Raw genomic sequence first — 57,671 nt, forward strand, 5'->3', positions numbered from 1 at the left:
TTACGTATGTTCACTCAGAGACTTGGTATTCATTTTTCGTCTTGCGACGTTAAGAATCCATGTCACTTTGAGTGCCCACACAGATTGTCTGATAAATTGTTAAAGAGCAGTGCCGCTTCGCTTTTCTCAGCGGCGCGGGGTGTGCATATTACGCTTTCCCGCCTCAGAGTCAAGCTTTAATTTCGCTTTTCTCTGCTGACCCGGCGGCGTGTGTGCCGTTGTTCCGTGTCAGTGGAGGCGCATTATAGGGAGTTATTCTGAAGTGACAAGCATAAAATACAAAAAAATTGTCGTTCGCTCACTTTTCAAACTTCACGCTTAATTTACCCGCGAATCGCTTGTTAACTGTGCGATTTCCCGGGCAAAACCGGCCACCTGCAGCCAGTCGGTATATACCACTTCTTTACGCGTATCGGTTTCACCGCCGGTCATTTTCATAATCAGGCGGATCATCATCCGGTCATACCAGCGATAATGCGGGTAGCGCAGCGCCCCGGCGAAGACAGCGCACAGATCGGGTTGCCATGGCGAGTTCAGCAAAAACTTACGCGTATAGCTGTTTGTCTGCGGCGTACGCTTTTCAGCTTTACGGGCGACCAGGTTGACCGAATAGAACGCGCCAGGCAGCCGACTGAGCGCAGCCAGGTGTTTCTTCACGAAACGGTCCAGTGCAGGATGGAAATGACCATAACGAATAGACGCGCCAATCACTACGCGATCGTAATCCTGCCAGGCAATCTGTTCGGCACGGTTCAGGTTCACCACGTCCGAGTAAATGCCCTGCTCTTTTAATTCAGAAGCAAGATAAGAGGCAATCTCACGCGTTTGCCCGTCTCGCGTTGAGAAAAGAATAAGTGTTTTCACCGACGACTCCTTACTCGCGCCAGAATGTTGGGGTAAACAGAACCAGCAGCGTAAAGACCTCAAGACGACCAAACAGCATGTTGGCAATCAAGATCCACTTCGCGACCGGGTTCATGCTGGCAAAGTTATCCGCCACCACGCCCAGCCCAGGCCCAAGGTTATTAAGCGTAGCCACAACAGAAGCAAACGCCGAGAAATCATCAACGCCGGTAGCAATAATAGCCAGCATACTGACGATAAAGACCAGCGCATAGGCGGAGAAGAACCCCCACACGGCTTCGAGAATACGTTCAGGCAGTGCGCGGTTTCCCAGCTTGATACTGTAGACCGCGTTCGGGTGGACCAGACGTTTCAGCTCACGGTTTCCCTGCTTGAATAACAGCAGAATTCGAATCACCTTCAGCCCCCCGCCCGTTGACCCGGCACAGCCCCCAATAAACGCGGAGCAAAGCAGCAGGACCGGCAGGAACAACGGCCAGCGCGCAATGCTGTCCGTTGTAAAACCGGCGGTCGTCGCCATCGACACCACCTGGAAGAACGCCTGGTTTAGCGTTGTGACCGCCGAGGTATAAACGTCGTGGAACCACAGGACCAGGGTACAGATAATGACCAGCGTTAACTGCACGCCAATAAACATGCGGAACTCCGGGTCACGCCAGTACACTTTCAGGCTACGCCCGCTCAGTAAAGAGAAGTGCAGGCCATAGTTACAGCCGGAGATCAGTAAAAAGATGGCAATAATGGTGTTAATCGTTGGGCTGTCAAAGTAGCCCACGCTGGCGTCGTGCGTTGAAAATCCGCCGATAGCGATGGTCGCAAAGCTGTGTCCGATGGCATCAAATGCGGGCATACCGGCAAACCACAGCGCCAGCGCACAGGCCACCGTCAGCAAAACGTAGATAAGCCACAGGGTTTTCGCCGTCTCGGCAATACGTGGCCGCATTTTGTTATCTTTTAGCGGGCCTGGCATTTCAGCACGATAGAGCTGCATCCCGCCGACGCCCAGAATAGGCAAAATAGCTACCGCCAGGACGATGATCCCCATACCGCCGAACCACTGGAGCATCTGACGATAAAAGAGGATTGCGTGGGGTAACGAATCCAGCCCTACCAGCGTGGTCGCCCCGGTAGTCGTTAAGCCGGAGAAGGATTCAAAAAAGGCATCCGTGATGCTCAGGTTGGGCTGTTCAGAGAAGATAAAGGGCAGCGAACCGACGCTGCCCAGCACCGTCCAGAACAGCACGACAATCAGGAACCCCTCGCGCGATTTCAGTTCCCCTTTTTCACGGCGGTTTGGCCACCATAGCAGCGAACCGATCGCCAGCGCAACAAAGAAGGTCTGGGTAAACGCGCGACCCGCACCGTCTCTGTAAAGAAGCGCCACCAGTCCAGGGAGGATCATCGTCCCGGAAAAGAGTATGACCAGCAGTCCAACGATTCGGGTAATGGCACGAAAATGCATCTCTGCCGCTTCCTTTGGTATTAAAAGTAAGGTGGGGATTATTCTTCAATCGGCAGCAATTGCAACGCGCCGCGACTAAAATCAGCGAGTTTCGCTGAAAAAGCAGCCAGTTCCGCCTGTGGAAGCGCCACACGCAGTTGCACCATCGCCTGGTAAGCGCTGTGGACTATCGCACCGTTAAACTGCCTGAGCAGCGCGTCAATGCCCGACAGCTGGGCGTAGTCACATAACAGAGTATATTCGGTCAGTGGCGTTTTGCGGGTGGTTATCAGCAGATTCAGCGCCTGCTGGACGCCGCCACCGTAGGCTTTCACCAGCCCACCCGTGCCTAATAAAATCCCGCCGTAGTAGCGAACCACCACGGCGGTGATCTCGCCCACGCCGCTGCCCATCAGCTGCGAGAGCATGGGCTTACCGGCCGTACCCGCCGGTTCACCGTCGTCTGAAAACCCCAGCTGCTGCGAGTCGTTTGGCGGCCCCGCTACCCACGCCACGCAGTGGTGACGTGCGTCAGGATGCTGCGCGCGAACGGACTCGACAAACGCCTTGGCCGCCTCCACGCCCTCGGTATGGGCAAGCAGCGTGATAAAACGGCTTTTCTTGATTTCCTCAACACAGGTGACCGGTTCAGCCGGTATCAGCCAGCTTTCCATCAGGCCAGCTTCAGATCTCGCGTCATGTTCTCGGTACCGTTTTCGTGGATGACCACGTTGTCTTCGATACGGATACCGCCAAACGGTTTAAGCGCCTCAATTTTTTCCCAGTTGAAGTGCTTGCTGAACTGCCCTTCGCGCCACGGTGCCAGCAGGGATTCGATAAAGTAGATCCCCGGCTCAATGGTCAGCACCATGCGTGGCTCAAGAATGCGGGTGCAACGCAGGAAAGGATATTTTGACGGTGCGGCCAGATGCGTGCCGGTATCATCCTGCATAAAGCCCGCGACATCATGAACCTGCAGACCCAGCGGGTGACCAATACCGTGCGGCATGAATGGCCCGGTCAGATCGTTCTCGACCATCGCCTCTTCGCTCATGTCTTTTACAATCTGATGCTTACGCAGCAGTTTGGCGATGCGCTGATGGAACTGGATGTGGTAATCCACGTAGCTGGTGCCCGCTTTCATGGTGCTGATAAGCGCCAGCTGTTCATCGTTAACGTCTTTAATGAGGTGCGCAAAGTCCGTATCCGCATTCGCCGCCCAGGTACGGGTCAGGTCAGCCGCGTAGCCGTTGTACTCCGCGCCCGCATCCAGCAGGAAGCTGCGCATCTCAGACGGTACATGGTGATCCAGTTTGGTGTAGTGCAGTACAGAGGCATGCTCGTTCAGCGCCACAATGTTGCTGTAAGGGACATCGGTATCACGATGACCGGTGGCGGTCAGGTAGGCCTGGTTGATATCGAACTCGCTCATGCCGGACAGGAAGGCTTCATGCGCCGCACGGTGGCCGGTAACGGCCGTTTTTTGCGCCTGGCGCATGCAGTACAGTTCGTAATCGGTTTTATAAGCGCGGTTATAGTGCAGGTAATCCAGCACCCCTTTCGGGTTGAGTTTATCTGCCGGAATATCCAGACCCAGCGCGCGCTCCGCAACAGGGCCGATATAGGCGATATTGCCGCGCGCAGCGGGCAACTGGCTGCCAATGCCGTCGGCTTTCGGCAGCGCAATCACATCAATTTCTTCCGTCCAAAAGGACGTCGGCAGCGGTTCAACGTTGTGCCAGTAGTCCACCGGCAGGTAGAACCACAGTTTCGGCTTGTTCACGCCATCCACCAGCAGCCAGCAGTTGGGAACCTGTGTTACTGGCACCCAGGCTTTAAACTGCGGATTAACTTTGAAGGGATAAGCATGATCGTCGAGAAACGTGTTCATCAGCTCACCGGAGTGAATCAGCAGCGCGTCCAGCTTAAAGCGCGCCAGCACATCGCGGGTACGTTCCTGTAGGGTAACGATATGATTTTTATAAAGCGAAGCCAGTGAGTCCATCATTCTTCCTTTCGTTTTATTGACCTCAAGTCATCGCATCTTAGCACACCTCTCCCTCACTGCGTGATTTCCACCGACCGTGATCAATGCAGCAATTTCTTAATGAGTAATTTGCATTTTATTAACATAAATCCCACACTCCGTCTCATCTGGTACGACCAGATCCACATGCTGGATTCAGGAGACTGACATGCTCTACAAAGGCGACACCCTGTACCTCAACTGGCTGGAAGATGGCATTGCCGAACTGGTGTTCGATGCCCCCGGCTCAGTCAACAAGCTCGATACCGCGACGGTGGCCAGCCTTGGCCAGGCGCTGGACGTGCTTGAAAAACAACCTGATTTAAAAGGGCTGCTGCTGCGCTCAAATAAAGCGGCCTTTATTGTCGGTGCGGATATCACCGAATTCCTCTCGCTGTTCCTCGTTCCGGAAGAACAGCTGAGCCAGTGGCTGCACTTTGCCAACAGCGTCTTTAATCGTCTGGAAGATTTACCGGTTCCGACGATCTCCGCCGTTAACGGCTATGCGCTGGGCGGCGGCTGCGAGTGCGTGCTGGCCACCGATTATCGTCTGGCCACGCCAGACCTGCGCATCGGCTTACCGGAAACCAAACTGGGCATCATGCCGGGCTTTGGCGGTTCCGTGCGTATGCCACGCATGCTCGGTGCCGACAGCGCGCTGGAGATCATTGCCGCCGGTAAAGACGTTGGCGCGGAGCAGGCGCTGAAAATCGGCCTGGTGGACGGCGTCGTTAAGCAGGAAAAACTGATTGAGGGTTCTGTTGCGATTCTGCGTCAGGCAATCAATGGCGATCTCGACTGGAAAGCCAAACGCCAGCCGAAGCTCGAGCCGTTAAAGCTCAGCAAAATTGAAGCGACCATGAGCTTCACCATCGCCAAAGGCATGGTGATGCAAACGGCGGGTAAACACTATCCGGCGCCGATCACCGCGGTGAAAACCATCGAGGCGGCAACCCGCCTGGGACGTGATGAAGCCCTGAAGCTTGAAAACCAAAGCTTTGTCCCGCTGGCGCACACTAATGAGGCCCGCGCATTGGTTGGCATTTTCCTGAACGATCAGTTCGTGAAGGGTAAAGCCAAACAGTTGACCAAACACGTTGAGACGCCAAAACACGCGGCGGTGCTCGGCGCAGGCATTATGGGCGGCGGTATTGCTTATCAGTCGGCATGGAAAGGTGTGCCGGTGGTGATGAAGGATATCAGCGATAAATCCCTTACGCTGGGCATGACCGAAGCGGCCAAACTGCTCAACAAACAGCTGGAGCGCGGCAAGATTGACGGCCTGAAGCTGTCCAGCGTGATCTCCACGATCCAGCCCACGCTGGAATACAGCGGTTTCGATCGCGTGGACGTGGTAGTGGAAGCGGTCGTTGAGAATCCGAAGGTCAAAAAAGCGGTACTGGCCGAGACCGAAGATAAGGTTCGCCCGGACACCGTTCTGGCCTCGAACACCTCCACCATTCCGATTAGCGAACTGGCAAGCGTATTAAAGCGCCCGGAAAACTTCTGCGGCATGCACTTCTTCAACCCGGTGCACCGTATGCCGCTGGTCGAAGTGATCCGCGGTGAAAAAACCTCTGACGAGACCATCGCCAAAGTGGTGGCGTGGGCCAGCAAAATGGGCAAAACGCCGATCGTGGTGAATGATTGTCCGGGCTTCTTCGTCAACCGCGTGCTGTTCCCGTACTTCGCCGGCTTCAGCCAGCTGCTGCGCGACGGCGCAGACTTCCGCAAAGTCGATAAAGTGATGGAAAAACAATTCGGCTGGCCAATGGGCCCGGCATACCTGCTGGACGTGGTCGGGATTGATACCGCACATCACGCGCAGGCGGTGATGGCGGCGGGCTTCCCGCAGCGTATGCAGAAAGATTACCGCGACGCGATTGACGCGCTGTTTGACGCCAACCGTTTTGGTCAGAAAAACGGCCTGGGCTTCTGGCGCTATAAAGAAGACAGCAAGGGCAAGCCGAAGAAAGAAGAAGATCCGGCAGTGGATGGCCTGTTGTCCGACGTCAGTCAGCCAAAACGCGACTTTACCGACGAGGAAATCATTGCCCGGATGATGATTCCGATGATTAACGAAGTGGTGCGTTGCCTGGAAGAAGGCATTATCGCCAGCCCGGCCGAAGCGGATATGGCACTGGTCTATGGCCTTGGCTTCCCACCGTTCCACGGCGGCGCGTTCCGCTGGCTGGACACGCTCGGCAGCGCAAAATATCTCGATATGGCGCAGCAGTACCAGCACCTCGGCCCGCTCTATGACGTGCCGGAAGGTCTGCGTAACAAAGCGCACCATAACGAACCCTACTATCCCGCAGTTGAGCCCGCCCGTCCGGTTGGCGAGCTGAAAACGGCTTAAGGAGTCACAATGGAAAAGGTTGTCATTGTTGATGCAATTCGTACCCCGATGGGCCGTTCCAAGGGCGGAGCCTTTCGCAACGTACGCGCGGAAGACCTCTCCGCACACCTGATGCGCAGCCTGCTGGCGCGCAACCCGGCGCTGGATCCTGCTGCGCTGGACGATATCTACTGGGGCTGCGTGCAGCAAACGCTGGAGCAGGGCTTCAATATCGCCCGTAACGCGTCGCTGCTGGCGGAGATCCCGCATTCGGTTCCGGCCGTCACCGTCAACCGCCTGTGCGGCTCGTCAATGCAGGCGCTGCACGACGCGGCCCGCATGATCATGACCGGTGATGCGCAGGCGTGCCTGGTCGGCGGCGTGGAACATATGGGCCACGTACCCATGAGCCACGGTGTCGATTTCCATCCGGGCATGAGCCGCAACGTCGCGAAAGCCGCAGGTATGATGGGGCTGACAGCCGAGATGCTCTCACGCCTGCACGGTATCAGCCGTGAAATGCAGGATGCCTTTGCCGCGCGCTCTCACGCCCGTGCCTGGGCCGCCACGCAGTCCGGCGCGTTTAAGAACGAGATCATTCCCACTGGCGGTCATGATGCCGACGGCGTGCTGAAGCAGTTTACCTGGGACGAAGTGATCCGCCCGGAGACGACCGTCGAAGGACTCTCCACGCTGCGTCCGGCCTTTGATCCGGTCACCGGCACGGTGACCGCAGGCACCTCGTCTGCGCTTTCCGACGGTGCAGCCGCGATGCTGGTGATGAGCGAAAGCCGCGCCCGCGAGCTGGGCCTGACGCCACGCGCCCGAGTGCGTTCGATGGCGGTTGTCGGCTGCGACCCGTCGATTATGGGTTACGGCCCGGTTCCGGCCTCAACGCTGGCGCTGAAAAAAGCCGGTTTAACCGCCAGCGATATCGATCTCTTTGAGATGAACGAAGCCTTCGCCGCGCAGATCCTGCCGTGCATTAAAGATCTGGGGCTGATGGAGCAGATCGACGAGAAAATTAACCTCAACGGCGGGGCGATCGCCCTTGGTCACCCGCTGGGCTGTTCCGGCGCGCGTATCAGCACCACGCTGATTAACCTGATGGAACGCAAAGATGCCCAGTTTGGCCTGGCAACAATGTGTATCGGGCTGGGTCAGGGTATCGCGACGGTATTTGAAAGAGTGTAAATCAGGAAAAGTATCTCAAAGCCAATGGCGTCAGAACAAGGCGGCAAGCGAGCGAATCCCGATGAGCTTACTCAAGTAAGTGATTCGGGTGAACGAGCGCAGCCAACGCAGTTATGGCGTCATTGGCGAAGAGAGACAGTTTAGTTGCCGTTCTTCCCGCCTGTCAGGGGCGGGTTTTTTTATTTAAATGAACGCAAACGCATCGCCGAAGAGACGGTCCTCACGCGCATCGCGTTCATTGCAGAACAGGTCACGGGCAATTTTCGCCATTTCGAAACGGCCGGCAATATAGATATCGTGCCCCGCCAGCGTACCGTAATCCTGCAGTACCGCCGTTAACACCGTCCCGTTGCGTCCACGCCAGCCCTCTTCCGGCTGCTCAACAACCGGCTCAATGCGCAGGTTCGGATGGGTTACGCTCAGCGCTTCCAGTTCAGACAGATCGTACAGATGCTTCTCTTCACGGCCTCCCCAGTAAATCGTAATATCACGATTCGGGTTGCGCGCCAGCGCGGTCAGCAGAATCGAACGCACGTAGGAGAAGCCGGTGCCACCGGCAATCAGGATCAGGGGACGCTCTTCGTCATCACGCAACCAGGCTTCACCGTGTGGAATATCCACGACGATTTCACGCTCCTTCAGAATGCGATCCATCACCGCCATCGCATACAGGTTAAGCTCTGACGCACCGATATGCAGCTCAATAAATTCCTGCTCAGCAGGCGTTGAAGCCATCGAGAAAGGACGCTTATCGCGCTCATCCATCACAACCATTAAGTACTGACCAGCGCGGAAAGAGAATGGCGCTTCAGGCGTTAAACGGACGCGATATACGGTGTCGGTAATGGCATCTACCGAAGTCACTTTACAGCTTAAGGTTGTCATTCGCTCTCTCTGTCGGGAAGTCTATAGGGCTTAACGGTCAGATTCAGTTTTACCGTTACTCATTATGGCCAGCTCGTCCCAGATCGCGTCAATGCGCGCGGTCACGGCAGGATCTTTTTCGATCGGGCGACCCCATTCACGGTCGGTTTCGCCAGGCCATTTATTCGTGGCATCCAGTCCCATCTTTGAGCCAAGGCCGGAAACCGGCGAGGCAAAATCCAGATAATCAATCGGTGTGTTTTCCACCAGCACCGTGTCGCGCGCCGGATCCATACGCGTGGTAATGGCCCAGATAACGTCATTCCAGTCGCGGGCATTGACGTCATCATCGCAGACAATCACAAATTTGGTATACATAAACTGGCGCAGGAAAGACCATACGCCCATCATCACGCGTTTAGCATGACCGGCATACTGCTTTTTGATGGTCACAACGGCCAGGCGGTATGAGCACCCTTCCGGCGGCAGATAGAAATCAACGATTTCCGGGAACTGCTTTTGCAGGATCGGCACAAACACTTCGTTCAGCGCCACGCCCAGCACAGCCGGTTCATCCGGTGGACGGCCGGTGTAGGTCGAGTGGTAAATCGGATCGTCACGCTGGGTAATGTGCGTTACGGTAAACACCGGGAAGTTATCCACTTCGTTGTAATAGCCCGTGTGGTCGCCGTACGGCCCTTCCGGTGCCAGCTCGCCCTGCTCAATGTAACCTTCGAGGACAATCTCAGCGCTGGCCGGCACTTCCAGGTCATTAGAGATGCACTTCACCACTTCGGTTTTCGTGCCGCGCAAAAGTCCCGCAAAGGCGTATTCGGAGAGCGTATCCGGCACGGGTGTGACCGCCCCAAGGATCGTCGCCGGGTCAGCACCCAGCGCGACAGAAACAGGGAAACGCTCGCCGGGATGCGCTGCACACCACTCCTGGAAGTCCAGTGCGCCACCGCGATGGGACAACCAGCGCATGATGAGTTTGTTTTTTCCAATCCGCTGCTGGCGATAAATGCCGAGATTCTGGCGCTCTTTGTGCGGGCCGCGCGTTACGGTCAGGCCCCAGGTAATGAGCGGTGCGGCATCTTCGGGCCAGCACTGCATAATCGGGATTTTTGTCAGATCGACCGCGTCGCCTTCCAGCACTTTCTGCTGGCACGGCGCACCGCGCAGGCGTTTGGTTGGCATGTTCAACACCTGCTTAAACTGCGGCAGTTTGTCGAATAAATCGCGGAAGCCTTTTGGTGGTTCAGGCTCTTTCAGAAAGGCCAGCAGTTTGCCCACTTCACGCAGCGCCGTGACATCCTCTTGCCCCATCCCCATCGCCACGCGACGCGGTGTGCCGAACAGGTTGCACAGCACCGGCATGGCATAGCCTTTTGGATTTTCAAACAACAAAGCGGGACCACCGGCACGCAGGGTGCGGTCGGCAATTTCTGTCATTTCCAGAAAGGGATCGACAGGAAGCGTAATGCGTTTGAGTTCGCCCTGCTTTTCCAGCAGTGCCAGGAAGTCGCGTAGATCGTGGTATTTCATGCAGTTAGTCATGGCCTCTCTGTAAGCGCTTCATTATACGGCGTAAGCCTGCGTGATGCTGTAATTTTGTTAAATTGGGGTGAATTTCTGCGACTTACTTCCTTTCCGGCCATTATAATCACCTTAGCGATCCCACCTGGATTTTGGTATGCTTGCGCCCCGAATAAAGGGAAAGAGTGATTATGCAGGCCTGGTATTTACTGTATTGCAAACGCGGGCAACTTCAACGCGCGCAGGAACATCTGGAACGTCAGTCTGTGAACTGCCTGACGCCCGTGATCACGCTTGAAAAAATGCAGCGTGGCAAACGCGCCCTCGTCAGCGAACCTTTGTTCCCAAACTACCTGTTCGTCGAATTCGACCCGGAAGTCATCCACACCACGACCATCAGCGCCACGCGCGGCGTCAGCCACTTTGTGCGTTTTGGTGCCAGCCCCGCGACGGTCCCCTCAACGGTTATCCATCAGCTATCGGTCTATCAGCAACCGGAAGGAATAACCGACCCGGAAACGCCCTATGCGGGCGATAGCGTGGTGATCACCGAAGGCGCGTTTGAGGGCCTTCAGGCCATCTTCTCTGAGCCGGACGGGGAAGCCCGCTCCATGCTGCTGCTAAACCTGCTGAATAAACAGGTGCTGCAAAGCGTCAAAAACACTGACTTTCGAAAAGTTTAAAACGTTACCCCAAACAGGCGGCGAACGTTGTCATCCGTTTGCGCTGACAGCCACTGCGGATCGTCCCCGCGCCAGTGCGCCACGCGTTCAACGATATGCCCCAGCCAGGCCGGTTCGTTACGCCGAGATGCCGGTTTGGGCTTTATATCGCGCGGCAGTAAATAGGGCGCATCCGTTTCAACCAACAGGCGGTCAGCCGGAATAATGGGCAGTAAGTCACGCAGTTCAAGCCCACGACGCTCATCGCAAACCCAGCCGGTTATCCCCAAATACAGCCCACGCTGCAGGCACTCAAGTGCCTCCTGTCGCGATCCGGTAAAACAGTGCAACACGGCCCCAGGCAGCTTATCAAGCCACGGTTCCAGCAGCGTGAGGAAACGTTCGTGGGCGTCGCGGCAATGCATAAAGACCGGCATTTCCAGCTCGGCTGCCAGAGCAAGCTGGGCGGTAAAGGCCCGTTCCTGCTCATCAGGCGTTGAAAAGTTGCGATTAAAATCGAGACCGCACTCACCGATGGCGACCACCTCAGGCGTCATCGCCAACTGACGGAGCGTTTCAGCGCTGCGATCCGTCCAGTGACTGCTGTCGTGAGGGTGTACCCCTGCCGTTGACCAGCAATGGTCATAACGTTGCGCCAGCTGCTGCGCCTGCTCGCTCTCATGCAGGTTGGTTCCCGTCAGCAACAGGCCTTTTACCCCTGCGGCAAACGCGCGCGCGACGACGTCGTCGACATCTTTGGCAAACTGCGGGCTGGTGAGATTGAGTCCAATATCAAACATGCGCTTCCCCATATGACAACCGCCCTGACGGGCGGCTGGTTTTATTCTTCTGTGGTCTGTTCAGACTCGTCGTCTTCTTCATTCTGCCGACGTCCTTTACCCACATAGAAGCGCGAGAAGAACACCCCGACTTCAAACAGGCAGTACATCGGTATAGCCAACAGCGTTTGGGAAAAAACGTCCGGCGGCGTCAGCAGCATGCCCACAACAAATGCCCCGACCAGGATATACGGGCGCTTTTTACGCAGATCTTCAGGCGTGGTGACGCCCACCCAGCAGAGCAGCACAATGGCTACCGGCACTTCAAACGCCACGCCAAACGCCATGAACAGCGCCATAACGAAGCTGAGGTAGCTGGCAATGTCCGTCGACACCTGAACACCCACCGGCGCGGTATGCGTCAGGAAGCCAAAGGCCAGCGGGAAGACCACGAAATAGGCGAACGCCATGCCGATATAGAACAGCAGGGAACTGGACACCAGCAGCGGGATCACCAGCTTGCGTTCGTGTCTGTACAGCGCAGGCGCTACAAACGCCCAGACCTGATACAGAATGACCGGCGCAGAGGCAATCAGCGACACCCAGAATGTCAGCTTAATCGGGGTAAAGAACGGTGACGCAACGTCCGTTGCGATCATCGTTGCACCCAGCGGCATTTGCTTAATCAGCGGCGCGGAGACCACCTGATAGATGTCATTAGCAAAATAGACCAGGCACAGGAAAATGAGGAAAACCGCAATAATGCAGTTTAACAGGCGCTTACGCAGCTCAATCAGGTGCGCAATGAGCGGTTGAGTATCATCTACTGCCATGTTTACGCTTTATCACTCGACGAAGGGGATGATTCGGAAACGGGGGCAGCGGGCTTTGCTTCAGCCGCTTTTACCACGGGCTCTTCCGGCTGCACCGGTTTTTTCACTTCGGATTCCTGCGGCGTCTGCTCAGGCGCAGCGGCCTGATGCTCAGCGCTTGATGGCGTTACGCCCTCACGCTGTTCTTCGCTGCCTTTCACCACCGGGTTATGGATGGTGTTAGCTTCATCGCTCGCCTTTTCAGGATCGTTAATGCTGTAAGACCGCTTCATGGATTCCGCCGCTTCGCGCAGTTCGTCCATCGAGGCTTTCAGCTCCGGCGTCAGGTTGTCCATGCTCGCCTTCTCAACCTTTTTCAGGCTGTCCTGAAATTCCTGAAGCTTAAGCTCCTGTGCCAGCTCGTTTTGTACTGTCGTAGCCAGCGATCGCAGCGCACGTACCCAACCCGCAACGGTTTTTACCGCGACGGGTAAACGTTGCGGCCCCAGTACAATCAGGCCAATCACGAAGACCAGCAGTAACTCACCAAAACCAATATCGAACACGAATTACACCTGCTCTTTATCGTGGCGTTTAGCGTCTTCCTTTTTGGCTTCATCTTGCTTATCAGCGATGGTTTTAGCAGTGAAGTCCGCATCCTGGCTGGCTTTGTCCTGCTTACTTTCATCATCGCCCATGGCTTTCTTAAAGCCTTTGATAGATGCACCCAGATCGGAACCGATAGAACCGAGTTTCTTCGTACCAAACAGCAGTACGACGATGACGGCAATGATTAACAATTGCCAGATACTGATACCACCCATACGTGTTCCCCAGTGATAGATGATTAATTAACCAGATCGCATTATACGTATGCAACCTGTCGATAGCGATGCCAATTCAGCGCGTTTTTCTCCAGCCAGCGAGCCAGACCACGACGCCCGCGGCCATCAGCCAGGCGGGCATCATCTCCCAGTCCGGACGATTGATCAGCAGCAGCGTGCCGCTTAGCAGCAGTGTCGCCCCTATCCCAAAGAGATAACGTGACTGACCCTGACGTGCACGACTGGTTTTAAGCTCGTGGGCGATTGTATCCATGCTGTGCTGAAGGTTCTTGCTCTGACGCAAACTGTCGTAAACCAGTTCAGGAATTTCAGGCATTTTTTCAATCCAGAACGGTCCTTTCTCTTTTAAGGAGCGAACCAGCGCCGGAATACCGACCTGATCTTTAATCCACGATTCAAGGAAAGGCTTCGCCGTTTTCCACAAGTCTAACTGAGGATAGAGCTGGCGGCCTACGCCCTCAACGTAAAGTAGTGTTTTCTGAAGTAAAACTAATTGAGGCTGCACTTCCATGTTGAAGCGACGCGCAGTATTAAATAGATTGAGTAAAACGTGGCCGAAAGAGATCTCCGACAGCGGTTTTTCAAAAATCGGTTCACAGACCGTACGGATCGCAAACTCAAATTCTTCGACGTTGGTATCCGGCGGAACCCAGCCGGAATCGACGTGCAGTTCAGCCACCTTGCGGTAATCGCGATTAAAGAACGCGATAAAGTTCTCTGCGAGGTAGCGTTTATCTTCTTTGTTCAGCGAGCCGACAATACCGCAGTCGATACCGATGTATTTCGGGTTTTCAGGGTGTTCGTAGCTGACAAAAATGTTGCCCGGGTGCATATCCGCATGGAAGAAGCTGTCGCGGAAGACCTGAGTAAAGAAGACCTGAACCCCGCGCTCGGCCAGCAGCTTCATGTTGGTTCCCTGCTTTTCCAGCGCAGCCACATCGGAAACAGGAATGCCGTAAATGCGCTCCATCACCATCATGCCTTCGCTGCAATAGTCTGAGTAGACCTCCGGCACGTAGAGCATCGGGCTGCCTTCAAAGTTGCGGCGCAGCTGAATGGCGTTCGCGGATTCACGCAGCAGATTGAGTTCATCAATCAACGTTTTTTCATACTCACGCACCACTTCCAGCGGACGTAGACGACGTCCGTCAGGCAGCAGACGCGGTACCCAGCGCGCAAGGCGATAGATAAGCTTCATATCGGCTCTGATAATCGGCAGGATATCAGGGCGGATAACCTTGATTACCACCTCTTTGCCGTTCTCTTTCAGGCGCGCGGTATGCACCTGAGCGATAGAGGCCGAGGCAAGCGGCTGAATGTCAAAATCATCAAACCAGGTTTCAACAGGAATGTTGCCCATCGCCTGTTCAATCTGCTTTTTGGCCCGTGCGCCGTCAAACGGCGCAACGCGATCCTGCAGGAGCGCAAGCTGATCGGCAATTTGTGGCGGGAAGAGATCGCGACGGGTCGAGAGCATCTGCCCGAACTTAATCCAGACCGGGCCAAGCTCCTGTAACGCCAGACGCAGGCGTTCACCTAACTCCTGGTCTTTATGGCGATTGGGCATCCAGAACAACGTTCGCCGCCAGAGACGAAGCGGCAGCGTGATACGCATTTTGGGGATAAGCTCGTCGAGCCCGTAACTCAAAAATGTCTGAACGATAAAGTAGAGGCGCCGAATTTCACCAGGCGTCATTTGCCCTCCAGTTTTTCCAGCCGTTTGGTTAATGCATCAACCGCACGTTCTACGGCCGCCGTCTCTTCTGCAAACCATGCCACTTCCAGCGGTCCCGGTGCCATTCGCCACTCTTCGGTTAACACTTCCGCTGCATAGCGCTGCTGTCGTTGCAGCGTTTTACGCAGGATCGCCGTTCCGCCCTGAATAGCTTTGCCGATCCCTTCGGCTGCAATGTCGCCGATATACGGCGCGAGCAACTCTGCCGGGTCAAACTCGGCGAGATCGCTGAGCGCAACGAAGTTCTGCACAACCTGGATGTCACCTTCAACCTCCAGCTCACCGCTGCGGATCAGCGCCGTGAGCTGCTGACGATCGCGCAGTTTTGGCAGCACGCTCATGTGCGTGATGACGGCGCAATCAGCCTCGCCTTCCCACTCACCCAGAACGTCAAGCTGGCGTTCGCTGAATACCAGCACAAGCGGGGTCGAGAACTCTTTTAACGCAATGCGCAGAACCTTGCCGTTCAACCGCTGGCGCGCAGCTTTCAGTGCAGGCGCACGGTACAGAAAGGCGTTCAGTACATTCTCAATGCCTGCAGTGACTAAGGGTTTAAAGGGCACAGAAGACCTCCACTCAGAACTTGTAACCGCGATGCAGCGCGACGACGCCCGCCGTCATGTTGAAGTACTCTACGTTTTCGAGACCTGCATCCTGCATCATCGCCTTCAGGGTGTCCTGATCGGGGTGCATACGAATAGATTCCGCAAGGTAGCGGTAGCTCTCTGCATCGTTTGCCACCAGCTCACCAATGCGTGGCAGAACGTGGAAGGAGTAGGCGTCGTAAGCTTTGCTCAGCGGATCGATAATCGGTTTGGAGAACTCCAGCACCAGCAGGCGTCCGCCCGGCTTCAGCACGCGGTACATAGAGCGCAGCGCTTTGTCTTTATCGGTGACGTTACGCAGGCCAAACGAGATAGTGATACAGTCAAAGGTGTTGTCCGGGAACGGCAGCGCTTCGGCATTTGCCTGCACGTATTCGACGTTGCCGACAACCCCGATGTTACGCAGCTTCTCGCGCCCCATTTTCAACATGGAGTCGTTGATATCTGCCAGCACAACGCGACCGGTTTCACCCACCAGACGGGAGAATTTAGCCGTTAAATCGCCCGTACCACCTGCCAAATCCAGTACAGTCTGACCACGACGCACGCCGCTACAGTCGATGGTGAAGCGCTTCCACAAGCGATGAATACCGAATGACATCAAGTCATTCATCACATCGTACTTCGCCGCCACGGAATGAAATACGTGGGCCACCATGTCAGCTTTCTGCGCTTTGGCGACAGTCTGAAAGCCAAAGTGCGTTGTGTCTTGTGAATCGTCAACCATCTCAGAGCCTGCTAATCAGTAAAATGTTTGTGAAGTGTAACAGATTGGGCGCATTTGCCCTACGATTCAACCACCGTGATAGAAACGCGTCGGCTGCTCATCTGCGGATAATCCCGCCGCTAAATCATTGTCTTCGCTGGATGTCTTTTGTTCACCAGCCCCTTCACGCAGGCGAAATTCTTCGTCCTGCGCCGTGGCTTGTTCAACCAGTTCCGGATTAATCTCGCGCTTCACTTCCACCCCCATGCTGCGGAACGCCTCCGCCTGAGCCAGAAGATTGCCGCGACCGGAGGCGAGTTTTTTCATCGCCTGGCGGTAATTATCCTGGGCGCGATCCAGGCTTTGCCCTACGGAGGACATGTCGTCTACAAACAGGCGCATTTTGTCGTACAGCTTGCTGGCACGGTCGGCGATCTGCTGCGCATTGCGGCTCTGGTGCTCGTAGCGCCACAGGTTAGCAATGGTGCGCAAGGCCACCAGCAGCGTGGTAGGGCTGACCAGCATAATGTTATTTTTCAGCGCTTCCGTTATCAGTTCGGGCTGTCTGTCGAGCGCCAGCAGAAACGCGGGTTCGACCGGGATAAACATGAGCACGTAGTCCAGCGAACGCAGCCCCGGCAGTTGCTGGTAGTCTTTGCGGCCCAGCAGACGAATGTGGTTACGCACCGACGCGATATGCTCCTGCAGCGCCGATTCGCGGGTGTAGTCATCGTCCGCGTTGAAGTAGCGTTCATATGCTACCAGCGTCATTTTGGCATCAATCACCACGTCCTTGCCCTGCGGCAGGCGGACAATCACATCCGGCTGCATGCGCGAGCGGGCATCGTTTTCAATGCTGACCTGCGTCTCGTATTCATGCCCTTCCCGCAGGCCAGAGGCTTCCAGCACGCGGGTTAGCACCACTTCGCCCCAGTTGCCCTGCGCTTTGTTATCGCCTTTCAGCGCGCGCGTCAGGTTGATGGCTTCCTGCGCCATCTGGGCATTCAGCTGCTGGAGGTTACGAATTTCATGGGCCAGGGTGTGGCGCTCTCGCGCCTCCATGCCAAAGCTGTCCTGCACCTGGCGGCGAAAGCCATCAAGCTGTTCGCGCAGGGGCGTCAGCAGGCTGTTCAGGCTTTGGCGGTTTTGTTCATCAACGCGGCGGTTGCTGTGCTCGAAAATGCGGTTCGCGAGGTTCTCAAACTGCTCGCTCAGGCGTTGTTCGCTGTTGATCATCTGGCGGATTTTGTCTTCCGCGTGCAGTTGGGTAGATTCAAGGCGGGTAGTCACTTCGCGAAGATCGGCTTCCAGCGAGGTGTTGATATCACGCAGATTGCGCACTTCGTTATTAAGCAGCTCGCACTCGTCGCGCCAGTGACCACTTTGGGCAAGCTGTTGTTTTACCGCGCTTAGTTCGGCAACCATCTCTTCACGCTCTGCCAACTGGTCGGCCTTTTGCTGCGCGTGCTGGTAGCTGGCGATCAGCCAGCCTACTCCCACGCTCACCAGCGCAACCACTGCATAAATCAGGATAGAGATATCCACACTGCCCCCTGCATCAACGAATTTCCCGCATAAAATAGAATTGTGCTGTATAAACGTCCAGTTTGAAAGGGTTTTCCTGCGAGGCGCTACGCAAAAAGAAAAGGCCGAACGTGTCGGCCTTTTATCTCAGAAGAGAGGATTAGATCAGGCGGCGAGCCGCTTCAACCACGATTTTCACCGCATGACTTTCGGTCTGCTTCATGGTCTCAGCGTTCGGGATCTCCTGCTGGGTGCGGTTAACGATAACGCCCGCCACCATACCGGCGCGCAGGCCCTGGCTGGCACACATGGTCAGCAGGGTTGCAGACTCCATTTCGTAGTTCATCACGCCCATTGACTGCCACTCTTCCATGGAGCCTTTAAAGCGGCTGACCACGCGGCCAGAGAAGGTGTCGTAACGCTCCTGGCCCGGATAGAAGGTATCTGAAGAGGCGGTGACGCCCACGTGCGTGGTGGCACCAATGGATTTCGCCGCGTCCACCAGCGCAGTGGTACATTCAAAATCAGCGACGGCCGGGAATTCCATCGGCGCAAAGTGCAGGCTTGCACCATCCAGACGCACGGATGCGGTCGTGACCAGCACGTCACCCACGTTGATGTGTGGCTGAATGGCGCCCGTGGTACCGATACGCAGGAAAGTACGAATGCCCAGCTGAGCGAGTTCTTCAACAGCGATAGAGGTCGACGGGCCACCGATACCGGTAGAGCAGACGATGACCGCTTTGCCATCCAGCTCCGCGCGCCAGGTGGTAAATTCACGATGGGCTGCCAGCTTAACCGGCTTATCCATCAGCGCGGCGATCTTTTCCACACGCTCAGGATCGCCAGGGACGATAGCCAGCGTAGCCCCTTGTAAATCGTTTTTAGTGAGGCCGAGATGAAAAACATCAGACTTAGACATAGGTGACTCCTCTGTGGGTCGGTTAGTCAGAAGAAGTAAAAAGGTACTTTACAGAAGCAAAGCGCTGAATTTCGTGACACATCTCACCATGAATGAAAATGATTGCAGTTAATTTCCGTCAAATAGTGATTTACATCACATTAACAAGTTATATCGTGGGACACTGCACAAAAGATAGACCGTATCAGGCACTGTGGATTGTTAACCTGGTGTCTATATTTACCTTTGCGCTAACTCATTGGTACGGAGAATGCCATGACTGAAAAAACCGGCTTTGCACCTGCTGCGGCCCCTCATGCTTCCACCCTCGTCTCAACGCCTGAAGAGGCGATTACCGCTGGCGAAACCTCGATTCCCACGCAGGGAGAGAATATGCCTGCTTATCACGCGCGGCCAGAATCGGCGGAGGGTCCGCTGCCGATCGTGATTGTGGTTCAGGAGATTTTTGGCGTTCACGAGCACATTCGCGACCTCTGCCGCCGCCTGGCGCTGGAGGGTTATCTGGCCGTTGCGCCAGAACTCTATTTTCGCCAGGGCGATCCCAATGATTACAGCGATATCCCGACGCTGTTCAGTAATTTCGTCAGCAAAGTGCCGGATGCACAGGTGCTGGCCGACCTCGACCACGTCGCCAGCTGGGCGGCGCGCAACGGCGGCGATCCGCACCGTCTGATGGTCACCGGCTTCTGCTGGGGTGGGCGCATTAGCTGGCTGTATGCCGCACACAATCCGCAGCTTAAAGCCGCCGTGGCCTGGTACGGTAAACTGGTTGGGGAAAAAACGCTGAATTCGCCGAAGCACCCTGTTGATATCGCGACCGATCTCAACGCGCCTGTGTTGGGGCTGTACGGCGGTCAGGACACCGGTATTCCGCTGGATACGGTCGACACGATGCGCCATGCGCTTCGCGCGGCTAACGCAAAGGCGGAGATCGTGGTTTACCCGGATGCCGGACACGCCTTCAATGCCGATTATCGTCCGAGCTATCACGCGGAGTCTGCCAAAGATGGCTGGCAGAGAATGCTGGCATGGTTTAGCCAGTACGGCGGGAAGAAGGCGTAAAAGTCAAAAGCCCGGTGGCGGCGACGCCTTACCGGGCCTACATTTTGGGTTGGCGATTATATTACCCCTGACGCAAGTTCTGCGCCGCCTTCACCATGTTCGCCAGAGCGCTTCGGGTTTCCGGCCAGCCGCGGGTTTTCAGGCCGCAGTCCGGGTTCACCCACAGGCGCTCTGCCGGAATGCGCTGGGCGGCCTTCTTCAGCAGAGCCTCAATCCACTCCACGCTGGGCACGTTTGGCGAGTGAATGTCGTACACGCCCGGCCCGATTTCATTCGGGTAATCAAACTCCTCGAACGATTCCAGCAACTCCATGTCCGAGCGCGAGGTCTCGATGGTGATCACGTCGGCGTCCAGCGCGGCGATAGCGTCCATGATGTCGTTAAACTCGCAGTAACACATGTGGGTGTGGATCTGCGTGTCGTCCTTCGCCACGGCAGCGTTGATGCGAAATGCCTCCACGCCCCACTTCAGATAGGCGTCCCAGTCGCTGCGGCGCAGCGGCAGGCCTTCACGCAGCGCCGGTTCATCAATCTGGATGATGCCGATGCCCGCCGCCTCGAGGTCCGCCACTTCGTCACGCAGCGCCAGCGCGATTTGCTTCGCGATGGTTTCGCGGCTAACGTCTTCACGCGGGAAAGACCAGCAAAGAATGGTCACCGGGCCGGTCAGCATGCCTTTCACCGGCTTGTCGGTCAGCGACTGGGCAAACTTCGCCCACTCCACGGTGATCGCTTCCGGGCGGCTGATATCGCCGATCACCACCGGCGGTTTCACGCAGCGGGAGCCATAGCTCTGGACCCAGCCGTTCTGGGTAAAGACGAAGCCGTCGAGATGCTCGCCGAAGTACTCCACCATGTCGTTACGCTCGGCTTCGCCGTGAACCAGCACGTCCAGGCCGAGACGCTCCTGCTCGGTAATCGCCTGCCTGATGTGCTCAGCGATACCGGTGCGGTAGTGGCTGGCGTCCAGCTTGCCCTTTTTGAAGTCGAGACGCAGACCGCGGATTTCAGTCGTCTGCGGGAACGAGCCGATAGTGGTGGTTGGCCAGGCAGGCAGGTTAAAGCGGGCACGCTGGGCTTCAGCACGCACCTCATAGGCGCTCTGACGCTGGCTGTCCTGGGCGGTAATGGCCGCCAGGCGTTTCTCTACCGCCGGGTTGTGAACGCGGGATGAGTGACGACGCGCCTGAATCGGGGCGCTCCATTCGGCAATCGCCGCCGTGTCGCCGCTGTTAAGGGCGTCGCGCAGCAGGGCCAGCTCCTGGCATTTCTGCAGGGCAAAGGCAAACCAGCTTTTCACCTCCGCATCCAGACGGGTTTCAACGCTCAGGTCGATGGGGCTGTGCAACAGCGAGCAGGACGATGCGACCCACAGCTCACGTTTCCCGACAATGTCTTTAATTTGTGCATATTTCTCGGTCAGATCGGCGCGCCAGACGTTACGACCGTTGATCAGGCCTGCGGATAATAGCCACTCTTCCGGCAGGCGTTTGTGCAGCGCTGCCACATCGTCTTTGCCGTGGACCAGGTCAACGTGCAGGCCCTGCACCGGCAGCGCGGTAATGGTATTCAGGTTCGGCGTGACGCCTTCAAAATAGGTGGTCAGGAGCAGCTTCACCTGCCCGGTAAGCGCGGCATATGCCGGCTTGAAGGCATCCAGCCACGCCTGCGGCAGCTCCAGTACCAGCGCAGGCTCATCGATTTGTACCCACTGAATACCGCGCTTACCCAGCTCAATCAGCACCTGTTTGTAGACCGGCAGAATGTCGTTCAGCAGGCTCAGGCGGTCGAACGACTCGCCTTTTACCTTGCCCAGCCACAGGTACGTCACCGGCCCCAGCAGGACAGGTTTCACCTGATGCCCCAGCGCCAGCGCTTCGTCCACTTCATCCAGAAGCTGGGTCCAGGTCAGCCTGAACTGCTGACCTTTCACAAACTCAGGCACCATATAGTGATAGTTGGTGTTGAACCATTTGGTCATTTCCGCCGCTGCCGCTGGCTCACCCGTTGGCGCACGGCCACGGCCAATGCGGAACAGGGTGTCGATATCTACCGATCCATCGCTGTTCTGATGACGAGCCGGCACGTTGCCAATCAGCAGGCTGGTGGTCAGAACATGGTCGTACCAGGCGAAATCGCCCACGGGCAGCAGGTCAATGCCTGCGTCTTTCTGCTGGTCCCAGTGACGTGCGCGCAGCTCGCGGCCCGTTGCCAGCAATTCTTCACGGCTGAGGTTGCCCGCCCAGTAGCTTTCCTGCGCTTTTTTCAGCTCGCGACGCAGACCAACGCGAGGGAAACCGAGAGTGTGATTACGGATTGTCATGGTGTGCCCCTTGTGAAATTCGTTATTTAGACGTCCAGATGTTTACACATCTATAATTGGCAGGTACTGTATATTCCTCAAGCGCAAATTGTTCATGGCGAAGTGAAGGACTTTCATGATCGAGATAAAACACCTGAAAACGCTACAAGCGTTGCGGAACTGCGGTTCACTCGCGGCGGCGGCGGCCACGCTGCATCAGACCCAGTCCGCACTTTCTCACCAGTTCAGCGATCTGGAACAACGCCTTGGCTTTCGTCTGTTTGTGCGTAAGAGCCAGCCGCTGCGCTTTACGCCGCAGGGTGAAATTCTGCTCCAGCTCGCGAATCAGGTGCTGCCGCAGATTGCGAGCGCCCTGCAGTCCTGCAACGAGCCGCAGCAGACCAGGCTACGCATCGCCATTGAGTGCCACAGCTGTATTCAGTGGCTGACCCCCGCGCTTGAGAACTTCCGCCAGAAGTGGCCGCAGGTGGAGATGGACTTTACCTCCGGCGTAACGTTTGATCCCCAGCCTTCGCTCCAGCAGGGCGAGCTGGATCTGGTGATGACCTCGGACATACTGCCGCGCAGCGGGCTGCACTATTCCCCGATGTTTGATTTCGAGGTGCGTCTGGTGCTGGCCCCGGACCATCCGCTGGCCGCCAAAACGCGCATCAGCCCTGAAGACCTGGCCACGGAAACGCTGCTAATTTACCCGGTTCAGCGCAGCCGACTGGATATCTGGCGTCATTTCCTCCAGCCAGCGGGCATCAGCCCACAGCTGAAAAGCGTGGATAACACCCTGCTGTTGATTCAGATGGTTGCCGCCAGAATGGGCATCGCGGCGCTGCCGCACTGGGTGGTGGAGAGTTTTGAACGCCAGGGCCTGGTGGTGACCAAAACCCTGGGTGAAGGACTGTGGAGCCGGCTGTACGCCGCCGTGCGCGATGGCGAGCAGCGTCAGCCGATTACGGAAGCGTTTATTCGCTCAACGCGGAACCACGCGTGCGACCATCTTCCGTTTGTGCGGAGCGCGGAGCGACCCAACGGCGATGCACCCACAGCGAAGCCAGGGTCACTGCTCCCCCAATAATGAAGCTCGGCCAGTGCGGCTGTTCCTGCCAGATCGCCAGGTTGACCAGCAGCCCGGCAGGCACATGAACGTTGTTCATGATCCCCAGCGTACCGGCGTCCACTTGGGTCGCGCCGTAGTTCCACATAAAGTAACCCAGCCCGGACGCGACCACGCCCAGCCATACCAGAACGCCCCACTGTAGCGACGTGGTCGGCAGCTTCTGCGGATTGCCGAGCATAAACCACGCCGCTACCGCAACGATTGCCGCGCCCATATAGAACCAGGCAAAGGCGTTGTGCTGCGGCATCGGGCGGGTCTCCATCAGGCGCTTGTAGCCCACCATGCCGATGGCAAAGCTGATATTGGCAAGCTGGACGAACATCAGCCCGGTCCAGAAGTGATCGCTTACTTTGTCATAACGAATAATCGCCGCCCCCACGACCGCCAGCGCAGCGCTTAGCAGATATCCCCAGCGCAGACGACGCCTGCTGAGCAGATCGTAGATCAGCGTGATGTACAGCGGCGTAAGCACGGTAAAGAGCAGGAATTCCGAGACGGACAGGTAAACGTAGGCCCGGAAGCTGAACAGATACATGATGCCGAGCTGCATCGCGCCCACCAGCATGTACAGCAGGAGAGTTTTCAGCGTTTGCCCGCGCGTGCGCAGAAACGGCAGGAACACCAGCGCCGCCAGCCCCACGCGCATCAGCACCGAGAAGTAGCTGTCGACCGAACCGGCAAGGTATTCGCCAATCAGGCTAAAGGAGAAGGCCCACAGGATGGTGGTGATAATGAGTAGCGCCACAATGCTTGTCTCTCAGAAAGAAGGACAGGCATTGTAGCGAACTCTTTAGTTGACGACTGAGTAATAAATAACCGAATGAAGATTATTCAAGAAACAGTTTGCGCAGGTACTTCGGCACCGCGTTGTCGCCGTTGGTACCGATGACTTCCAGCTCAGGATGCAGATCTTTCAGGCGCTGGTGCGCGTTCTGCATGATGCAGCCTTTGCCCGCCATAGAGAGCATCTCAGCATCGTTCATGCCGTCGCCAAAGGCGATACAGTCTTTCAGCCCGAAGCCCAGACGTTTGGCTACCGCTTCCAGCGCATGGCCTTTAGAGACCCCGCCCGCCATCACTTCCAGACAGGTCAGCGTTGAGAAGCTGACGTTCACCCGGTCGCCCCAGCGCGCGTTAATCGCCTGCTCCAGCGGCAGCAGCTCTTCGTGGTTTTCGCAGGTAAAGAACACTTTGCTGATCCCTTCCGGATCCAGCAGCCCCGGTTCGTACAGGGAGTAGTTAAACACGGCTTCCTTGAAGAAACGCATCTCGTCCGGGCGGTGGCGGTTCATAAACCACTCGTCGTCACGGTACACGTTGGTGACGATATTCGGGTTGTTGTTCACCACGCCGAAGAGATCGGTGGCGATGTCGCGGTCGAGGTTATGGGTAAAGATCAGGTTGCCATCGGTGTCGTGCACGCGCGCACCGTTGGAGGTGATCATGTAGGCTTTGATCTCCAGGTTATCGCGGATCTGCCCCACGTCTACGTGGTGGCGGCCAGTGGCGAACACAAAGTTCACGCCACGGGCGGTCAGGAGTTTTAAGGTCTCTTTCGCGTAAGGCGACAGGGTGTGGTCGGGCGAAAGCAGCGTGCCATCTAAATCAGATGCGACAACCTGGTACATAGGGATTTCAACCTCTGGTAAAAAAACAAGAATCAGTTATGCCTGTTGAAAAATTCAACGATGGCGTTAAGCGCGACTGAGCGCATGTCGTCCTTTTCGAAAAGGATCTCATGGTACGCGCCGTTTATGACCAGCGGTTTACCCCCTTCACAAGGGTGTCCGGCGGCGGCGCGCAGTTCACAAAAGCGGTCATGCATGCGGTTATCGACCACACGCTCCTCTTCCGCCTGGATTAACAATGTCGGGGTGGCGTCATTCGCCACGCCTGCCAGCACCTGTTCACCCGCAAGGATACCTTCCCGCACCCAGTGCCAGGTAGGGCCACCGACGCGCAGGCGTGGTTCATCGGCATAAAAACGCAGATTACGGCGATAGCGCTGCCGGCTGTGGGTCAGCACGTTGATGGCAAACGGCAGCGCGCGCCACCGCCCTGTGCCGATGGCATACCCCTCTCGAATGCGCTGATGGCCCTCAGCCCAGTCGAGAATGTGGCGCACCATCCAGTCAGGAAAACGAATGACAATGCCATACATCGGCGCGGTCAGCGCAATGGCATCGCACTGGTGTTCATGGCGTTGCAAAAAGAGCGTAGAGATAGCGCCACCCATAGAGTGCGCCAGGATATAGCGCTTACGCCACGGGCCCGGCTCCACTTCCTGCTGCCAGAAGGCGGCCAAATCGTCGACATAATCGCTGAAATTATCCACGTGGCCGCGATGGGTGTCCGGCAACATGCGCCCGGAAAGCCCCTGCCCGCGGTGATCGATGATCAGAACATCAAAACCGGTGTGAACCAGGTCATAGGCCAGTTCCGCATATTTAACATAGCTCTCAATGCGTCCGGGACAGACGACAACCACACGATCGTTTTTCTCGTTGCGAAAACGCACGAAGCGTACCGGAACATCACCCACGCCCGTAAACTCATCTTCCTCACGCTGACGCCAGAAGTCGGTCAGCGGCCCCATAGAGAAAGCAGCAAATGCGTTTTCTCGAGTTTCCCAGTCCTTTTTCTGCTGAAACATCGGGTTTCCACCCCCGTAAGCCAAGGAATATCGTTTTTTCGTAACCGGTCACAAAATGACTCAACAATAGCGTATTGTGGCATAAAAACAGACGATTCGGGAGCTTCAAATGACCTTCGAGTGGTGGTTCGCGTACCTGCTGACATCCATCATCCTCAGCCTTTCCCCTGGCTCTGGCGCCATCAACACCATGACCACCTCTATTAACCACGGGTATCGCGGCGCGGTTGCCTCTATTGCCGGTTTACAAACCGGGCTGGGCATCCACATCGTACTGGTGGGGATTGGTTTGGGAACGCTGTTCTCCCGCTCGGTGCTGGCATTTGAGGTGCTGAAATGGGCCGGTGCGGCATATCTGATTTGGCTGGGTATTCAGCAGTGGCGCACGGCAGGTTCGATTGACCTGAACATGCTCGCCCAGACGCAAACCCGTGGCCGTCTGTTTAAACGGGCGGTTTTTGTGAACCTGACTAACCCGAAAAGCATCGTTTTTCTTGCCGCCCTGTTCCCGCAGTTTATCGTGCCGCATCAGCCGCAGGTGATGCAGTATGTGGTGCTCGGCGCGACGACCATCATTGTCGATATCATCGTGATGATTGGCTACGCGACGCTGGCCCAGCGGATTGCGGCGTGGATTAAAGGGCCTAAACAGATGAAGGCCCTGAACAAGGTGTTTGGTTCGCTGTTTATGCTGGTGGGCGCGCTGCTTGCGTCAGCGCGTCATGCTTAGCGAGAAATGATAAGGTGGATGCCAAAGCCGGCGAACAGCGCGCCGGCAAAGCCGTCGATCCACTTCGCGATGCGCTGGTAGCCGCGGCGCATGGCCGGTAACGCAAACAGGCTGGCGACCACGGTAAACCACGCAAAAGTTTCTACCACGATCAGCAGGAAGATCCCCCAGCGCGCGCCTGCGCCGACGTTATCGCCCACGAACAGCGAGAACACAGAGCCGAAATAGATAATCGCCTTCGGGTTCGCCAGGTTGGTCAGCAGCCCTTTCACAAAGCTGCGGCCGCCGGTGGCCAGTTCTACCTTCGGCTCTTCCGGCTTTTTCTCTTCTTTCTTCAGCGCACCGCGCAGCATCTGGTAGCCCATCCAGCACAGATACAGGCCGCCGCCGACCATGATGATGTTATGCAGCCAGGCCATTTTCGCCAGAATCAGGTTCAGGCCAAGCAGCGCCACCGCTGCCCACACCATGACACCCATGGTAATGCCGAGTACGCCCATCATCGCCTCTTTGCGGGAGCGGCTGACGGCAGTTTGCGATACGAAGAAAAAGTCAGGGCCGGGGCTCATCAGCGCAACGATGTGCACTAATGCCACGGTGAGAAATAGCATTAACATAATTAGCTCGCGGGGAAATAATACAGTGAGTCATCATACTGGCACTTTTTTGGCCGGCTGACTACTCCTCATCATCACCATCGGCATGAGAGCGAATAAGCGCCATAAACTCCTTGCCGAATCGCTCGAGCTTGCGCGTGCCGACACCGTTAACGCTGAGCATTTCACCGGCGCTGAGCGGCATCTGCTCGGCCATTTCTATCAGCGTTGCGTCGTTAAAGACCACATAAGGCGGAATGTTCTCTTCGTCGGCAATGGCTTTACGCAGCTTACGCAGCTTGGCGAACAGCTTGCGGTCATAGTTGCCGCCGTAGGATTTCTGCATCACACGCGGCTTCAGGGCAATAACGCGCGGCACGGCGAGCTTGAGTTCAATTTCACCGCGCAGCACCGGACGCGCCGCTTCGGTAAGCTGAAGCGCGGAGTGCTGAGCAATGTTTTGCGTGGCGAACCCCATGTGGATCAGCTGGCGGATAATGCTGACCCAGTGCTCGTGGCTCTGGTCTTTACCAATACCGTAGACAGGCAACTTGTCGTGGCCCATATCACGGATACGCTGGTTATTCGCGCCACGCAGCACTTCCACCACGTAGCCCATCCCGAAGCGCTGATTCACGCGGTAGATGGTTGAGAGCGCCTTGCGCGCGTCCATCAGGCCATCGTACTGCTTCGGCGGATCGAGGCAGATATCGCAGTTGCCGCACGGCTCCTGTCGCCCTTCGCCAAAGTAGTTGAGCAGCACCAGACGACGGCAGGTTTGCGCTTCGGCAAACGCGCCCATCGCATTGAGCTTGTGGCGCTCGATATCCTGCAGCTGGCCCTGGGGCTTCTCTTCCAGACAGCGGCGCAGCCACGCCATATCCGCCGGATCGTAAAACAGCATCGCTTCCGCAGGCAGGCCGTCACGCCCGGCGCGGCCCGTTTCCTGATAGTAGGATTCGATATTGCGCGGAATGTCGAAATGCACCACAAAGCGCACGTTGGGCTTGTTAATCCCCATACCGAACGCCACCGTGGCGACGACGATTTGCAGATCGTCGCGCTGGAATTTTTCCTGCACATCGGCGCGGATGTGGTTTTCTAGCCCGGCATGATAGGCCGCGGCGCTAAAGCCACGGTTTTGCAGTCGCGCGGCGGTGTCTTCCACCTTCGCACGGCTGTTGCAGTAGATAATGCCCGACTTGCCGCGCTGCTCCTGGACGTAGCGTAAGAGCTGATCCAGCGGTTTGAACTTCTCCATCAGCATGTAGCGGATGTTCGGGCGGTCGAAGCTGCTGACCTGAATAAACGGATCGTTAAGGCCCAGCAGCCGAACGATATCAAGGCGGGTGGTGTCGTCGGCGGTGGCGGTGAGCGCCATAAACGGCAGCTCGGGGAAGCGCTGACGCAGCTGGCCAAGCGCGGCATATTCCGGACGGAAATCGTGACCCCACTGGGAGATACAGTGCGCTTCATCCACCGCCAGCAGCACCGGATTCCAGTGCGCCAGGTGATCGAGGAAGTTATCCAGCATCAGGCGTTCCGGCGCGATGTACAGCAGGCGGATCTGCCCGTTACGGCAGCCAGCCATGACGTCCTGCTGCTGTTCGCGGGTCTGCGTGGAGTTAAGACAGGCCGCCGCCACGCCGTTGGCAAGCAGCTGGTCAACCTGGTCTTTCATCAGCGAGATAAGGGGCGATACCACCACCGTCAGGCCGTTAAGCACCAGCGCGGGTACCTGATAGCAGAGCGATTTACCGCCGCCGGTCGGCATGACCACCAGACAATCGCGGCCTTCCAGCACGGTTTCAATGATGGTTTCCTGGCCGGGGCGGAACTGCTGGTAGCCAAAGGTTTCATGCAAAACCTGTTTAGCCAGCGACTCCTGATTCAATACTTCCGCCTGCGCCACATTAACCCCATATGCCAGAAATAAAACAGGCGCTATTTTCAGCGCCTGAGAGAGAAACTTCAACGTTTAACGCAAAAACATTCGTGCTGCTTAGAAAATATCGTTCAACATCACGCCCACACCGACGCGGGTCTGGTTGAAGTTGTAATCGATAAGCGACTCGCCGTAACCGCTGTAAACCTGGGTGTAGAGGCGCACGTGTTTGGTCATAGGATAGCTTAAGCCCAGTTCTGCGCCACCGTAGCCGGTGTTCCAGTTGTACTGGCCTTTGGCGCTCAGCACTGCGTCACCGATTTGATAGCCAACTTTAAGCTGATAGTAACCCATATATTTGGTGATATCCGGGTTATCGTCGGTATCGCCCACGACGTACCATGGTTTGACTTCCACCATGAAATTGCCGTTCTGCGCCATCAGGCGCGTATAGGCGCGGTTCCAGCTGCGTGAGGTGGGATCGGAACGGCCGTTGGAATCATGGTTGAACCCGAATTCAACGTCACGCAGGGTCCAGCCGGCAAACTCATAATCGGTTGCGAAGCCGAGGAACAGCTGCGGCTCGTAGTTGGTTTCACGAAACGGCGACGATTCTCCACGGTTAGAGAGCTGCCACCAGGATTTCTGGGTATAAGAGGCACCGAGCACCGAGTTAGGCCCGGCGATGCCGCGCCAGAACGGAAACGCGAGGCTTAGCTGGAACTTCACTTCATCTTTACGCGCATTATCCGACCAGTTGTAAGAACTTATCGCCTCTTTGTTGAGATCGTTGGTCTGGGTGTAAATGACGTAGTTGGTGTCATACGGATAAAGGGTGAACGGATTGTCATGCTCCTGAAGCAGGTTGGCGATGATACTGCCGCGAACGGCTGGCGCATCGTGCACCTTTTTAACCGTGGCTTCCTGCGCATAGGCTGTGAGGGGCAGCGAAACCGCCGCAATTAACCAACCCAGATACGTCCGCATCGGTGGTGTTCTCCTGCAAAGATATAGAATGAGTGAATAGTTATGTGCCGGACATTCTACATACTTCCGCGCCAACTTCCGCCTGTTCGTTTCTGAAAGTGGAATTCCTTATTGCAGAAGCATAAAATCAACATTTTATTAACAATAAGGATGCCGTTTCTCATGTCTGCCACGCTTACCGCCGACGAAGCTTTGAAACTTGTGGGCGAGATTTTTGTTTACCACATGCCGTTTAACCGTGCGCTTGGACTGGAGCTGGAGCGTTATGAGAAAGCCTTTGCCCAGCTGAGCTTCAATAATCAGCCGATGATGGTGGGCAACTGGGCGCAAAGCATTTTGCACGGCGGCGTGATTGCTTCCGCGCTGGACGTCGCGGCAGGCCTGGTCTGCGTTGGCAGTACGCTGACGCGCCATGACACCATTAACGAGGATGAACTGCGTCAGCGTTTATCGCGCATGGGAACCATCGATTTACGCGTCGATTACCTGCGCCCGGGGCGCGGAAACCGCTTCACCTGCACCAGCAGCCTGCTCCGCGCGGGCAACAAAGTGGCCGTCGCCCGCGTCGAGTTACATAACGAAGAACAACTGTATATCGCCAGCGCAACGGCCACTTATATGGTGGGTTGAAACGGCAAAATCGCGTAAAATCGCCTCACTACTTTGTAACGGATTATCCTGATGGATGCTAAACAGACGCGGCAGGGCGTTTTACTCGCCCTTGCCGCTTATTTTATTTGGGGCATCGCGCCTGCTTATTTCAAATTTATCCACTATGTGCCCGCCGATGAGATCCTCACTCACCGCGTGATCTGGTCGTTTTTCTTTATGATCGCGCTGATGAGCGTTAGCCGTCAGTGGTCAGGCGTTAAAACGCTCCTGAAAACGCCGAAGAAGGTCTTTCTGCTGGCGCTGTCTGCCGTACTGATTGGCGGCAACTGGCTGCTGTTTATCTGGGCGGTGAATAACCATCACATGCTCGAAGCCAGCCTCGGCTACTTTATTAACCCGCTGGTGAATATTGTGCTGGGGATGATTTTCCTCGGCGAGCGCTTCCGCCGGATGCAGTGGGTGGCCGTCATTCTGGCCTTCTGCGGCGTGCTGGTTCAGCTCTGGACCTTCGGCTCGCTGCCGGTTATCGCCTTAGGCCTGGCGTTCAGCTTTGCGTTCTACGGGCTGGTACGTAAGAAAATCGCCGTTGAAGCGCAAACCGGTATGCTGTTCGAAACCCTGTGGCTGCTGCCGGTGGCCGCGATTTACCTGTTTGGCATTGCCGACAGCGCCACCAGCCACATGGGCAATAACCCCTGGACGCTTAACGTTCTGCTGATGGCGGCGGGCGTGGTCACCACGATCCCGCTTCTGTGCTTCACCGGCGCAGCAACGCGCCTGCGCCTCTCGACGCTCGGCTTCTTCCAGTACATCGGCCCGACGCTGATGTTCCTGCTGGCGGTGGTGTTTTATGGCGAAGTGCCGGGTGCGGATAAGATGGTGACGTTCGCCTTCATCTGGGTCGCACTGGCGATTTTCGTGGCGGATGCAATTTATACCCAGCGCAGGGTGCGTAAAGGGTTGTAGCGCCTTTTTGCCGGATGGCGGCGGCGCCTTATCCGGCCTACATGTTCTGTAGGCCCGGTAAGCGTAGCGCCACCGGGCGGATCCTCAAAGCCAGTTCTTCCGTTTAAAGTACAGATACGGCGCCAGCCCGGCGAGGATCATAAAGATAATCGCCCCCGGGTAGCCAAAGCTCCACTTGAGCTCCGGCATAAACTCAAAGTTCATCCCATAGCTTGAGGCCACAAGCGTAGGCGGCAGGAACACCACGGATACCACCGAAAAGATCTTGATGATGCGGTTCTGCTCGATGTTGATAAAGCCCATCGCCGCCTGCATCAGGAAGTTGACCTTCTGGAACAGGGATTCGTTGTGCGGCAGAAGGGATTCGATATCGCGCAGGATCTCACGCGCCTGTTCCAGCTGACCACCCGGCAGACGCGCTTTACGCACCAGGAAGTTAAGGGCGCGCTGGGTATCCATCAGACACAGGCGTACCTTCCAGCCGATATCCTCCAGCTCCGCGAGCGTTGACAGCGCTTCGTCATATTCATCGCCCTGATGGCCTTCCATGATCACGCGGCTCAGCTTTTCCAGGTCGCTGTAGATGTTTTCAATCTCATCCGCCAGCTGTTCAATTTTGGTTTCGAACAGGTCGAGCAGCAGCTCGTAAGCGTTGCCGTCGACCATCGCCTGGCTGCGGGCGCGCATACGGTAAAGACGAAACGCAGGCAGTTCACGCTCGCGCAGGGTAAACAGGCGACCATCGCGGATGGTAAACGCCACGGTGGAGTTCCCCGCGTGATCGTCGGCGTCTTCAAAGAAGAAGAAGGAGTGAATGTGCAGACCGTCTTCGTCTTCAAAAAAACGCGCAGATGCTTCGATATCTTCCAGTTCCGGACGGGTCGCGAGGCTTTGCCCCAGCTCAGATTGTACGCGAAGGCGTTCATCGTCGTCCGGCTCGACCAGATCCACCCATACGGCATCAATGAGGGGCTGTGACTCTTCGGCTTCAAGCCGAGTCAGTCGGTTTTTTTCGAGTTGAAATGCGCTCAACATGACCGGGACTCCCAATGCAAAAAATATCGGACAGTTCGGTGGGCACACAGAAACGATTTGGGTTTCAGACCATTAAACAGCCTGACTCAGCGCGACGGGAATAATGCAGGTCGCTGACAACCACTAAGGCCATCAGCATGAGGAGATAGCCTTAGGAGTTGTTCCTGGATGACAGGGAATTGAGCCAGTATCTACTGGGTGTGTCCAAGGCGAATGTCCTCTTAGCGTAATCGTGCGCGCATGTTACGCCAGCAATAACTGCGGCGTCAACACGCAACGGAACGCGGAAGGGCATTAATTGACCTCCAGCGTATAAGGCTAGCAGATTATTACAAAATAGTGATATTTTTCTGAAAGTTACACAGTTTCCAGCTTCGCATACGCGGCCACCAGCCATTTGATCCCCTGCCCCTGGAACGCCACCTGCAGGCGGCTGTGTTCACCGCTGCCTTCAAGATTCACAATAGTGCCTTCCCCGAATTTCGAGTGGCGCACGCGCTGGCCCAGCTTGTACCCGGTGTCGTTTTCGGAGATTGGTGCACCCATACGCTGATGGCTGACCGGACGGCTGATGCTGGCGCGCAGGCGTACCTCCTCCACGCACTCTTCCGGCAGTTCACCGATAAAGCGCGAAGGACGGTGATACACCTCTTTACCGTACAGGCGGCGGGTTTCGGCGTAGGTAAGCGTGAGCTTCTGCATCGCACGCGTCACGCCCACGTAGGCCAGACGACGCTCTTCTTCCAGGCGTCCGCCTTCATCCAGCGACATCTGGCTCGGGAACATCCCCTCTTCCATCCCGACGATAAACACCTGCGGGAACTCCAGGCCTTTCGCGGAGTGCAGGGTCATCAGCTGAACCGCATCCTGCCAGGTGTCCGCCTGCCCTTCGCCCGCTTCCAGCGCGGCGTGGGAGAGAAATGCCTGCAGCGGCATCAGATCTTCATCTTCTTCGTTGTAGCTGAACTGGCGCGTTGCCGTCACCAGTTCCTCTAAGTTCTCAATACGGGTCTGGCCCTTCTCGCCCTTCTCCTGCTCGTACATCGTTCTCAGGCCGGAGTCTTTAATGACGCGGTCGGTCTGCACGTGCAGCGGCATATCGGCGGTTTCCTGCGCAAGAGCGTCTATCAGCTCAAGGAAGCGTTGCAGCGCGCTGGCCGCACGTCCGGCGAGGGCTTTTTCCTGCAGCAGCTCGCGGCACGCCTGCCACAGCGTAAGCTGACGATCGCGCGATGCCTGACGCACCACGTCCAGCGTGCGATCGCCGATGCCGCGCGTTGGCGTATTGACCACGCGTTCAAACGCTGCGTCGTCGTTACGGTTGGCGATCAGGCGCAGATACGACAGCGCATCTTTAATTTCCTGACGTTCGAAGAATCGCATCCCGCCGTAAATACGGTACGGCATACTCACCTGCAATAGCGCCTCTTCCAGCACGCGCGACTGGGCGTTGCTGCGGTAAAGAATGGCGCACTGCTCCAGCGCGCCGCCGTTGTCTTGCCAGGTCTTAATGCGGTTCACCACGAACCGTGCTTCGTCGAGTTCGTTGAACGCACAGTAAAGTGAGATCGGCTCGCCGTCGACGCCGTCGGTCCACAGCTTTTTGCCCAGACGCCCGTTGTTGTTCTCGATCAGGGCGTTAGCCGCGCTCAAAATGTTGCTGGTTGAGCGGTAGTTTTGCTCCAGACGAATGGTTTGCGCACCGGGGAAATCGTTGAGGAAGCGCTGGATGTTTTCCACCTGCGCCCCACGCCAGCCGTAGATAGACTGGTCATCATCGCCGACGATCATTACTTTGCCGGTATCGCCCGCCAGCAGGCGGATCCACGCGTACTGAATGTTGTTGGTATCCTGGAATTCATCCACCAGGATATTGGTGAAGCGCTCGCGGTAGTGCTGGAGAATATGCGGCTTGTTAAGCCACAGCTCGTGCGCGCGCAGCAGCAGCTCGGCAAAATCCACCAGACCGGCGCGATCGCACGCTTCCTGATAGGCCTTGTAAACGTTCTGCCAGGTCTGCTCGACCGGGTTGCCAAAGCTCTGGATATGGTGCGGGCGCAGGCCTTCGTCCTTCTGACCGTTGATGTACCACATTGCCTGACGCGGCGGCCACTGCTTCTCGTCAAGGTTCATCGCCTTGATCAGGCGCTTCAGCAGGCGCAGCTGGTCTTCACTGTCGAGGATCTGAAAATCCTGCGGCAGGTTAGCGTCCATATGGTGTGCGCGCAGCAGACGGTGAGCCAGGCCGTGGAAGGTCCCGACCCACATGCCGCCCTGGCTGGTGCCCATTAGCTGTGCGATACGGTGGCGCATCTCCGCTGCCGCTTTGTTGGTGAACGTCACCGCCATAATGGAGTATGGCGAACAGTTTTCCACGCTCTGCAGCCAGGCGATGCGGTGAACCAGCACGCGCGTCTTACCACTGCCCGCTCCAGCCAGAACCAGCATATTGGTGCGCGTTGCGGCTACCGCATCACGCTGTTTGTCATTAAGGCTGTCGAGCAGGTAAGAAACGTCCATTGGCACCGTCACATAATATTCAGGAACAGAGCAAAACGCCCGGTGGCGCTTCGCTTACCGGGCCTCCAACTGCAAAACCCTGGTAATTTATACAGAACAATTGATGATTATATCAGCGTCGTGAGGGATGCCAACCGCGAAATTTCGATGTGCGGCAGAAGACGACCGTCGGACGCGGTCATCAGATCGGCATTTTCCGGCTTGATCCAGCAGGCCTGCATGCCACAGCGGATCGCCCCCGCCACGTCCGTGGTCAGGTCATCGCCAACGTGCAGGATTTCGCCGAGCGGCAGGTTCAGCTTTTCCGCCGCCAGGTGATACATGTCGTTGAACGGCTTCGAGCGCCCGTGCGGGCCGGCGCGCAGCACGAACTGAAAATACTCTCCAAGCCCAAAGAGTTCGGGCTGGGCATTGCCGTTGGTGATGGCCACCAGCGGCCACTTTTCGGCCAGTTTTGCCAGCGTGTCGTGGGTCTCCTGCGGCACGTCGATGCGGCTGCGCCATTTGGCGAAGTTTACCATCGAAGCGTCAGCGCCAATCGCCGCGTCGCGCGCGCTCAGCCCGGCGTTGAGCATCGCCTGCTCAACCGCACGGCGTCGCCACTCGGTCACGTCGTGGTAAATATCCGGCTCGGTTTCGCGCAGGGACTGGCGCAGCTGCTGGAAGTCTTTGTTTTGCATCGTTTTCAATGCGGGATGGTAGTTTTGCACAAACGCCAGCGACTCCTGCTCGGTGCGCAAAATCACCGGACGGTTGTCATACAGGGTGTCATCAAGGTCGAACGTGAGTGCTGAAATCTGGCCGAGTGGGCGGTAAAAACGCATTATTTCCCCCGTTTGGCGCGTGGATGCGCCGCGTCATACACCGAGGCAAGGTGCTGAAAGTCTAAGTGGGTGTAGATTTGTGTGGTCGATAAATTGGCGTGGCCGAGAAGCTCCTGCACGCCGCGCAGATCGCCGCTCGACTCCAGCATGTGGGTCGCAAACGAGTGGCGCAGCTTGTGTGGGTGAACGTGGCTGTTCAGCCCCTGTTTGATGCCCCACTCGGCAAAACGCTTCTGCACGTTACGCGCCGAGATACGCTTGCCGAGCTTCGACAGGAATAGCGCATTTTCTTCCGCGCCAAACAGCCCACGCAGATCCAGCCAGTGTTCAATCCACGAAACCGCGTTGCGGCCAATCGGCAGGCGGCGCTCTTTGCTGCCTTTGCCCATCACCCACACTTCGCCGGATTCAAGATCGAGGTGTTTCAGGTCGAGGTTAACCAGCTCGGACAAACGCAGCCCGGCACCGTACATCACCTCCAGCATCGCGCGGTCACGCACGGCCAGCGGATCGTTAAGATCGATATCCAGCAGACGATTCACATCATCCACATCGATATTTTTAGGCAGATGGCGCGGGGCTTTTGGCGTGGCAATGCCTTTTGCCGGATTGGCTTTTAAGACGCCCTGGCTGACCAGCCAGTCGAAAAAGCTGCGTAACGCAGAGAGGCGCAGCGCCAGGCTCGCAGGGCTTAACTTTTTTTTACGGCTACGCACCACAAACCCGCGCACCGTCGCGGCGTCACATTGTTGCCAGCTTTTCAGGCCGATTTCATCGGCAATCTGCATGATGGCATCAAGCTGACGCTGATAGTTCAGCAGCGTAACAGGGCTAAGCTGGCGTTCTACACCGAGATAGCGCAAAAAGCGCGTGACGTCGGTGGCAAGCAGGGCATCCGTCATATGCGTTCAATCCAGCGCTCCAGCAGCTCGGGCAGCATGAGCGCAATTTCCTGCAGCAGGTGCGTGCCCTGGCCTTGCTCATAGTGATGGGCATCGCGGCTGGTAAACAGGATGATGCCCAGGTCGCCTTCACGGCCCATCAGGGACATCGCCACCGAGCCAATGGCTTTCGCTTCCGGCAGCACCACCAGCAGTTCGGGTCCGTTTAGCGGCCCGAGATAGTGATGTTCATGCCCGAGGCGCTGAATACGTAGCGGTTCAAATGCCTGGCGGCTCAGCGCCAGATGGGTAAACCCGGACGGCGCGCCGATACGCCAGCGGTCGGGGAAAAGACGAATCGTTGCGCCCGCCAGACCCAGCTCGCGCGCCCAGCGATGAAAGCGGCTCAGGAACTCATCAAGGCTGTGCGCCGAGGCCAGACGCGCCTGCAGGTTCAACAGCCGATAGAACAGGCTCTCGTTGTTGTTGGCCTGCTCCATGAGCATCGTCATGTTCTCTTCGAGCTGATGGATGTGGTTGCGCGCACGTGCCATGTGCCATTCGACCAACGACACCGTACCCCGTACCGGATGTGGCACGCGCATCTGTTCGACGACGCGTGCATTGCGAATAAAGAACTCAGGATTGTTCAGCAGATAATCAACAACAGCGCTGTCGTCCAGCTCCGTCACCGTTTCCTGCAGTTCTTCCCCTGGTTGTTTCATAGATGGATAAACCCGTCATAGACATGTGCCGCCGGGCCTGTCATATACAGTGGCTGACCCGGTCCTTTCCAGGCGATATCAAGACGACCGCCCGGTAATTCCACGCGAACCTCTTCTGCCAGTAACCCCTGGGAGATGCCGACCGCAACCGCCGCACAGGCACCGCTTCCGCAGGCCTGGGTTTCGCCTGCGCCGCGTTCGTAAACCCGCAAACGAATGTGCTCGCGCTTCACCACCTGCATAAAACCGATATTGGCCCGCTCAGGAAAACGGTCGTGGCTCTCAAGCACCGGGCCGAGCGTTTCAACCGCAGCGGTTTCGACATCATCCACCTGAATCACGCAGTGCGGGTTACCCATCGAGACGACGCCGCACAATACTGTCTGCTCGGCAGCCCGCATGATATAGGTCTTTTCCGCTTTGTTCGCGCGAAACGGCACGGCGGAAGGCTCGAAGTTTGGCTCGCCCATATTCACGCGCACCAGCTCGTCGTCGGTGACGCTTAACACCATCCGACCGTTTGCCGTGCTGACGCGAATATCGCGTTTGTTGGTCAGCCCTTTCAGGCGGACAAAGCGGGCAAAGCAGCGCGCGCCGTTGCCGCACTGTGACACTTCGCTGCCGTCCGCGTTGAAAATGCGATAGTGAAAATCGAGGTCGGGATCGTACGGCGGCTCGACCACCAGCAGCTGATCAAACCCCACGCCCAGATGCCGATCTGCCAGGCGGCGGATCAGCTCCGGGGAGAAAAAGACATTCTGCGTTACCGCGTCGACGACCATAAAATCGTTGCCAAGGCCATGCATTTTAGAGAACTGCATCATCATGCTCCACTGCGCGGGTACAGAACGAAATTGTCAGATATTGACCTGAGTCGGACCGCCATTGTCGCCACGATCGTTCGTATTCGGCGTTGAAGATTCAATGCCACTTTGCACAGGTTTGGTCGGCGGCGGTGCGGTTTTATCCGCAGGCGGGAAGTAAAGCGGCCCTTTCAGCCCGCAGCCGGTCAGGCTGAACAGCGTGATGAGAACAGCAAGCGTTCGGAAGACGTTTTTCATTATAAAGTTGCCCGTAAATTCAAATCTGTTTCTATCATCGCAGGAGAAGACACAAAAGCAAGAGTTTGCCGCTTTCCTGCAACGGGAATTATTTAGCGTTATACTGCCGCCATCACGAAAAACAGGAACAACACCATGAACGACAGTGAATTCCATCGCCTTGCCGACACCCTATGGATGACCATCGAAGAGCGTCTTGACGACTGGGATGGCGACAGCGATATCGATTGTGAAATCAACGGCGGCATCCTGACCCTAAGCTTTGAGAACGGCAGCAAAATCATTATCAACCGCCAGGAGCCGCTTCACCAGGTCTGGCTGGCGGCCAAACAGGGCGGCTACCATTTCGATCTGAAAGGTGACGAGTGGGTGTGCGACCGCAGCGGCGAAACGTTCTGGGATCTGCTGGAGCAGGCGGCGACAGCACAGGCGGGTGAGACCGTCAGTTTCAGGTAGTTTTTTAGCCGGGTGGCGCTGCGCTTACCCGGCCTACGGGTTCGGGCTGTTGTAGGCCCGGTAAGGCGTAGCCGCCACCGGGCTCACGAAATCAGGAGAAATACTGCTGCAACAGCGGCGCGGTATCCTGGTTTGCCGGCACCGGTGCGATAGCCTGGGTGCGGAACGGAATCACCTGCGCGCGCCCGTCCACGTTCACAATCTGGTAGAACTGCGGCAGGTTGAAGTTGATAAAACTCGAGCCGTAGGTAAAGCGGTCGTGCGAGGATGAATAGAAGCGACTGACGTCGCGCACCAGCTCCTCTTTGCTGCCTTCGCAGTGGTGATACACCTCTGCGCGGTTGGTTTCATCCAGAATATAGATATTGAAACCGGCATCCTCACCTGACTCTTCAAAGAAGAACTGAATAATCCCTTCGCTGGCGAAGCCGTCCACCACCTGCGGCAGTTTGACGTGGTTGGTTTCCACCTGCACCGACAGGCCGTGCAGCTTGTTGTGCGAAATCGCGCCGTAAAACTCAATAGCGTTTTCCAGCTTCTGCACCGACACGTTCAGGCGTTCGAAGAACAGCCCCCACGTCTGGCCCGAAACGCGCAGCGCCTTAAAGCGGCCCGTTTCATGACGGGTACTGGAGAGGCGCAGTTCGATACATTCAGACACCAGCTGCTGCACCCGGGTACGGATCAAGCCGCGCAGGTGCTGGCTATAGCAGAACACCTCGACGCTGTCCGGCGGCGCGGCGTCCTGGTGCATCTTACCGAGGATCGTTTTCAGCGCTTCAATCATCGCCTGTTCGCCGTTGAAATGCAGGGTACGCACTTCATTCCACGAGTTGCGGTAAAGCAGGTCGACGCTGCCGACCAGGCAGTTTTGCTGCTCGCCAAAGCTAAAGACGTCCAGCTTGCGGAAGTCAAAATGCACCACCTGATTGCGGAAGGCCGCCGTCGGGTCGTATTCCAGATTGACGATGATCGCCAGATGGCGAATCTCACACGGGCTGTAGAGCGCTTTTGGCGTCGGCGCAGGCAGGCGCAGCGGGAAGTGGTGCGAAACATCCGCCACCATCTCCTGCAGCTTGGCAAGATCAACCACCTCGTTGCCTTTGATAAACAAGCGGGTGCGCGAGGTCAGCAGGCCGTTAAACCAGGCCCACGCCACCAGCTTGTTCAGATAACGGTTATATTCCAGCGGCTGATGGCTGATGATGGAGTCCATGCTTGGCGCACGGTTGTACAGGTACCACCCGGTGCGGTTCGCGCGGCCCGGCGGCACATAGATAAAGGTCAGGTTAGGTTCTGACAGGTCCGGTGAAATTTGCGGGTTCACCAGGGTGACTTTCCCCGGCAGTGCTTCAAACGCGGCGTACAGTTTACGGGTCAACACCCCGATATCCTGCGGGCTGGCGGAAACGCTGAGGTTGTTACGGCGCGCAAAGCGGATCAGGTTACGGTAGCTTTGCATCATGGCATCGAGCAGTTCGTTGTGCGCTTCACGCACCTGGTCGATTTTCCAGTTGGCGCGGTTGTCGAGCATCGACAGACGCTCTTCGTCCCATCCCCACTCTTTAACTAACTGACTGACCACTTCACGACGCCAGCCAACGCATGCGCGTTCGCGGCTGAGTTTTTCACAGACTTTGAGATAGAAACATCGACGTACCAGGTCAAGGCGCGTGTGGTCGTCGATGGCTTTCAGGTATTCGGTGACGCGTTCGAGCATCATGCAGTAAGCATCCAGCCCGTAGGAGACGATTTCTCCGTCGTGCAGACGCTGTTTGATGTCTTTCGCCAGTAGACGCGGCGTAGGGTATTCCCAGGAATAGGCTTCCAGCAGCAGGGTTTTCAGCACGGCTTTATACGGCGAGTCGATGCTTTTATAAAGCTGCCAGAGGCTTGCGCCGAAGTACTCTTCTGCAGAAAGGGAGCTCAGGCCGCCCAGGTCCAGCCACTCGTTTGGCGTCAGGACGCCCTGCGAGTAGAGCGACATCACGTAATCGTCGTAATGCTCTTCTTCATTGCACGGCACCATATTCCACAGAATACGCTTACCGGCCAGGCGAACGGCGGTACGGTAGAACTCATCCAGCAATAAGATGTGCTGCGTGGAGCCGCAGTCTTCACCACCCAGACTGCCGCTTTCATTATGGCGGAAACGGTTTTCATCAATCAGGAAGAAGCTAACTTCCACGCCGAGCGAGGCCGCCCAGCTCTCGAGCAGGCTGCATTTACGCTGCAACAGCTGGCGTTCGTCGTTATCGAGCCAGGCCTGATGACAAACCCAAATATCGAGATCAGACGAACAGCTTTGCCCTACCGATGAGGTACTTCCCATGGAGTAAACGCCGGTAATCGGCAGTTCACCTTTCGGCGATTCCTGGGGCGGCATACCGCGGTAGAGTTCGAGTTCGGTCAGGTAATGCTGTTGGGTTTCATCAGGCGTGAAGAGGCAAATGCCCTGGGGAACGTTACCATCGAGGTAGCCCGGCATCAGCGGATGGTGATAGTGCAATAATGTCGGCAGCAGACTGTAAACCTGTTGGAAAGCAGGTCCCATGGCAGCAAGCGCGCGATCCACACGCAGTTGATTTATGGCATCCAGTCTCTGTTTAAGAGTCTCAATATAGAGGTACAAGACGTATCGCCTGATGTTCCCGGGCGTCACTGGCTATTCCAGAATCGAATAACCGCGGGCCCGCAGTATTTCAAAAAGATAACCGTTACCCTTTTTCGCCCTTATCTTTATGGTGGTACAGACGAAAAAATGGTCTAAAACGTGATCAATTTAACACCTTGCCGGTTGACCGTAAAGAAAGATGCGCTACATACAAGTGTAGCACCGTTCTGTACGTGTAAATTCCTGAATACGGCTGTGGCTGACGCGTGCGCAGCCCTGTCCCTCTTCTTACGTCGTCACCGTAAAACTGCCATCCGAGTGTCAACAATGTTAGGATGGTTAGTGATTGATAATGACGGTAACAAGCATGTTAGACAATGTTTTGAGAATTGCCACACGCCAAAGCCCCCTTGCGCTCTGGCAGGCACATTATGTTAAGCAGCGCCTTGAAGCCTGCCATTCCGGATTACGCGTCGAACTGGTGCCAATGGTCACGCGCGGCGATGTGATCCTTGATACACCGCTGGCCAAGGTCGGTGGGAAAGGCTTGTTCGTCAAAGAGCTGGAACTGGCATTGCTTGAAAACCGCGCCGATATCGCCGTGCATTCGATGAAGGATGTGCCCGTTGAGTTCCCGCAAGGGCTGGGGCTGGTGACCATCTGCGAGCGTGACGATCCGCGCGATGCGTTTGTCTCTAACCACTATGATTCACTTGATGCGATGCCGGTAGGCAGCGTGGTTGGCACGTCCAGTTTACGTCGCCAGTGTCAGTTGGCTGAACGCCGACCGGACCTGGTCATCCGTTCGCTACGCGGCAACGTTGGCACGCGCCTCGGCAAGCTGGATAATGGCGAATATGATGCGATTATCCTCGCCGTGGCGGGGCTGAAGCGCCTTGACCTGGAATCACGTATCCGCGTGGCGCTGCCGCCCGAGTTTTCCCTTCCGGCCGTGGGCCAGGGTGCCGTGGGCATTGAGTGCCGCCTGGACGACGATCGCACGCGTGCGCTGCTCGCGCCGCTGAACCACGACGACACCGCGATCCGCGTAAAAGCCGAACGCGCAATGAACACCCGCCTCGAAGGGGGATGTCAGGTGCCCATTGGCAGCTATGCTGAATTAAGCAATGGCGAGCTGTGGCTGCGCGCGCTGGTTGGCGCACCGGACGGCTCGCAGATGGTTCGCGGTGAACGCCGCGGCAAGCCGCAGGACGCCGAGGCGCTTGGCGTGTCGCTGGCAGAAGAGTTGCTCAATAACGGCGCGCGTGAAATTCTGGCCGAGGTCTATAACGGAGAACCCCCAGCATGAGTATTCTTGTCACCCGCCCTTCTCCCGCAGGGGAACAATTAGTGAGCCGTTTGCGCGCACTGGGGCGGGTGGCCTGGAGTTTTCCGCTGATTGAGTTCTCTCCTGGCCGGCAGCTTTCGATGCTTGCCGACCAGCTACATACCCTTCGGGAAGGCGATTTGCTCTTTGCCTTGTCGCAACACGCCGTGGATTTTGCCCATGCGCAGCTGCAACAGCAGCAGCGCGACTGGCCTGCCGCACCGCGCTATTTCGCCATCGGGCGCACCACCGCCCTGGCCCTGCATACCGTTAGTGGAAGCGAAATTCTCTACCCGTTAGATCGGGAGATCAGCGAAGTCTTGCTACAATTACCTGAATTACAAACTATTGTCGGGAAACGTGCGCTGATACTGCGCGGTAATGGCGGGCGTGAACTGCTGGGTGAAACGCTGCGCGCGCGCGGGGCTGACGTAACGTTTTGCGAATGCTACCAGCGCTGCGCAAAACATTATGACGGCGCGGAAGAGGCCATGCGCTGGCATACGCGCGGCATTAATACCCTGGTGGTGACGAGTGGTGAAATGCTGCAACAGCTTTGGGCACTTATTCCACAATGGTATCGTGAAAACTGGTTACTCCGCTGTCGGCTTCTGGTCGTCAGTGAGCGTCTGGCGAACCAGGCCCGGGAACTGGGCTGGCAAGATATTCGGATCGCTGATAACGCCGACAACGATGCGCTGCTGCGCGCATTACAACAACTCTCATAATGGGAAGCCATAATGACGGAACACGAAAAATCATCCGCCGTGGTTGAAGAGACCAGGGAAACTGTGGATCTGACCCCACAGCCAGAGACGACTGAAAAGGCCGCTGAGAAGAAAACCGGCAGCAACAAAACCAGCCTCGCGCTGAGCGCCATTGCCATCGCGATAGCACTTGCCGCAGGCGTAGGCCTGTATGGACTGGTGAAGCAACAAGGCACTAACCAGACGGCGACCAGCGATGCGCTCGTCAGCCAGTTGACCGCGCTGCAAAAAGCACAGGAAGCGCAAAAAACCGAGCTGGAAGGCGTGATCAAACAGCAGGCCACCGCGCTGGCTGATGCCAACAGTAAGCAACAGGCGTTGACTAAACAGCTGGATGAAGTGCAGCAGAAGGTCGCCACCATCTCCGGTACCGATGCGAAAACCTGGCTGCTTTCACAGGCCGATTTCCTGGTGAAGCTGGCCGGGCGTAAGCTCTGGAGCGATCAGGACGTCACCACCGCTGCCGCGCTGCTGAAAAGCGCCGATGCGAGCCTGGCAGACATGAACGACCCAAGCCTTATTACCGCGCGTCGTGCGATTACCGAAGATATCGCCAGCCTCTCCGCCGTTTCACAGGTGGATTATGACGGCATCATCCTGAAGGTTAATCAGCTCTCCAACCAGATTGATAACCTGCAGCTGGCCGATAACAACGACGACGACTCCCCGATGGACTCTGACGGCACCGAGCTGTCCAGCTCGCTCAGCGAATGGCGCGTGAACCTGCAAAAAAGCTGGCAGAACTTTATGGATAGCTTCATTACTATCCGCCGCCGCGATGAAACCGCCGTCCCGCTGCTTGCGCCGAATCAGGATATCTACCTGCGCGAGAACATTCGCTCCCGCCTGCTGGTTGCCGCACAGGCCGTGCCGCGCCATCAGGAAGAAACCTACAAGCAGGCGCTGGACAACGTCTCCACGTGGGTGCGCGCTTACTACAATACTGACGATGCTACTACCACCGCGTTCCTGGAAGACATCGACACGCTGAGCCAGCAGAACATCACCATGAACGTGCCGGACAAACTGTCCAGCCAGCCGATTCTGGAAAAGCTGATGCAAACGCGCGTGCGCAACCTGCTGGCACAGCCGGGCGTTGCGGCTGAACCGAATACCGCCGCGCCTGCCGCCGCGCCAGCGCCTGAAAGCGCACCACAAGGAGAGTGATCATGTTAAAAGTCCTCTTGCTCTTCTTACTGTTGATCGCCGGGATCGTCCTTGGGCCTATGCTGGCGGGACATCAGGGTTACGTCCTGATCCAGACCGATAACTACAACGTTGAAACCAGTGTGACCGGGTTGGTGATCATCCTGATCCTCGGCGTTGTGGTGCTGTTTGCCGTCGAGTGGATCCTGCGCCGGATTTTCCGCACCGGCGCGCATACCCGCGGCTGGTTCGTTGGCCGCAAGCGTCGTCGCGCGCGTAAGCAAACCGAGCAGGCACTGCTTAAGCTCGCCGAAGGCGATTATCAGCAGGTTGAAAAGCTGATGTCGAAAAACGCCGACCACGCCGAGCAGCCGGTGGTTAACTACCTGCTGGCCGCCGAAGCCGCGCAACAGCGTGGAGATGAAGCGCGCGCCAACCAACATCTGGAGCGCGCGTCTGAGCTGTCCACTAAAGACCCTATTCCGGTTGAGATCACCCGCGTTCGCCTGCAGCTGGCCCGTAATGAAAACCATGCAGCACGCCACGGCGTTGACCGACTGCTGGAAATTACGCCGCGCCACCCGGAAGTGCTGCGCCTTGCTGAACAGGCCTACATCCGTACCGGCGCGTGGGGCTCGCTGCTGGATATTACCCCGTCGATGGCGAAAGCCGACGTCGGCGACGATGAGCATCGTGACGAACTTCAGCGTCTGGCGTGGATTGGCCTGATGGACCAGGCGCGTGCCGACCTGGGCAGCGACGGTCTGAAAACCTGGTGGAAGAATCAGAGCCGCAAAACGCGCCAGCAGATCCCTCTGCAGGTGGCGATGGCGGAACACCTGATTGAGTGTGACGACCACGACACCGCTCAGGAGATCCTCCTCGACGGCCTGAAGCGCCAGTACGACGATCGTCTGGTGATGGTGATCCCGCGTCTGAGAACCAATAACCCAGAGCAAATCGAAAAAGTGTTGCGCCAGCAGATCAAAACCGTGGGCGACCGCCCGCTGCTGTGGAGCACGCTGGGTCAATCGCTGATGAAGCACGGTGAATGGCAGGAAGCGAGCCTGGCCTTCCGCGCGGCGCTGAAACAGCGTCCGGACGCGTTTGACTACGCCTGGCTTGCCGATTCGCTGGATAAACAGCATAAGCCGGAAGAGGCCGCAGCCATGCGGCGCGACGGGCTGCTGCTAACGCTGCAGAATAACGGTATACAACCGTAATGAAAAAGGAGGCCAGACGGCCTCCTTTTTTTTGCCCATAAAAAAACGCCTGCTATAAAAGCAGGCGTTAAAACAGGTCTGTAAGACAACATATTTGGTGCTTCACTCAACGTTGTGTCCATGGTGTTTGATGAGGCCGAAGCGACATCTGTCAGTGGACGATAAGCACCGTAAACGGCTCTGCGTCATTCCTGAGTTTATGAGGCACTAAGGCGAACATAAGAGATGGAATGAGCATCTACACGTATATTATTGCACGTAACGTGCCAACGTTACACGAAGAACTTTTACATTGCGCAACATTTTAAGATAAAAGGAATTTTCGGCGATAAGGACCCTCTTATCGCGCATCCCACGCCTGAAAATAAGCTGAAGTGTCGCTCAAAAACGACAGTAATAGCGTCTAAAAAAATTATTCAGTTATTTCATGAGGTTAGTTGTCGCTGAAACGCGACATTCAGACACAGCGCTGTCGGGGAATGGCTACAGGGGAGAATAAACTGCAGAAAACAAAAAACCCCGCCGAAGCGGGGTTCAAAATTGGTCGGCGAGAGAGGATTCGAACCTCCGACCCACTGGTCCCAAACCAGTTGCGCTACCAAGCTGCGCTACTCGCCGATGTACTGCTTTTTTGAATTTTTAGTTCAATTCATTTTAAAAGTCGTGGTGCGAGGGGGGGGACTCGAACCCCCACATCCAAAGGACACTAACACCTGAAGCTAGCGCGTCTACCAATTCCGCCACCTTCGCAATTCACAACTCTTTCAAATAATGGGGTGGCTAATGGGATTCGAACCCACGACAACTGGAATCACAATCCAGGGCTCTACCAACTGAGCTATAGCCACCACTGTATTCTTTCACGCGGTACTGACTACTTCTCAGACCACCGCAGCTCCAGCACCGGGTTAATGGTGCGCCCGACAGGATTCGAACCTGAGACCTCTGCCTCCGGAGGGCAGCGCTCTATCCAGCTGAGCTACGGGCGCTTAGCGCCGTTGCGGGGCTGGATATTACGTACCTCCGTCCCCGCTGTCTAGTGCTTTTTTGAAAAATATGCGCGTTTGGTTATGGTTTGCACATTTTGCCGCTTAATCCTCCACTTTCTGCGTGGTCGCGCGGCGTCCCAGGCCAAAAAGCTTATAAGCAACCGTCACGGCGGCAAGGAAGATAATCCCGACAAACAGCGACATGCGGGTATCTTCATTAAAGTACATCCCGATTAATACGCAAATCAGGAAGGCCATCGTTAAATAGTTCGCATACGGGAACAGAATGGAGCGGAACGGGTGGCTGGCGATCGCCTTTTTATGCGCCTGACGAAAACGCAGCTGGCTAATCAGGATGACAAACCACGGGATCATCCCCGGCAGCACGCTGGCACTGTAGACGTAAACGAACACACGCTGTGGGTTGGGAATAATGTAGTTCAGGCATGAGCCAATCAGCAGGATGCCAATCGAGACCGCCACGCCCGCCACCGGAACGCCCGCACGCGACACTTTGCCCATTGCCGTCGGCAGCTGGTTATTTTTAGCCAGCGCGTAAAGCATGCGGCCACAGCTGTACATTCCGCTGTTACAGCCGGACAGCGCCGCGGTCAGAACCACGAAGTTGATGATGCCTGCCGCCGCCGTGATGCCAATCTTCGCGAAGGTTAAGACAAACGGGCTGCCGGTGGTGCCGATTTCGTTCCACGGGAAGATGGTCACGATAACGAAAATCGCGCCCACGTAGAAAATGAGAATACGCCATAACACTTTACCGACCGCGCTACGCAGCGTGACCTGTGGATTTTTCGCTTCACCCGCGGTGATACCGATAAGCTCAACGCCCTGATACGACGCCACAACGATACACAGCGCCGTCAGGAAGCCTTTCCAGCCCCCGGCGAAGAAGCCGCCATGCTCGGTCAGGTTGCTAAAGCCGATCGCGTGTCCGCCATTGCCAAATCCGAAGAAGATCACCCCGAGGCCGACCACAATCATGACGATAATGGTGGTGACTTTGATCATCGCGAACCAAAACTCAATTTCACCGTAAAGCCGCACGGCGGCGAGGTTCGCCAGCGCCACCAGCCCCACGGCGATGAGCGCAGGTATCCACTGCACCATGTCCGGGAACCAGAACTGGACGTAGACCCCTATCGCGATGATCTCCGAAATGCCTACCGCCATCCACATAAACCAGTACGACCACGCCGTCAGGTAGCCGAAGAACGGGCTCATATAACGGTGCGCATAAACGGCGAATGAACCGGTTACCGGCTCCAGAAAGAGCATTTCGCCCATGGAACGCATGATGAAGAAGACGAACAGCCCGGCTATGATGTACGCCAGCAGTACGGAAGGGCCAGCCCATTTGAGCGTACTCGCGGAGCCCATAAAGAGGCCGACGCCGATCGTCCCGCCCAGGGCGATCAATTCAATATGTCGAGCTTCCAGCCCACGCTGTAGCTCCGGTTTTTTCTCTGCCATAAATCCTCGGTTGTGTTTGCTGTTTCCCGGCTTTTTGCCGGTTATTATTTTTTAGGGGTACTGAAATACGGGCGAATGGTTTCTCAAAATCGGGCAAATGGCAAACGATGCATTAAAAAAATGAATGCATTGCACATAAACGCAGCAGTTTTGCAGGGGAGTTGCAGCGCGACCAGCATATCGCGCTACATTTTGATTACATTTTCCCGGTGTAGTGCCAGGAGAGGTAGCGCAGCAGGCGAATCTGTCGTTTGATGCGCGTCGGCTGTGAGAGCAGGCGATACAGCCACTCCAGCCCGAGGTTTTGCCAGACCTTCGGTGCACGCTTAACGTGGCCGGTAAAGACGTCATAGGTGCCGCCAACGCCCATGTACAACGCATTCGGGCAGACCAGACGACAATCGCGCATCAGGATCTCCTGACGCGGAGAGCCCATCGCCACGGTGACGATTTTCGCCCCGCTGTCCCGCACGCGCTCGAACAGCGCCTGCCGATCGTCCGGTTTGAAGTAACCGTCCTGAAGACCCACAATATTAACATTCCACTGGCTGCGCAGCTTCTGCGCCGTCTGGGCGAGCACCTCTGGCTTACCGCCAATCAGGAATACCGGCGTGCCCTCTGCGCCCGCGCGCGCCATCAACTCTTCCCACAGGTCTGCACCCGCCACGCGCGATACATTAGCACCAGGAAACTTTTTGCGGATGGAGCGCACCACGCTAATACCGTCGGCATATTTAAACTCGGCAGCCTCAATCAGGCTTTTCACTTCCGGGTTATCTTCGACCGCCAGCATTTTTTCTGCGTTAATCGCCACCAGCGTGCCCGATTTCATCTGCCCGTCCGCGAACAGAAAATCCAGCGCATGCTGCATATCACGCCAGCCAATAAGCTGCAGACCGCGCAGCGCGTAGCGTGGCGCGGAGGTTGTATCCGTCATGACAATCCCTACTCAGACTTCCGACAGCGTTGTGCTGCCCCGTGGCTCGCGTCTGTGTACCAGCCCTGCACTGTCAAACAACCAGTACAGCAGTTTGGCCAGCAGCAGACAGATACCGAAAACGACCATAAAAAAGACGACGCGTGAGACAAACGAATCCAGCCCCTCACGTGCCAGAACGATCATATTGAAAATGGCACCAAAACAGAAACTGTGCAAAATCGCCGCTTTATAGCGGTTCGTCTCCTCCAGGCCGCGCACATAGAGCCAGTCAAACCATTTGATTATCAGCCCTACCGCAACCGCCCCTGGCAGAATGAACCAGGTTCCCCCCATCACCACCAGCGAGCCAATCAGCGTGGGTGAGATAGCCAGCCCGGAATGGTTATTCAGCACTTCCCAGGTAAAGTAGTTCGCCGTGTTAAGCACTACGCCAGGCCGATCCGGCCACAGCCAGGTCGGAATAAAGACGTAGAAGTCGCGGACAATGGGCGCTAAGCCCTGGAAATCGATTTTGTCGTAGTTCTGCAGCAGCAGCGCCAGGTTTTCCCATGGCGAGAACGTATCGCGCGTCAGGTACAGGAAGGTGTAGAACGCCTCGTCACCGGCCACGTTCAGGCCGTAGCGTTTAAGCGCCAGCCAGAACATCCCGACAATACCGAACACCCCCGCCGCTGCCAGCATCCATAAGGAGATCCAGCCGCGAATGATGCCGATAAACAGGAAGATGGCGAAGGCGATAATGATATTGGCGCGCGTTCCGCCGACGATCATGTAGGTCAAAATGCCGAACGCCACGGTGCTCACGAGGAAGAAAAGCCAGGCTTTGCTGTCCTGGCGGAGAAAAAAGACCACCAGCATTGCCGGGATGAAGAAGTAAAAGAAGCGCTTAAGCGCAACGCCTGACACTTCTGCCGAGAATATCTGGCTGTAGGATTGCAGCTTGAACAGCAGAAAACCGTTGTGCATGAAGAAGATGCCCACGCTTACCAGCGCAATGGTCATCAGCATCACCCACGTCAGGTGCGTCTCTACCCGGTTCATGGTGAATAACGCCCGACGGGGTGCAGTCGCTTTGACCGGGCGCAGGCGCGTTTTATAGGTGACGTAATACACCGCGTAGAAACAGGTTGCTGATAACAGCGCCTGAAGCAGGATTTCCGGGGGCGCGACGCCCACATCAAAACGGAAGACCAGAATGCTGGTCAGCGGGAAACCGAAATAGAAGGTCAGCAGAAACAGCAGCGAGAAAAAGACGTTGAAGTTAAAGCGTACGCGACGGAACTCAAACCAGGTCAGCGTGGCGATAAACAGCGTACTCAGCAGCCAGACCACCAACAAGCCGCTAAATTGCAACTGGCTCATGCGTTATCTCCTGACGCGATACGCAGCGCGCGATGCCACGGCGTGAGGTAGTTCGGGCTGAAGAAGTCGATGGCATTTTTATCCACCAGCCCCAGCTGACGCTGGGCTTCCCGCACCACCTTTTCATTAAGAGTGTCTGTCGTGAACAGTACCGGGATATCTTGTTCCGCCATGTCCTGCCAGAACGGATTCTCGCGGTTGAGCACACACGGGATGCCAGCCTGAATCAGCAGACACAGCGTACCAATCCCCTGCTGACGGGCAAAGATGAAATAGCCTAAATCGCACTTTCTCAACAGCGCAAGATAGTCATCAAACGCCAGCTTATCGCGCAGAATAGTCAGATTTTCAGCGCTAAAGAGCGCAAGACCCTGCTGGCTCACTTCGTCAATATAAGCATCGTTATTGGCCGGGTAGCCCATCGGCACCACGACGTTGACCGTATCACCAAACTGTTGATGTACCGCCCTGAGCGCCGCCACGTGCTCGTTACTGCGATCGCCGGAGTTACCCACCAGGACGGTCAGCTTGCCGTCGCGCACCGTATCGTTAGCCATCGTGTTGAGCGCCGGGTTCATCCGCGTCGGAAAATAGAGCAGTTCACCGCGCACGCCAGGGTGCTGTTTGGCAAAGTAATTGAGATCGCCGCGGGTAGCGAATACGCAGCCTACGCGCCCTTGCGCCATGCGGCGCAGCGGATAGAAAAGGCGGAATTTCAACCCACGGGACACTTCGTAGAGATCTGCACCCCAGATATGCCAGCTGCACTGAGAGGGCTTGATCCCGCCGCTCAGCAGCGCCAGCCACAGGCCGGTATTAAACTGTCCGTGAAAGAAGAAGCGCTGCTCGCGATCCGCTTTGGCTTTGGCAACCACCGCCTTCGCCAGCGCCGCTTTGTCCGGCCAGAAGGTCATGTTGAGTGCCGGACACGCCGCGCTCAGGCCGCTATCCTGGCCTGCAACCATAAACTCGCGTGCATCGGGGGTGCCGGGTGCCAGTTCATCATTAAAGAACCGCAGAACGGTCTGGTTATGGTGTGGGATATCTGACCCCAGTATGTGAATCAGTGCAGTCATGCGCGTCTACGCCAAAGTAAAAATACGCCGCAACAGGCAGCGAAATAAACGATATAGGTTGCCATATAGGCCTGAGCGGCGCCCAGCGCACCCTGGGTTGGGATCAGCCAGTGAGAGAATGCCGTCAGGAGCGCAAACTGGCTAATCTCTGCCAGGATATACAGCCGCAACGAGGCTTTCGCAATCACCAGATAACCGAAAACGTAAGCACCCACTTTCAGTACATCACCGATCAGCTGCCACGCGAACAGGTCGCGCATGGCGGCAAACTTCGCGGAGAAGAGCAGCCAGATGGCGACATCACGCAAGAGCCAGACGGTGAAACTGGCGGCCGCGACGGCGGGTAACACAAAACGCAGGGAGCGGACAATCTCGCGGGTGATGTCTCTCTTTTCGGTCAGGCGCGATAAGGTTGGCAGCAAATAGACGCTAAAGGAAGCCGTTATAAATTGGAGGTATGCGTCGGAAATACTGCTGACGCCCTGCCAGATACCCACTTCATCCCAGCTGTAGTGGGCTGCGAGGAGGTTTCGCATCATCACGTAGGCCACGGGCAGCGTGACGGACGTAATGAGCGCCATCAGGGTAAATTTCCCAAGCTGACCAGCCAGTACCTTGTCCCACTGCGGCTTGAGGTAACGTAGAGGAATATCGCCTCTGCGTATCAGCATAAATGCGGCCGGGATAACCACCAGCGCAGGCACAAGCGCCAGCCCCAGCAGCGCCCCTTCATAGCCACCAAGGCGATAGCAGAAGTAGTAGGCAATCACGCCGATGATGCTGCCGAGGATCAGCGCCAGCGCGTTTCCGGCGGCATCACGGAAGCCCTTCATTAGCGCCAGTAGCAGGTTCGCCCAGGCGATACCCATCTGCACCAGCGCAACCAGGCGAATCAGCCCCTGGAAGTGGGTATGTCCAAACAGGCCCTGACTGATGGGCGCCGCAGCCAGCAAAAATACCGCGGCCAGCAGCGTTGAAAAGCCCAGCACCATGGCGGACGAGGTGCCCACGACGGTGCGCAATTTTTCGGCGTCATCATGGTACTGTGCGACGTATTTGGTCACGCCGTTGAATATCCCGGCCCCCGCCAGCACGCCCAGCACCGTCACCAGCTGGCGGAAGTTACCCGCCAGACCGACCCCGGAAGGGCCAAAGGAGACGGCCAGCAGCTTGACGACCAGTAACCCGGCACCAATTTTGACGAGTGTGGACGCAGCGGTCCACATCGATGCTTTTGCCAGAGACATATCAGCCGAAATAACTCAGAAGGGTGTTGATGACCGTACGTTGGTTAACTGGCTCAAGATTGTAAAAGAGCGGCAAGCGAAGCAAACGCTCACTTTCTTTGGTGGTGTAACGGTCTTCACCGGCAAACACGCCAAACGCTTCACCGGCAGGGCTGGAGTGCAGCGGAATGTAATGGAACACTGCCAGAATTTCAGCCTCTTTCAGCCAGGCAATCAGGCCGCTGCGATCGTCGTTATCGCGCAGCTTGATGTAGAACATATGGGCGTTGTGGACACAATCCGCCGGAATGGTCGGCAGCTCAATGCGCCCCGCTTTAGCCAGCGGCTCCAGCGCGTCGTAATAGGTTTGCCACAGGGAGAGGCGTTGCAGGTTAATGCGCTCTGCCGCCTCGAGCTGCGCCCAAAGATAGGCAGCCTGAAGGTCAGCCATCAGGTAGCTGGAGCCGATATCGCGCCAGGTGTATTTGTCTACCTGCCCGCGGAAGAACTGGCTGCGGTTGGTGCCTTTCTCGCGGATCACTTCTGCGCGTTCAACCAGGGCGCGATCGTTAATCAGCGTCGCTCCCCCTTCGCCACCGGCGGTGTAGTTTTTGGTTTCGTGGAAGCTAAAGCAGCCGATATGCCCGATAGTGCCCAACGCACGCCCTTTGTAAGTGGACATCACGCCCTGAGCGGCATCTTCCACCACGAACAGATTATGCTTTTTGGCAATCGCCATGATCGTGTCCATTTCACAGGCCACGCCCGCGTAGTGAACCGGCACAATTACCCGCGTTTTGTCTGTGATCGCCGCTTCGATCAGCGATTCGTCGATGTTCATGGTGTCCGGACGGACATCGACAAACACAATTTTGGCGCCGCGCAGGACAAACGCGTTCGCCGTGGAGACGAAGGTGTAGCTCGGCATGATCACTTCATCACCGGGCTGGATATCCAGCAGCAGAGCCGCCATTTCCAGAGAGGCGGTACAGGACGGCGTCAGCAGCACCTTGGCGCTGTGGAAACGCTGTTCCATCCACTGCTGGCAGCGACGGGTAAAGCCTCCGTCACCGCAGAGCTTGCCGCTGCCCATAGCAGACTGCATGTAGTCGAGTTCCGTACCGACGACGGGGGGGGCGTTAAATGGGATCATCATGTCACCTGTATAGCCAGTAAGCGGTGGCGTCAACGTTGGCCCCACTCGCAATATAACGTTTCAGCGCGGCGGTGTTGCCCATCTGGGTCGCCACCCGCAGCGTCGAGCATTCCTGTTGCTGCGCCCAGTACAGCGCGGCCTGCATCAGTTTTTCTCCCATGCCGCGCCCGGCAAGCAGCCCGATACGCGCGTCATGTTCATTCAACTTACGCAGCGAGACAAAGCCCTGAATCTGGCCGCCCGCCGCGCGAAAAACCAGACAAACGTGGTCGAATGTGCCTCGGACGGCATTCTCGATCCACTGGGCGTAAAAGCGTCCGCTGTCCTGGGGCGCATACCAGGGCGCACGAAAGCGGCTCCGGGCAAACGCCTGCTCAGCCAGCTGGCGCAGCGCCGGGATATCCCGCTCTGTCGCCACTTCTGCGCCTGGCGAAGCGTGGCGGGCGATCGTCAGGGAGAGATCAACCTCGCCTTCGACCAGCCGGAAACCGCGCTGCTGAAGCGCGTCCAGCAGGTCGGCGCGGTCCGCCGGGATTTTAGCCTGTACCCGTTCCCAGGCGGCGAAATCCATCTCGGTGAGCGCAGGGGCATTTTCACTCAGACGGACAATCGCCGTAGGAAGCGCAAAAAAGGTGCTTTCCCACTGAAGAGACTCAAGCGCGCCGTAGAGTTCACTCAACGCCAGACACCTTTGGTATCAACCACATACTGCTGGCGCACGGCATCGCCAGCGATCGCTTTAAAGTCTTTGTGATCGACCAGCAGCACCAGCACATCCGCCGTTGCCAGCGCGGCGTCTAAGGCGGTCAGCGTACAGTGTCCTGCCAGTTTTGCCGGCAGCTCATGGATGTTTGGCTCCACCACCAGCGTTTCACCGCTGTGCCATCCGGCAATCATTTCGGCAATTTCCATTGCCGGGCTTTCGCGCAGATCGTCGATGTTTGGCTTGAAGGCCAGGCCGAAGCAGGCGATTTTCAGTTCGCTGGCGCGTTTACCGCTCTCTGCCAGACAGTCTGCCACGGTGGCTTTAACCTGGTTCAGTACCCAGTGCGGTTTACTGTCGTTCACTTCGCGCGCGGTACGGATCAGGCGCGCCTGGTCCGGGTTTTGCGCGACGATAAACCATGGGTCTACCGCGATACAGTGGCCGCCCACGCCCGGACCCGGCTGGAGGATATTCACGCGCGGGTGACGGTTCGCCAGGCTAATCAACTCCCACACGTTAATGCCCTGAACGGCACAAATCAGCGACAGTTCGTTGGCAAAGGCGATGTTGACGTCGCGGAAGCTGTTTTCCGTTAACTTGCACATCTCGGCGGTGCGGGAGTTGGTCACCACGCATTCGCCTTCAAGGAAAATCTTGTACAGCTCGCTGGCGCGTGCAGAACAGGCGGACGTCATGCCGCCAATTACGCGGTCGTTTTTAATCAGTTCAACCATGACCTGGCCCGGCAACACGCGCTCCGGGCAGTAGGCGATATTGATATCGGCCTGTTCACCGGCCTGCTGCGGGAAGCTCAGATCGGGGCGGGCGTCCGCCAGCCACTGCGCCATTTGTTCGGTTGCGCCTACCGGCGAGGTGGATTCCAGAATCACCAGCGCGCCTTTTTTCAGCACGGGCGCAATCGATTTGGCCGCGGCCTCGACGTACGCCATATCAGGCTCATGGTCGCCTTTGAAAGGCGTTGGAACCGCAATCAGATACGCATCTGCCGCAACGGGGGTGGTGCTGGCACGCAGGAAGCCGCCATCGACGGCCTCTTTCACCACGCGGTCAAGATCCGGCTCCACGATATGAATTTCGCCACGGTTGATGGTTTCCACCGCGCGCGCATTGATATCCACGCCGACAACCTGCTTTTGACGAGAGGCAAAGGCCGCCGCCGTGGGCAGCCCAATATAACCAAGACCCACGACAGAGATGGTAGTAAAACTCATAGTGATACCCGATTGTGTTTAAGTGCATGCAAAATACGACCACAGGCCTGCCCATCGCCGTACGGGTTATGGGCTTTGCTCATCGCCTGGTACGCTTCTTCATCGTGTAACAGGCGTGTGACCTCTTCGACGATACGCTGCGGATCTGTGCCGACCAGACGTACCGTCCCCGCTTTCACCGCCTCCGGACGCTCCGTGGTTTCTCGCATCACCAGCACCGGTTTGCCAAGCGAAGGCGCTTCTTCCTGAATGCCGCCGGAATCGGTCAGGATCAGCCAGGCGTGGTTCATCAGCCAGACGAACGGCATGTAGTCCTGTGGTTCAATCAGTAAGACATTCTCGACATGGCCCAGAATGCGGTTTACCGGCTCGCTGACGTTAGGGTTGAGGTGCACCGGATAGACAATCTGCACATCTTCATTCTGCGCGGCAATTTCGGCCAGCGCATGGCAGATTTGCTCAAAACCCTGACCAAAGCTTTCGCGACGGTGGCCCGTCACCAGAATGGTCTTTTTACCGTTATGTAAAAACGGATAGCGCGCGGCGAGCTCGCTCTGGAGGTCTTTGTTCTCCAGCACCCGATCGCGCACCCAAATCAGCGCATCAATGACCGTATTCCCGGTCACGAAGATTTTGTTATCAGTAATGTTTTCACGCAGCAGATTCTGGCGCGAGTTTTCGGTTGGCGCGAAGTGATACATCGCCAGGTGGCCCGTTAGCGTGCGGTTGGCCTCTTCCGGCCACGGTGAATAGAGATTGCCCGTCCGCAGGCCCGCTTCAACATGCCCGACCGGAATGCGTTGGTAGAATGCCGCCAGGCTGGTCGCCACGGTTGTCGTGGTGTCACCATGCACGAGGACGACGTCAGGCTTATATGACTCCAGAATCGGTTTCAATCCCTCCAGAATCCGGCAGGTGATCTCCGTCAGTCCTTGCCCCGGTTTCATAATATTGAGGTCGTAATCCGGGACAATAGAAAAGAGAGATAAAACCTGATCGAGCATCTCACGGTGCTGGGCAGTCACGCACACTTTCACTTCTATATCAGGATCCCTGGCCAGCGCATGGACCAGAGGCGCCATCTTGATGGCCTCCGGTCTGGTGCCAAATACGGTAAGTACTTTCACATCGATTCTCTT

At 56.7% G+C, this 57,671-nt stretch carries 53 protein-coding genes and 4 tRNA genes; 13 read left to right on the forward strand and 44 right to left on the reverse strand.

The window, feature by feature from the left end:
- Nucleotides 1–318: 318 nt before the first annotated feature.
- From hemG to pepQ, 4 genes are read right to left on the reverse strand one after another with little or no spacing between them, the layout of a single operon-like run.
- Nucleotides 319–864, reverse strand: a complete 546-nt coding sequence (gene hemG, locus FFS28_RS20325) for a menaquinone-dependent protoporphyrinogen IX dehydrogenase (protein ID WP_137903820.1) — start codon at nucleotides 862–864, stop codon at nucleotides 319–321.
- 10 nt (nucleotides 865–874) lie between these two features.
- Nucleotides 875–2,326: a Trk system potassium transporter TrkH gene (trkH, locus tag FFS28_RS20330; RefSeq protein WP_006179290.1), complete on the reverse strand. Its 1,452-nt coding sequence runs from the start codon at nucleotides 2,324–2,326 to the stop codon at nucleotides 875–877.
- Nucleotides 2,327–2,364: 38 nt separating this feature from the next.
- A complete protein-coding gene (locus FFS28_RS20335; protein WP_137903821.1) occupies nucleotides 2,365–2,979 on the reverse strand; it encodes an IMPACT family protein in 615 nt (204 codons plus the stop codon).
- Nucleotides 2,979–4,310, reverse strand: coding sequence for a Xaa-Pro dipeptidase (pepQ, locus tag FFS28_RS20340; protein WP_042322756.1), 1,332 nt, complete (start codon nucleotides 4,308–4,310; stop codon nucleotides 2,979–2,981). Before pepQ ends, FFS28_RS20335 begins: the two co-directional genes overlap by 1 nt.
- Before the next feature lie 190 nt (nucleotides 4,311–4,500).
- Here pepQ and fadB point away from each other — a divergent pair, with 190 nt between their 5' ends.
- Both fadB and fadA read left to right on the forward strand, forming a co-directional pair.
- A complete protein-coding gene (fadB, locus tag FFS28_RS20345; RefSeq protein ID WP_137903822.1) occupies nucleotides 4,501–6,690 on the forward strand; it encodes a fatty acid oxidation complex subunit alpha FadB in 2,190 nt (729 codons plus the stop codon).
- A gap of 9 nt (nucleotides 6,691–6,699) precedes the next feature.
- A complete protein-coding gene (gene fadA, locus FFS28_RS20350) occupies nucleotides 6,700–7,863 on the forward strand; it encodes an acetyl-CoA C-acyltransferase FadA (RefSeq protein WP_006179285.1) in 1,164 nt (387 codons plus the stop codon).
- A 183-nt stretch (nucleotides 7,864–8,046) separates the two neighbouring features.
- Here fadA and fre read toward each other — a convergent pair whose 3' ends face one another.
- Both fre and ubiD read right to left on the reverse strand, forming a co-directional pair.
- Nucleotides 8,047–8,748, reverse strand: a complete 702-nt coding sequence (fre, locus tag FFS28_RS20355) for an NAD(P)H-flavin reductase (RefSeq protein ID WP_058610818.1) — start codon at nucleotides 8,746–8,748, stop codon at nucleotides 8,047–8,049.
- Between the two features lie 30 nt (nucleotides 8,749–8,778).
- Nucleotides 8,779–10,284, reverse strand: coding sequence for a 4-hydroxy-3-polyprenylbenzoate decarboxylase (ubiD, locus tag FFS28_RS20360; RefSeq protein WP_137903823.1), 1,506 nt, complete (start codon nucleotides 10,282–10,284; stop codon nucleotides 8,779–8,781).
- Nucleotides 10,285–10,454: 170 nt separating this feature from the next.
- Here ubiD and rfaH point away from each other — a divergent pair, with 170 nt between their 5' ends.
- Entirely contained in the window at nucleotides 10,455–10,946 is a 492-nt protein-coding gene (gene rfaH / locus FFS28_RS20365) for a transcription/translation regulatory transformer protein RfaH (protein WP_006179282.1), read from the forward strand.
- Here rfaH and tatD read toward each other — a convergent pair.
- The 9 genes from tatD to udp form a co-directional block, all read right to left on the reverse strand.
- Complete coding sequence (gene tatD, locus FFS28_RS20370; protein ID WP_137903824.1) at nucleotides 10,943–11,725, reverse strand: 3'-5' ssDNA/RNA exonuclease TatD; 783 nt, start codon at nucleotides 11,723–11,725, stop codon at nucleotides 10,943–10,945. The genes rfaH and tatD overlap by 4 nt on opposite strands.
- 41 nt (nucleotides 11,726–11,766) lie before the next feature.
- On the reverse strand, nucleotides 11,767–12,537 hold the full coding sequence (gene tatC / locus FFS28_RS20375) for a Sec-independent protein translocase subunit TatC (RefSeq protein ID WP_006179280.1): 771 nt from the start codon (nucleotides 12,535–12,537) through the stop codon (nucleotides 11,767–11,769).
- Nucleotides 12,538–12,539: 2 nt separating this feature from the next.
- The gene (gene tatB, locus FFS28_RS20380; RefSeq protein WP_006179279.1) at nucleotides 12,540–13,082 is read right to left on the reverse strand and encodes a Sec-independent protein translocase protein TatB; all 543 of its coding nucleotides are present in this window, start codon (nucleotides 13,080–13,082) and stop codon (nucleotides 12,540–12,542) included.
- Nucleotides 13,083–13,085: 3 nt separating this feature from the next.
- A complete protein-coding gene (gene tatA, locus FFS28_RS20385) occupies nucleotides 13,086–13,340 on the reverse strand; it encodes a Sec-independent protein translocase subunit TatA (protein ID WP_006179278.1) in 255 nt (84 codons plus the stop codon).
- Between the two features lie 76 nt (nucleotides 13,341–13,416).
- The gene (ubiB, locus tag FFS28_RS20390; RefSeq protein ID WP_137903825.1) at nucleotides 13,417–15,057 is read right to left on the reverse strand and encodes a ubiquinone biosynthesis regulatory protein kinase UbiB; all 1,641 of its coding nucleotides are present in this window, start codon (nucleotides 15,055–15,057) and stop codon (nucleotides 13,417–13,419) included.
- A complete protein-coding gene (gene ubiJ, locus FFS28_RS20395; protein WP_058610821.1) occupies nucleotides 15,054–15,659 on the reverse strand; it encodes a ubiquinone biosynthesis protein UbiJ in 606 nt (201 codons plus the stop codon). The genes ubiB and ubiJ overlap by 4 nt, the downstream gene beginning before the upstream one ends.
- A gap of 13 nt (nucleotides 15,660–15,672) precedes the next feature.
- Nucleotides 15,673–16,428, reverse strand: coding sequence for a bifunctional demethylmenaquinone methyltransferase/2-methoxy-6-polyprenyl-1,4-benzoquinol methylase UbiE (gene ubiE, locus FFS28_RS20400; RefSeq protein WP_006179275.1), 756 nt, complete (start codon nucleotides 16,426–16,428; stop codon nucleotides 15,673–15,675).
- A 66-nt stretch (nucleotides 16,429–16,494) separates the two neighbouring features.
- Entirely contained in the window at nucleotides 16,495–17,952 is a 1,458-nt protein-coding gene (rmuC, locus tag FFS28_RS20405) for a DNA recombination protein RmuC (protein ID WP_058610822.1), read from the reverse strand.
- Between the two features lie 139 nt (nucleotides 17,953–18,091).
- Nucleotides 18,092–18,853 carry a uridine phosphorylase gene (udp, locus tag FFS28_RS20410; RefSeq protein ID WP_006179273.1) on the reverse strand — a complete coding sequence of 254 codons (762 nt, stop codon included), beginning with the start codon at nucleotides 18,851–18,853 and terminating at the stop codon, nucleotides 18,092–18,094.
- 255 nt (nucleotides 18,854–19,108) lie between these two features.
- On the opposite strand from udp, the gene FFS28_RS20415 reads away from it, so the two are divergent.
- Nucleotides 19,109–19,915, forward strand: a complete 807-nt coding sequence (locus FFS28_RS20415; protein WP_137903826.1) for a dienelactone hydrolase family protein — start codon at nucleotides 19,109–19,111, stop codon at nucleotides 19,913–19,915.
- Between the two features lie 61 nt (nucleotides 19,916–19,976).
- Here the strand turns inward: FFS28_RS20415 and metE are convergent, their stop codons facing one another.
- Nucleotides 19,977–22,238 (reverse strand): 5-methyltetrahydropteroyltriglutamate--homocysteine S-methyltransferase, encoded by a 2,262-nt coding sequence (metE, locus tag FFS28_RS20420; protein WP_137903827.1) that lies wholly within the window; start codon nucleotides 22,236–22,238, stop codon nucleotides 19,977–19,979.
- 115 nt (nucleotides 22,239–22,353) lie between these two features.
- Between metE and metR the strand changes: the two genes are divergently transcribed.
- A complete protein-coding gene (gene metR / locus FFS28_RS20425; RefSeq protein ID WP_006179262.1) occupies nucleotides 22,354–23,307 on the forward strand; it encodes an HTH-type transcriptional regulator MetR in 954 nt (317 codons plus the stop codon).
- Here the strand turns inward: metR and FFS28_RS20430 are convergent.
- The 3 genes from FFS28_RS20430 to pldB all read right to left on the reverse strand — a co-directional run bounded on the left by FFS28_RS20430 (nucleotide 23,195) and on the right by pldB (nucleotide 26,002).
- Nucleotides 23,195–24,094, reverse strand: coding sequence for a carboxylate/amino acid/amine transporter (locus FFS28_RS20430; protein WP_137903828.1), 900 nt, complete (start codon nucleotides 24,092–24,094; stop codon nucleotides 23,195–23,197). The genes metR and FFS28_RS20430 overlap by 113 nt on opposite strands.
- An 82-nt stretch (nucleotides 24,095–24,176) precedes the next feature.
- The gene (gene yigL, locus FFS28_RS20435) at nucleotides 24,177–24,977 is read right to left on the reverse strand and encodes a sugar/pyridoxal phosphate phosphatase YigL (RefSeq protein WP_006179260.1); all 801 of its coding nucleotides are present in this window, start codon (nucleotides 24,975–24,977) and stop codon (nucleotides 24,177–24,179) included.
- Between the two features lie 32 nt (nucleotides 24,978–25,009).
- Nucleotides 25,010–26,002: a lysophospholipase L2 gene (gene pldB / locus FFS28_RS20440; protein ID WP_006179259.1), complete on the reverse strand. Its 993-nt coding sequence runs from the start codon at nucleotides 26,000–26,002 to the stop codon at nucleotides 25,010–25,012.
- Between the two features lie 109 nt (nucleotides 26,003–26,111).
- On the opposite strand from pldB, the gene rhtB reads away from it, so the two are divergent.
- Nucleotides 26,112–26,732 carry a homoserine/homoserine lactone efflux protein gene (gene rhtB / locus FFS28_RS20445; protein ID WP_137903829.1) on the forward strand — a complete coding sequence of 207 codons (621 nt, stop codon included), beginning with the start codon at nucleotides 26,112–26,114 and terminating at the stop codon, nucleotides 26,730–26,732.
- On the opposite strand, the gene rhtC is transcribed toward rhtB, so the two are convergent.
- The 3 genes from rhtC to pldA form a co-directional block, all read right to left on the reverse strand.
- A complete protein-coding gene (rhtC, locus tag FFS28_RS20450) occupies nucleotides 26,729–27,349 on the reverse strand; it encodes a threonine export protein RhtC (RefSeq protein ID WP_006179256.1) in 621 nt (206 codons plus the stop codon). The two genes, rhtB and rhtC, sit on opposite strands and share 4 nt — an antisense overlap.
- A 61-nt stretch (nucleotides 27,350–27,410) precedes the next feature.
- Entirely contained in the window at nucleotides 27,411–29,240 is a 1,830-nt protein-coding gene (recQ, locus tag FFS28_RS20455; protein ID WP_058610829.1) for an ATP-dependent DNA helicase RecQ, read from the reverse strand.
- Between the two features lie 90 nt (nucleotides 29,241–29,330).
- On the reverse strand, nucleotides 29,331–30,200 hold the full coding sequence (pldA, locus tag FFS28_RS20460; RefSeq protein ID WP_006179246.1) for a phospholipase A: 870 nt from the start codon (nucleotides 30,198–30,200) through the stop codon (nucleotides 29,331–29,333).
- Nucleotides 30,201–30,362: 162 nt separating this feature from the next.
- On the opposite strand from pldA, the gene yigI reads away from it, so the two are divergent.
- Together yigI and rarD are read left to right on the forward strand one after the other, a co-directional pair.
- Nucleotides 30,363–30,830 (forward strand): acyl-CoA thioesterase YigI, encoded by a 468-nt coding sequence (yigI, locus tag FFS28_RS20465; protein WP_058610830.1) that lies wholly within the window; start codon nucleotides 30,363–30,365, stop codon nucleotides 30,828–30,830.
- A 51-nt stretch (nucleotides 30,831–30,881) separates the two neighbouring features.
- Entirely contained in the window at nucleotides 30,882–31,778 is an 897-nt protein-coding gene (gene rarD / locus FFS28_RS20470) for an EamA family transporter RarD (protein WP_006179244.1), read from the forward strand.
- Nucleotides 31,779–31,862: 84 nt separating this feature from the next.
- Here rarD and corA read toward each other — a convergent pair whose 3' ends face one another.
- The 8 genes from corA to lptM form a co-directional block, all read right to left on the reverse strand.
- Nucleotides 31,863–32,813: a magnesium/cobalt transporter CorA gene (gene corA / locus FFS28_RS20475; RefSeq protein ID WP_006179243.1), complete on the reverse strand. Its 951-nt coding sequence runs from the start codon at nucleotides 32,811–32,813 to the stop codon at nucleotides 31,863–31,865.
- 151 nt (nucleotides 32,814–32,964) lie between these two features.
- Nucleotides 32,965–33,021 carry a YsgD/CorL family protein gene (gene ysgD, locus FFS28_RS21745; protein ID WP_212743980.1) on the reverse strand — a complete coding sequence of 19 codons (57 nt, stop codon included), beginning with the start codon at nucleotides 33,019–33,021 and terminating at the stop codon, nucleotides 32,965–32,967.
- A gap of 149 nt (nucleotides 33,022–33,170) precedes the next feature.
- The gene (gene uvrD, locus FFS28_RS20480; RefSeq protein ID WP_006179241.1) at nucleotides 33,171–35,333 is read right to left on the reverse strand and encodes a DNA helicase II; all 2,163 of its coding nucleotides are present in this window, start codon (nucleotides 35,331–35,333) and stop codon (nucleotides 33,171–33,173) included.
- Between the two features lie 107 nt (nucleotides 35,334–35,440).
- Nucleotides 35,441–36,157, reverse strand: a complete 717-nt coding sequence (yigB, locus tag FFS28_RS20485; RefSeq protein WP_137903830.1) for a 5-amino-6-(5-phospho-D-ribitylamino)uracil phosphatase YigB — start codon at nucleotides 36,155–36,157, stop codon at nucleotides 35,441–35,443.
- Nucleotides 36,157–37,059: a tyrosine recombinase XerC gene (xerC, locus tag FFS28_RS20490; protein ID WP_006179239.1), complete on the reverse strand. Its 903-nt coding sequence runs from the start codon at nucleotides 37,057–37,059 to the stop codon at nucleotides 36,157–36,159. The genes yigB and xerC overlap by 1 nt, the downstream gene beginning before the upstream one ends.
- Nucleotides 37,056–37,763 (reverse strand): DUF484 domain-containing protein, encoded by a 708-nt coding sequence (locus tag FFS28_RS20495; protein WP_137903831.1) that lies wholly within the window; start codon nucleotides 37,761–37,763, stop codon nucleotides 37,056–37,058. Before FFS28_RS20495 ends, xerC begins: the two co-directional genes overlap by 4 nt.
- Nucleotides 37,760–38,584, reverse strand: coding sequence for a diaminopimelate epimerase (gene dapF / locus FFS28_RS20500; RefSeq protein WP_042322730.1), 825 nt, complete (start codon nucleotides 38,582–38,584; stop codon nucleotides 37,760–37,762). The genes FFS28_RS20495 and dapF overlap by 4 nt, the downstream gene beginning before the upstream one ends.
- 36 nt (nucleotides 38,585–38,620) lie before the next feature.
- Entirely contained in the window at nucleotides 38,621–38,824 is a 204-nt protein-coding gene (gene lptM / locus FFS28_RS20505) for an LPS translocon maturation chaperone LptM (RefSeq protein ID WP_042322724.1), read from the reverse strand.
- A 135-nt stretch (nucleotides 38,825–38,959) separates the two neighbouring features.
- Here lptM and cyaY point away from each other — a divergent pair, with 135 nt between their 5' ends.
- Complete coding sequence (gene cyaY, locus FFS28_RS20510) at nucleotides 38,960–39,280, forward strand: iron donor protein CyaY (protein WP_006179235.1); 321 nt, start codon at nucleotides 38,960–38,962, stop codon at nucleotides 39,278–39,280.
- 91 nt (nucleotides 39,281–39,371) lie between these two features.
- On the opposite strand, the gene cyaA is transcribed toward cyaY, so the two are convergent.
- Nucleotides 39,372–41,912, reverse strand: a complete 2,541-nt coding sequence (gene cyaA / locus FFS28_RS20515; protein WP_042322721.1) for a class I adenylate cyclase — start codon at nucleotides 41,910–41,912, stop codon at nucleotides 39,372–39,374.
- Nucleotides 41,913–42,261: 349 nt separating this feature from the next.
- Between cyaA and hemC the strand changes: the two genes are divergently transcribed.
- Genes hemC through hemY form a run of 4 tightly spaced genes read left to right on the forward strand, consistent with a single transcriptional unit; the run spans nucleotide 42,262 to nucleotide 46,357 of the window.
- A complete protein-coding gene (gene hemC / locus FFS28_RS20520) occupies nucleotides 42,262–43,203 on the forward strand; it encodes a hydroxymethylbilane synthase (protein ID WP_042322718.1) in 942 nt (313 codons plus the stop codon).
- A complete protein-coding gene (gene hemD, locus FFS28_RS20525) occupies nucleotides 43,200–43,949 on the forward strand; it encodes a uroporphyrinogen-III synthase (protein ID WP_137903832.1) in 750 nt (249 codons plus the stop codon). The genes hemC and hemD overlap by 4 nt, the downstream gene beginning before the upstream one ends.
- Nucleotides 43,950–43,961: 12 nt before the next feature.
- On the forward strand, nucleotides 43,962–45,155 hold the full coding sequence (gene hemX, locus FFS28_RS20530; RefSeq protein WP_137903833.1) for a uroporphyrinogen-III C-methyltransferase: 1,194 nt from the start codon (nucleotides 43,962–43,964) through the stop codon (nucleotides 45,153–45,155).
- A gap of 2 nt (nucleotides 45,156–45,157) precedes the next feature.
- On the forward strand, nucleotides 45,158–46,357 hold the full coding sequence (gene hemY / locus FFS28_RS20535) for a protoheme IX biogenesis protein HemY (protein ID WP_137903834.1): 1,200 nt from the start codon (nucleotides 45,158–45,160) through the stop codon (nucleotides 46,355–46,357).
- Nucleotides 46,358–46,898: 541 nt separating this feature from the next.
- On the opposite strand, the gene FFS28_RS20540 is transcribed toward hemY, so the two are convergent.
- From FFS28_RS20540 to wecB, 13 genes are all read right to left on the reverse strand, one after another.
- A tRNA-Pro gene (locus FFS28_RS20540) sits at nucleotides 46,899–46,975 on the reverse strand.
- 46 nt (nucleotides 46,976–47,021) lie between these two features.
- Nucleotides 47,022–47,107: transfer RNA gene (locus FFS28_RS20545), tRNA-Leu, on the reverse strand.
- A gap of 22 nt (nucleotides 47,108–47,129) precedes the next feature.
- A tRNA-His gene (locus tag FFS28_RS20550) sits at nucleotides 47,130–47,205 on the reverse strand.
- A gap of 64 nt (nucleotides 47,206–47,269) precedes the next feature.
- Nucleotides 47,270–47,346: transfer RNA gene (locus FFS28_RS20555), tRNA-Arg, on the reverse strand.
- A gap of 102 nt (nucleotides 47,347–47,448) precedes the next feature.
- Entirely contained in the window at nucleotides 47,449–48,834 is a 1,386-nt protein-coding gene (thrP, locus tag FFS28_RS20560) for a bifunctional threonine/serine APC transporter ThrP (RefSeq protein WP_137903835.1), read from the reverse strand.
- A gap of 196 nt (nucleotides 48,835–49,030) precedes the next feature.
- Entirely contained in the window at nucleotides 49,031–49,771 is a 741-nt protein-coding gene (wecG, locus tag FFS28_RS20565; RefSeq protein WP_058610836.1) for a lipopolysaccharide N-acetylmannosaminouronosyltransferase, read from the reverse strand.
- 12 nt (nucleotides 49,772–49,783) lie between these two features.
- Nucleotides 49,784–51,136, reverse strand: a complete 1,353-nt coding sequence (wzyE, locus tag FFS28_RS20570; RefSeq protein WP_088209476.1) for an ECA oligosaccharide polymerase — start codon at nucleotides 51,134–51,136, stop codon at nucleotides 49,784–49,786.
- Nucleotides 51,133–52,212, reverse strand: coding sequence for a TDP-N-acetylfucosamine:lipid II N-acetylfucosaminyltransferase (locus FFS28_RS20575; protein WP_137903836.1), 1,080 nt, complete (start codon nucleotides 52,210–52,212; stop codon nucleotides 51,133–51,135). Before FFS28_RS20575 ends, wzyE begins: the two co-directional genes overlap by 4 nt.
- Complete coding sequence (gene wzxE / locus FFS28_RS20580; RefSeq protein WP_006179225.1) at nucleotides 52,209–53,459, reverse strand: lipid III flippase WzxE; 1,251 nt, start codon at nucleotides 53,457–53,459, stop codon at nucleotides 52,209–52,211. Before wzxE ends, FFS28_RS20575 begins: the two co-directional genes overlap by 4 nt.
- Nucleotide 53,460: 1 nt before the next feature.
- Entirely contained in the window at nucleotides 53,461–54,591 is a 1,131-nt protein-coding gene (gene rffA, locus FFS28_RS20585; RefSeq protein WP_042322764.1) for a dTDP-4-amino-4,6-dideoxygalactose transaminase, read from the reverse strand.
- A gap of 4 nt (nucleotides 54,592–54,595) precedes the next feature.
- Nucleotides 54,596–55,273 carry a dTDP-4-amino-4,6-dideoxy-D-galactose acyltransferase gene (gene rffC / locus FFS28_RS20590; protein ID WP_137903837.1) on the reverse strand — a complete coding sequence of 226 codons (678 nt, stop codon included), beginning with the start codon at nucleotides 55,271–55,273 and terminating at the stop codon, nucleotides 54,596–54,598.
- Nucleotides 55,270–56,532, reverse strand: a complete 1,263-nt coding sequence (gene wecC / locus FFS28_RS20595; RefSeq protein WP_137903838.1) for a UDP-N-acetyl-D-mannosamine dehydrogenase — start codon at nucleotides 56,530–56,532, stop codon at nucleotides 55,270–55,272. Before wecC ends, rffC begins: the two co-directional genes overlap by 4 nt.
- Nucleotides 56,529–57,659: a non-hydrolyzing UDP-N-acetylglucosamine 2-epimerase gene (gene wecB / locus FFS28_RS20600; protein ID WP_102890019.1), complete on the reverse strand. Its 1,131-nt coding sequence runs from the start codon at nucleotides 57,657–57,659 to the stop codon at nucleotides 56,529–56,531. Before wecB ends, wecC begins: the two co-directional genes overlap by 4 nt.
- Nucleotides 57,660–57,671 lie beyond the last annotated feature (12 nt).

The organism is Enterobacter sp. 2VL, from assembly GCF_005503595.1.
GTDB classification, from domain to species: domain Bacteria; phylum Pseudomonadota; class Gammaproteobacteria; order Enterobacterales; family Enterobacteriaceae; genus Enterobacter; species Enterobacter cancerogenus.

Coding starts and splice junctions, on each gene's coding strand:
- FFS28_RS20575 (WP_137903836.1), bottom strand. CDS start 52,212: ATGACTGCACTGATTCACATACTGGGGTCAGATATCCCACACCATAAC.
- fre (WP_058610818.1), bottom strand. CDS start 8,748: ATGACAACCTTAAGCTGTAAAGTGACTTCGGTAGATGCCATTACCGAC.
- tatC (WP_006179280.1), bottom strand. CDS start 12,537: ATGGCAGTAGATGATACTCAACCGCTCATTGCGCACCTGATTGAGCTG.
- FFS28_RS20335 (WP_137903821.1), bottom strand. CDS start 2,979: ATGGAAAGCTGGCTGATACCGGCTGAACCGGTCACCTGTGTTGAGGAA.
- fadA (WP_006179285.1), top strand. CDS start 6,700: ATGGAAAAGGTTGTCATTGTTGATGCAATTCGTACCCCGATGGGCCGT.
- rarD (WP_006179244.1), top strand. CDS start 30,882: ATGGATGCTAAACAGACGCGGCAGGGCGTTTTACTCGCCCTTGCCGCT.
- pldA (WP_006179246.1), bottom strand. CDS start 30,200: ATGCGGACGTATCTGGGTTGGTTAATTGCGGCGGTTTCGCTGCCCCTC.
- tatA (WP_006179278.1), bottom strand. CDS start 13,340: ATGGGTGGTATCAGTATCTGGCAATTGTTAATCATTGCCGTCATCGTC.
- hemY (WP_137903834.1), top strand. CDS start 45,158: ATGTTAAAAGTCCTCTTGCTCTTCTTACTGTTGATCGCCGGGATCGTC.
- hemD (WP_137903832.1), top strand. CDS start 43,200: ATGAGTATTCTTGTCACCCGCCCTTCTCCCGCAGGGGAACAATTAGTG.
- rfaH (WP_006179282.1), top strand. CDS start 10,455: ATGCAGGCCTGGTATTTACTGTATTGCAAACGCGGGCAACTTCAACGC.
- uvrD (WP_006179241.1), bottom strand. CDS start 35,333: ATGGACGTTTCTTACCTGCTCGACAGCCTTAATGACAAACAGCGTGAT.
- ubiE (WP_006179275.1), bottom strand. CDS start 16,428: ATGGTTGACGATTCACAAGACACAACGCACTTTGGCTTTCAGACTGTC.
- dapF (WP_042322730.1), bottom strand. CDS start 38,584: ATGCAGTTCTCTAAAATGCATGGCCTTGGCAACGATTTTATGGTCGTC.
- udp (WP_006179273.1), bottom strand. CDS start 18,853: ATGTCTAAGTCTGATGTTTTTCATCTCGGCCTCACTAAAAACGATTTA.
- rhtC (WP_006179256.1), bottom strand. CDS start 27,349: ATGTTAATGCTATTTCTCACCGTGGCATTAGTGCACATCGTTGCGCTG.
- metE (WP_137903827.1), bottom strand. CDS start 22,238: ATGACAATCCGTAATCACACTCTCGGTTTCCCTCGCGTTGGTCTGCGT.
- thrP (WP_137903835.1), bottom strand. CDS start 48,834: ATGGCAGAGAAAAAACCGGAGCTACAGCGTGGGCTGGAAGCTCGACAT.
- lptM (WP_042322724.1), bottom strand. CDS start 38,824: ATGAAAAACGTCTTCCGAACGCTTGCTGTTCTCATCACGCTGTTCAGC.
- yigL (WP_006179260.1), bottom strand. CDS start 24,977: ATGTACCAGGTTGTCGCATCTGATTTAGATGGCACGCTGCTTTCGCCC.
- FFS28_RS20415 (WP_137903826.1), top strand. CDS start 19,109: ATGACTGAAAAAACCGGCTTTGCACCTGCTGCGGCCCCTCATGCTTCC.
- metR (WP_006179262.1), top strand. CDS start 22,354: ATGATCGAGATAAAACACCTGAAAACGCTACAAGCGTTGCGGAACTGC.
- yigB (WP_137903830.1), bottom strand. CDS start 36,157: ATGCGTTTTTACCGCCCACTCGGCCAGATTTCAGCACTCACGTTCGAC.
- wzxE (WP_006179225.1), bottom strand. CDS start 53,459: ATGTCTCTGGCAAAAGCATCGATGTGGACCGCTGCGTCCACACTCGTC.
- rhtB (WP_137903829.1), top strand. CDS start 26,112: ATGACCTTCGAGTGGTGGTTCGCGTACCTGCTGACATCCATCATCCTC.
- ubiB (WP_137903825.1), bottom strand. CDS start 15,057: ATGACGCCTGGTGAAATTCGGCGCCTCTACTTTATCGTTCAGACATTT.
- hemC (WP_042322718.1), top strand. CDS start 42,262: ATGTTAGACAATGTTTTGAGAATTGCCACACGCCAAAGCCCCCTTGCG.
- fadB (WP_137903822.1), top strand. CDS start 4,501: ATGCTCTACAAAGGCGACACCCTGTACCTCAACTGGCTGGAAGATGGC.
- tatD (WP_137903824.1), bottom strand. CDS start 11,725: ATGTTTGATATTGGACTCAATCTCACCAGCCCGCAGTTTGCCAAAGAT.
- wzyE (WP_088209476.1), bottom strand. CDS start 51,136: ATGAGCCAGTTGCAATTTAGCGGCTTGTTGGTGGTCTGGCTGCTGAGT.
- wecC (WP_137903838.1), bottom strand. CDS start 56,532: ATGAGTTTTACTACCATCTCTGTCGTGGGTCTTGGTTATATTGGGCTG.
- yigI (WP_058610830.1), top strand. CDS start 30,363: ATGTCTGCCACGCTTACCGCCGACGAAGCTTTGAAACTTGTGGGCGAG.
- FFS28_RS20495 (WP_137903831.1), bottom strand. CDS start 37,763: ATGAAACAACCAGGGGAAGAACTGCAGGAAACGGTGACGGAGCTGGAC.
- pldB (WP_006179259.1), bottom strand. CDS start 26,002: ATGTTTCAGCAGAAAAAGGACTGGGAAACTCGAGAAAACGCATTTGCT.
- corA (WP_006179243.1), bottom strand. CDS start 32,813: ATGTTGAGCGCATTTCAACTCGAAAAAAACCGACTGACTCGGCTTGAA.
- ubiD (WP_137903823.1), bottom strand. CDS start 10,284: ATGACTAACTGCATGAAATACCACGATCTACGCGACTTCCTGGCACTG.
- pepQ (WP_042322756.1), bottom strand. CDS start 4,310: ATGGACTCACTGGCTTCGCTTTATAAAAATCATATCGTTACCCTACAG.
- wecG (WP_058610836.1), bottom strand. CDS start 49,771: ATGACGGATACAACCTCCGCGCCACGCTACGCGCTGCGCGGTCTGCAG.
- cyaY (WP_006179235.1), top strand. CDS start 38,960: ATGAACGACAGTGAATTCCATCGCCTTGCCGACACCCTATGGATGACC.
- trkH (WP_006179290.1), bottom strand. CDS start 2,326: ATGCATTTTCGTGCCATTACCCGAATCGTTGGACTGCTGGTCATACTC.
- rffA (WP_042322764.1), bottom strand. CDS start 54,591: ATGATCCCATTTAACGCCCCCCCCGTCGTCGGTACGGAACTCGACTAC.
- hemX (WP_137903833.1), top strand. CDS start 43,962: ATGACGGAACACGAAAAATCATCCGCCGTGGTTGAAGAGACCAGGGAA.
- xerC (WP_006179239.1), bottom strand. CDS start 37,059: ATGACGGATGCCCTGCTTGCCACCGACGTCACGCGCTTTTTGCGCTAT.